This window comes from Phyllobacterium endophyticum, assembly GCF_003010935.1.
GTDB lineage: Bacteria > Pseudomonadota > Alphaproteobacteria > Rhizobiales > Rhizobiaceae > Phyllobacterium > Phyllobacterium endophyticum.
In genome coordinates this window covers 346028-403698 of sequence record NZ_PGGN01000004.1, presented here as the reverse complement: position 1 = coordinate 403698, position 57671 = coordinate 346028, and the positions used below count along the sequence as shown (strand labels likewise).

The 57671-nt window shown below is 55.3% G+C and carries 56 protein-coding genes (1 of these 56 cut by a window edge); 22 read left to right on the top strand and 34 right to left on the bottom strand.

The genetic code is table 11. The features are described 5' to 3' along the window. From flgK to CU100_RS19980, 25 genes are all read right to left on the bottom strand, one after another. Window positions 1–143 carry the 5' portion of a flagellar hook-associated protein FlgK gene (flgK, locus tag CU100_RS20100; protein WP_106718366.1) on the bottom strand. It extends 1324 nt beyond the left edge of the window, so only the first 143 of its 1467 coding nucleotides appear in the window; it begins with the start codon at window positions 141–143; its stop codon lies beyond the left edge, outside the window. 31 nt (window positions 144–174) lie between these two features. After that, a complete protein-coding gene (locus CU100_RS20095) occupies window positions 175–1458 on the bottom strand; it encodes a flagellar hook protein FlgE (RefSeq protein WP_106718666.1) in 1284 nt (427 codons plus the stop codon). A gap of 142 nt (window positions 1459–1600) precedes the next feature. Then, window positions 1601–2272, bottom strand: a complete 672-nt coding sequence (ftcR, locus tag CU100_RS20090) for a flagellar transcriptional regulator FtcR (RefSeq protein ID WP_106718365.1) — start codon at window positions 2270–2272, stop codon at window positions 1601–1603. 240 nt (window positions 2273–2512) lie between these two features. Beyond that, window positions 2513–3103 (bottom strand): transglycosylase SLT domain-containing protein, encoded by a 591-nt coding sequence (locus tag CU100_RS20085; RefSeq protein WP_106718364.1) that lies wholly within the window; start codon window positions 3101–3103, stop codon window positions 2513–2515. After that, window positions 3036–4223, bottom strand: coding sequence for a flagellar hook-length control protein FliK (locus CU100_RS20080; RefSeq protein ID WP_170113908.1), 1188 nt, complete (start codon window positions 4221–4223; stop codon window positions 3036–3038). The genes CU100_RS20085 and CU100_RS20080 overlap by 68 nt, the downstream gene beginning before the upstream one ends. 14 nt (window positions 4224–4237) lie before the next feature. Further along, window positions 4238–5428: a chemotaxis protein MotC gene (locus CU100_RS20075; protein ID WP_106718362.1), complete on the bottom strand. Its 1191-nt coding sequence runs from the start codon at window positions 5426–5428 to the stop codon at window positions 4238–4240. After that, window positions 5425–6669 carry a MotB family protein gene (locus tag CU100_RS20070; protein WP_106718361.1) on the bottom strand — a complete coding sequence of 415 codons (1245 nt, stop codon included), beginning with the start codon at window positions 6667–6669 and terminating at the stop codon, window positions 5425–5427. The genes CU100_RS20075 and CU100_RS20070 overlap by 4 nt, the downstream gene beginning before the upstream one ends. Beyond that, window positions 6659–7324: a hypothetical protein gene (locus CU100_RS20065; protein ID WP_106718360.1), complete on the bottom strand. Its 666-nt coding sequence runs from the start codon at window positions 7322–7324 to the stop codon at window positions 6659–6661. The genes CU100_RS20070 and CU100_RS20065 overlap by 11 nt, the downstream gene beginning before the upstream one ends. After that, window positions 7324–8970, bottom strand: coding sequence for a flagellar basal-body MS-ring/collar protein FliF (gene fliF, locus CU100_RS20060; protein ID WP_106718359.1), 1647 nt, complete (start codon window positions 8968–8970; stop codon window positions 7324–7326). Before fliF ends, CU100_RS20065 begins: the two co-directional genes overlap by 1 nt. A gap of 138 nt (window positions 8971–9108) precedes the next feature. Continuing rightward, window positions 9109–9891 (bottom strand): flagellin N-terminal helical domain-containing protein, encoded by a 783-nt coding sequence (locus CU100_RS20055; RefSeq protein WP_106718358.1) that lies wholly within the window; start codon window positions 9889–9891, stop codon window positions 9109–9111. A 247-nt stretch (window positions 9892–10138) separates the two neighbouring features. After that, window positions 10139–10930 (bottom strand): flagellin N-terminal helical domain-containing protein, encoded by a 792-nt coding sequence (locus CU100_RS20050; RefSeq protein ID WP_106718357.1) that lies wholly within the window; start codon window positions 10928–10930, stop codon window positions 10139–10141. A 156-nt stretch (window positions 10931–11086) separates the two neighbouring features. Next, on the bottom strand, window positions 11087–11821 hold the full coding sequence (fliP, locus tag CU100_RS20045) for a flagellar type III secretion system pore protein FliP (RefSeq protein WP_106718356.1): 735 nt from the start codon (window positions 11819–11821) through the stop codon (window positions 11087–11089). Continuing rightward, window positions 11818–12297, bottom strand: a complete 480-nt coding sequence (locus CU100_RS20040; protein ID WP_106718355.1) for a flagellar basal body-associated FliL family protein — start codon at window positions 12295–12297, stop codon at window positions 11818–11820. Before CU100_RS20040 ends, fliP begins: the two co-directional genes overlap by 4 nt. Before the next feature lie 8 nt (window positions 12298–12305). Beyond that, window positions 12306–13016: a flagellar basal body L-ring protein FlgH gene (gene flgH / locus CU100_RS20035; protein WP_106718354.1), complete on the bottom strand. Its 711-nt coding sequence runs from the start codon at window positions 13014–13016 to the stop codon at window positions 12306–12308. Further along, window positions 13013–13543, bottom strand: coding sequence for a MotE family protein (locus CU100_RS20030; protein WP_106718353.1), 531 nt, complete (start codon window positions 13541–13543; stop codon window positions 13013–13015). Before CU100_RS20030 ends, flgH begins: the two co-directional genes overlap by 4 nt. Then, window positions 13540–14748, bottom strand: coding sequence for a flagellar basal body P-ring protein FlgI (locus CU100_RS20025; protein WP_407070364.1), 1209 nt, complete (start codon window positions 14746–14748; stop codon window positions 13540–13542). The genes CU100_RS20030 and CU100_RS20025 overlap by 4 nt, the downstream gene beginning before the upstream one ends. 23 nt (window positions 14749–14771) lie before the next feature. Further along, window positions 14772–15215 (bottom strand): flagellar basal body P-ring formation chaperone FlgA, encoded by a 444-nt coding sequence (flgA, locus tag CU100_RS20020; RefSeq protein WP_245419176.1) that lies wholly within the window; start codon window positions 15213–15215, stop codon window positions 14772–14774. A gap of 47 nt (window positions 15216–15262) precedes the next feature. Continuing rightward, window positions 15263–16051, bottom strand: a complete 789-nt coding sequence (gene flgG, locus CU100_RS20015; protein ID WP_106718665.1) for a flagellar basal-body rod protein FlgG — start codon at window positions 16049–16051, stop codon at window positions 15263–15265. A gap of 9 nt (window positions 16052–16060) precedes the next feature. Continuing rightward, complete coding sequence (locus CU100_RS20010) at window positions 16061–16375, bottom strand: flagellar hook-basal body complex protein FliE (protein WP_106718350.1); 315 nt, start codon at window positions 16373–16375, stop codon at window positions 16061–16063. Beyond that, on the bottom strand, window positions 16375–16794 hold the full coding sequence (flgC, locus tag CU100_RS20005) for a flagellar basal body rod protein FlgC (protein WP_106718349.1): 420 nt from the start codon (window positions 16792–16794) through the stop codon (window positions 16375–16377). The genes CU100_RS20010 and flgC overlap by 1 nt, the downstream gene beginning before the upstream one ends. A 5-nt stretch (window positions 16795–16799) precedes the next feature. Beyond that, window positions 16800–17180 carry a flagellar basal body rod protein FlgB gene (gene flgB / locus CU100_RS20000; RefSeq protein ID WP_106718348.1) on the bottom strand — a complete coding sequence of 127 codons (381 nt, stop codon included), beginning with the start codon at window positions 17178–17180 and terminating at the stop codon, window positions 16800–16802. A gap of 81 nt (window positions 17181–17261) precedes the next feature. Beyond that, window positions 17262–17831: a hypothetical protein gene (locus tag CU100_RS19995; protein ID WP_245419140.1), complete on the bottom strand. Its 570-nt coding sequence runs from the start codon at window positions 17829–17831 to the stop codon at window positions 17262–17264. Next, on the bottom strand, window positions 17828–19204 hold the full coding sequence (fliI, locus tag CU100_RS19990) for a flagellar protein export ATPase FliI (protein WP_106718347.1): 1377 nt from the start codon (window positions 19202–19204) through the stop codon (window positions 17828–17830). Before fliI ends, CU100_RS19995 begins: the two co-directional genes overlap by 4 nt. Before the next feature lie 7 nt (window positions 19205–19211). Then, complete coding sequence (flgF, locus tag CU100_RS19985; protein WP_106718346.1) at window positions 19212–19937, bottom strand: flagellar basal-body rod protein FlgF; 726 nt, start codon at window positions 19935–19937, stop codon at window positions 19212–19214. Further along, window positions 19934–20716: a DUF1217 domain-containing protein gene (locus tag CU100_RS19980; RefSeq protein WP_106718345.1), complete on the bottom strand. Its 783-nt coding sequence runs from the start codon at window positions 20714–20716 to the stop codon at window positions 19934–19936. Before CU100_RS19980 ends, flgF begins: the two co-directional genes overlap by 4 nt. 159 nt (window positions 20717–20875) lie before the next feature. On the opposite strand from CU100_RS19980, the gene motA reads away from it, so the two are divergent. The 7 genes from motA to CU100_RS19945 are packed head-to-tail and all read left to right on the top strand — an operon-like array spanning window position 20876 to window position 26109. After that, window positions 20876–21757 (top strand): flagellar motor stator protein MotA, encoded by an 882-nt coding sequence (gene motA, locus CU100_RS19975; RefSeq protein WP_106718344.1) that lies wholly within the window; start codon window positions 20876–20878, stop codon window positions 21755–21757. 7 nt (window positions 21758–21764) lie between these two features. Further along, window positions 21765–22703 (top strand): FliM/FliN family flagellar motor switch protein, encoded by a 939-nt coding sequence (locus CU100_RS19970; protein WP_106718343.1) that lies wholly within the window; start codon window positions 21765–21767, stop codon window positions 22701–22703. Next, a complete protein-coding gene (locus CU100_RS19965; protein WP_146141882.1) occupies window positions 22684–23136 on the top strand; it encodes a BAB2_0123 family type IV secretion system effector in 453 nt (150 codons plus the stop codon). Before CU100_RS19970 ends, CU100_RS19965 begins: the two co-directional genes overlap by 20 nt. Window positions 23137–23154: 18 nt before the next feature. After that, a complete protein-coding gene (gene fliN, locus CU100_RS19960; protein WP_106718341.1) occupies window positions 23155–23505 on the top strand; it encodes a flagellar motor switch protein FliN in 351 nt (116 codons plus the stop codon). A 37-nt stretch (window positions 23506–23542) separates the two neighbouring features. Next, the gene (locus tag CU100_RS19955; RefSeq protein ID WP_106718340.1) at window positions 23543–24571 is read left to right on the top strand and encodes a flagellar motor switch protein FliG; all 1029 of its coding nucleotides are present in this window, start codon (window positions 23543–23545) and stop codon (window positions 24569–24571) included. A 17-nt stretch (window positions 24572–24588) separates the two neighbouring features. Continuing rightward, entirely contained in the window at window positions 24589–25653 is a 1065-nt protein-coding gene (locus tag CU100_RS19950) for an EscU/YscU/HrcU family type III secretion system export apparatus switch protein (protein ID WP_106718339.1), read from the top strand. A 24-nt stretch (window positions 25654–25677) separates the two neighbouring features. Then, a complete protein-coding gene (locus CU100_RS19945) occupies window positions 25678–26109 on the top strand; it encodes a hypothetical protein (RefSeq protein ID WP_106718338.1) in 432 nt (143 codons plus the stop codon). A gap of 3 nt (window positions 26110–26112) precedes the next feature. Here CU100_RS19945 and CU100_RS19940 read toward each other — a convergent pair whose 3' ends face one another. After that, window positions 26113–26898 (bottom strand): LuxR C-terminal-related transcriptional regulator, encoded by a 786-nt coding sequence (locus CU100_RS19940; protein ID WP_106718663.1) that lies wholly within the window; start codon window positions 26896–26898, stop codon window positions 26113–26115. 312 nt (window positions 26899–27210) lie between these two features. On the opposite strand from CU100_RS19940, the gene CU100_RS19935 reads away from it, so the two are divergent. Next, window positions 27211–28365 carry a DUF3095 domain-containing protein gene (locus CU100_RS19935; RefSeq protein ID WP_106718337.1) on the top strand — a complete coding sequence of 385 codons (1155 nt, stop codon included), beginning with the start codon at window positions 27211–27213 and terminating at the stop codon, window positions 28363–28365. A 15-nt stretch (window positions 28366–28380) separates the two neighbouring features. Here the strand turns inward: CU100_RS19935 and CU100_RS19930 are convergent, their stop codons facing one another. Continuing rightward, window positions 28381–29718, bottom strand: coding sequence for a nucleotide sugar dehydrogenase (locus tag CU100_RS19930; protein WP_106718336.1), 1338 nt, complete (start codon window positions 29716–29718; stop codon window positions 28381–28383). A gap of 382 nt (window positions 29719–30100) precedes the next feature. Here CU100_RS19930 and CU100_RS19925 point away from each other — a divergent pair, with 382 nt between their 5' ends. The 11 genes from CU100_RS19925 to CU100_RS19875 all read left to right on the top strand — a co-directional run bounded on the left by CU100_RS19925 (window position 30101) and on the right by CU100_RS19875 (window position 45806). Beyond that, the gene (locus tag CU100_RS19925; RefSeq protein WP_106718335.1) at window positions 30101–31444 is read left to right on the top strand and encodes an adenylate/guanylate cyclase domain-containing protein; all 1344 of its coding nucleotides are present in this window, start codon (window positions 30101–30103) and stop codon (window positions 31442–31444) included. Then, on the top strand, window positions 31441–32400 hold the full coding sequence (locus tag CU100_RS19920; protein WP_106718334.1) for a polysaccharide lyase: 960 nt from the start codon (window positions 31441–31443) through the stop codon (window positions 32398–32400). The genes CU100_RS19925 and CU100_RS19920 overlap by 4 nt, the downstream gene beginning before the upstream one ends. A 325-nt stretch (window positions 32401–32725) precedes the next feature. Beyond that, window positions 32726–34609, top strand: a complete 1884-nt coding sequence (locus CU100_RS19915) for an ABC transporter ATP-binding protein (RefSeq protein ID WP_106718333.1) — start codon at window positions 32726–32728, stop codon at window positions 34607–34609. After that, window positions 34603–36525 (top strand): ABC transporter substrate-binding protein, encoded by a 1923-nt coding sequence (locus tag CU100_RS19910; RefSeq protein WP_106718332.1) that lies wholly within the window; start codon window positions 34603–34605, stop codon window positions 36523–36525. Before CU100_RS19915 ends, CU100_RS19910 begins: the two co-directional genes overlap by 7 nt. Before the next feature lie 3 nt (window positions 36526–36528). Continuing rightward, the gene (locus tag CU100_RS19905; RefSeq protein WP_106718331.1) at window positions 36529–37527 is read left to right on the top strand and encodes an ABC transporter permease; all 999 of its coding nucleotides are present in this window, start codon (window positions 36529–36531) and stop codon (window positions 37525–37527) included. After that, window positions 37524–38699 (top strand): ABC transporter permease, encoded by a 1176-nt coding sequence (locus CU100_RS19900; RefSeq protein ID WP_106718330.1) that lies wholly within the window; start codon window positions 37524–37526, stop codon window positions 38697–38699. The genes CU100_RS19905 and CU100_RS19900 overlap by 4 nt, the downstream gene beginning before the upstream one ends. Before the next feature lie 85 nt (window positions 38700–38784). Then, window positions 38785–39996, top strand: coding sequence for a glycosyltransferase family protein (locus tag CU100_RS19895; RefSeq protein WP_106718329.1), 1212 nt, complete (start codon window positions 38785–38787; stop codon window positions 39994–39996). Between the two features lie 10 nt (window positions 39997–40006). Next, window positions 40007–41251, top strand: a complete 1245-nt coding sequence (locus CU100_RS19890; protein WP_106718328.1) for a glycosyltransferase family 4 protein — start codon at window positions 40007–40009, stop codon at window positions 41249–41251. Then, complete coding sequence (locus CU100_RS19885; protein WP_106718327.1) at window positions 41248–42384, top strand: glycosyltransferase family protein; 1137 nt, start codon at window positions 41248–41250, stop codon at window positions 42382–42384. The genes CU100_RS19890 and CU100_RS19885 overlap by 4 nt, the downstream gene beginning before the upstream one ends. Before the next feature lie 168 nt (window positions 42385–42552). Beyond that, complete coding sequence (locus tag CU100_RS19880; RefSeq protein WP_106718326.1) at window positions 42553–45267, top strand: ABC transporter ATP-binding protein; 2715 nt, start codon at window positions 42553–42555, stop codon at window positions 45265–45267. A gap of 74 nt (window positions 45268–45341) precedes the next feature. Next, entirely contained in the window at window positions 45342–45806 is a 465-nt protein-coding gene (locus tag CU100_RS19875) for a cyclic nucleotide-binding domain-containing protein (protein ID WP_106718325.1), read from the top strand. A 58-nt stretch (window positions 45807–45864) separates the two neighbouring features. Here the strand turns inward: CU100_RS19875 and CU100_RS19870 are convergent, their stop codons facing one another. Further along, window positions 45865–47616, bottom strand: a complete 1752-nt coding sequence (locus CU100_RS19870) for a metallophosphoesterase family protein (protein ID WP_106718324.1) — start codon at window positions 47614–47616, stop codon at window positions 45865–45867. A 212-nt stretch (window positions 47617–47828) separates the two neighbouring features. On the opposite strand from CU100_RS19870, the gene CU100_RS19865 reads away from it, so the two are divergent. Continuing rightward, window positions 47829–48659 (top strand): MBL fold metallo-hydrolase, encoded by an 831-nt coding sequence (locus CU100_RS19865; protein WP_106718323.1) that lies wholly within the window; start codon window positions 47829–47831, stop codon window positions 48657–48659. Here CU100_RS19865 and CU100_RS19860 read toward each other — a convergent pair. Both CU100_RS19860 and CU100_RS19855 read right to left on the bottom strand, forming a co-directional pair. Beyond that, window positions 48656–49408, bottom strand: a complete 753-nt coding sequence (locus CU100_RS19860; protein ID WP_106718322.1) for a polysaccharide deacetylase family protein — start codon at window positions 49406–49408, stop codon at window positions 48656–48658. The two genes, CU100_RS19865 and CU100_RS19860, sit on opposite strands and share 4 nt — an antisense overlap. Next, the gene (locus tag CU100_RS19855) at window positions 49398–50489 is read right to left on the bottom strand and encodes a glycosyltransferase family 4 protein (RefSeq protein ID WP_106718321.1); all 1092 of its coding nucleotides are present in this window, start codon (window positions 50487–50489) and stop codon (window positions 49398–49400) included. Before CU100_RS19855 ends, CU100_RS19860 begins: the two co-directional genes overlap by 11 nt. A gap of 166 nt (window positions 50490–50655) precedes the next feature. Here CU100_RS19855 and CU100_RS19850 point away from each other — a divergent pair, with 166 nt between their 5' ends. Together CU100_RS19850 and CU100_RS19845 are read left to right on the top strand one after the other, a co-directional pair. After that, the gene (locus CU100_RS19850) at window positions 50656–52380 is read left to right on the top strand and encodes an adenylate/guanylate cyclase domain-containing protein (RefSeq protein WP_106718320.1); all 1725 of its coding nucleotides are present in this window, start codon (window positions 50656–50658) and stop codon (window positions 52378–52380) included. A gap of 72 nt (window positions 52381–52452) precedes the next feature. Continuing rightward, a complete protein-coding gene (locus CU100_RS19845) occupies window positions 52453–53325 on the top strand; it encodes an FkbM family methyltransferase (RefSeq protein ID WP_106718319.1) in 873 nt (290 codons plus the stop codon). Here the strand turns inward: CU100_RS19845 and CU100_RS19840 are convergent. The 4 genes from CU100_RS19840 to repA form a co-directional block, all read right to left on the bottom strand. Next, on the bottom strand, window positions 53305–53787 hold the full coding sequence (locus CU100_RS19840) for a class I SAM-dependent methyltransferase (protein WP_106718662.1): 483 nt from the start codon (window positions 53785–53787) through the stop codon (window positions 53305–53307). The two genes, CU100_RS19845 and CU100_RS19840, sit on opposite strands and share 21 nt — an antisense overlap. 117 nt (window positions 53788–53904) lie before the next feature. Further along, window positions 53905–55173, bottom strand: coding sequence for a plasmid replication protein RepC (repC, locus tag CU100_RS19835; RefSeq protein WP_245419139.1), 1269 nt, complete (start codon window positions 55171–55173; stop codon window positions 53905–53907). A 166-nt stretch (window positions 55174–55339) separates the two neighbouring features. Continuing rightward, window positions 55340–56347 carry a plasmid partitioning protein RepB gene (gene repB, locus CU100_RS19830; RefSeq protein ID WP_106718317.1) on the bottom strand — a complete coding sequence of 336 codons (1008 nt, stop codon included), beginning with the start codon at window positions 56345–56347 and terminating at the stop codon, window positions 55340–55342. Beyond that, complete coding sequence (repA, locus tag CU100_RS19825) at window positions 56344–57567, bottom strand: plasmid partitioning protein RepA (protein ID WP_106718316.1); 1224 nt, start codon at window positions 57565–57567, stop codon at window positions 56344–56346. The genes repB and repA overlap by 4 nt, the downstream gene beginning before the upstream one ends. Window positions 57568–57671 lie beyond the last annotated feature (104 nt).

The following is a 57671-nucleotide window of genomic DNA, read 5'->3' as shown; positions in this document are numbered from 1 at the left end:
TTGGACCCACTCACGACGGAACCAATACGCCTCGTGAAATCAGGATCGTTGGCGCCCGCGATGTTGCGCGTGACCAGCGCTGTCTGTTTCGCTGTGGTATTGAGAGCACTCTGAGCAGTAAGGAGCGCCGAAGTTAATGACATGCCCTGTGTCCATTCACGGTTCGAAGTTCAGCTATCTCTTGAGATTCACCAGCACGTCCATCAAATCCGCGCCGGTCTGAAAGACCTTCGAATTTGCCGTGTAGCTTCTCTGGGATTCAATCATTTCCGTCAGTTCCTGCGCGATGTCGGCATTCGATTCCTCGAGCGCACTGGAGGTCAACGCGCCAAAGCTGCCAGTGCCGGCAAAGCCGAGCTGGACGTCACCTGAGTCTGCGCTTGGAGAGAACACGTTGCCGGTCATGACGAGCAGGTTGTCAGGACTGGGAACATCGGCCAGCGCAATCTTGTAAATGTCGCGCTTGGCGCCATTCTTGTAGATGGCCGTGACAGTGCCGTCTTTGCCGATGCTGACATTGTCGATCGGACTTGGCGTGTTGCCGTCGATCTTTACCTCGATAGGCGTGTAGTCACCTGCCAGCTGTTTGGTGGCGGAAAAATCAAGAATGAGATCTGGGCTGTTGGGCCGCCCAGACAGTGCACCAGGCATACCTGGAACCGTAAACGACGTTGCACCAGTGAGCTTGCCGGTAACGCCATCGAACGTATAATTTTGCTCGGCCAACGGCGTGGTAGGAATATAGGGAAACCCACCCGCCGCTGACGCATTGGCGTGATTATAGGCAGCAACTTGCCAAGTATTGTCTGCAGTTTTGGTGAAATAAAGGTCAACGACGACGACGTTACCGAGATTGTCGAATGTCTGCACGGATGTCTTGGCCGAATATTGCGCGGACGCATCGGTCTTTGTCGGAGGGCGATCAGCCGCGGCAATGATCGAAGCGCCCGCCGGGAGATTGGCGGTGAAAATACCGGTCCTGCTCGGATCTGCAATAAGATCATTTTGAGCAATACTGACCTTTTCGAGCCCCTGAAAGCCATTGGCAACCGGATTGACGTTGCCATTGACCACCGGATAACCCATCAGGAAGTAGCCGGCCGAGTTGACAAGATTACCTTGCGCATCAGGCACGAATGAACCGGCGCGGGTCAGATAGGGCGTATCATCGGCATTGCCGACGATGAAGAAACCGTTGCCTTTCAGCGCAAGGTCCGTGGAAGAGTCCGTGAATCGCTGGGCGCCATCTTGGGAAATGTGGTGTCGAATAACCGTTTCGACACCACCGGAATTATAAGCCCCGCCTGAACTCGGGAGCACCAGTGATGCGAACTGCGTGCTGGCACGCTTGTAACCCGTTGTGCTGGAGTTGGCTATATTATCGGCTACGGTCGACAACCTGTTGGCCTGGGCGTTCATGCCAGACACACCGGTTCGCATCATTCCATAGAGGCTCATTTCCGTCTCCTTGCACGTGATTCCGTCCAGAATCGTTAGCGCGCATGACTTGCGCGAAGCTGACGTTTCGGATGGAATTAGTGGAGTGATAAGTTGGACTTCGACTTGATCGCCGACGGCCATAACCTGGTGTGGCAGTCCGTCAGTTCAAATCGATGCAATAGCCGAGGAAGCGCTTGGAATCGATGGGATCGTAACCAAGTTGCTCACGCAGTTTCTTGCGAAGCTTGCTGATGTGACTTTCGACGACGCTTTCTTCTACATCACTGTCGAAGATGCCGTAGATGGCACTGAATATCTGTGCCTTGTTAAGACGCCGCCCGCGATTTGCGATCAGGTACTCAAGAATTCGGCGCTCGCGCCGCGGCAGCGAGAAATCGATACCGTTAATTTGCGGATCGCGACCATCCGAGAAAACCCGGATTGGGCCAACCTGCGTACCAGGCTCGCCGGTACCGTATCGGCGCCGAATGGCATTGATCCGCGCAAGAATTTCTCTTACGTGCATCGGTTTGCGCACGACATCATCAACGCCCGCCTGGAAAAGCTCAAGCGTATGTTCCAATGACTGCGACTCGTTGACTGCAATGACCGGCGCCGAACAGCGTTCGCGTATCTTTTGTGGAAACTGGCTGCGATTCACACATTCTCCTATGAGAAATGCCTCCACCGCCATAATATCGTTCTTCTGAACGCTGGCGACCCAATCGCCAAAATCGTCCGGAGTAAAACCTGTTGTCGTTATGCCCTCGCGGGCGAACCACGCCGAATACCCACTCGTCACCAGACTTCGTTCGTCGACGACTACAATCACTGCCCCACCTTCCGAATCATTTATTTTGCCCCAAGCAACACACAACTAGCGGGGCCGACGACTCGGCGACAATTCCCAAGATATTGCACCTAATTTATTGGGAGTCATAAATACTTCGATGTAGGTGGAAGTTTGGGGAGGAATGGCAGGTTTTTATACCAGAGAAATAATACTGTCTGTCACTTTACAAAATATAGCTGCGACTACAAATTCACGTTTTATTACCAAGTATTACCACGATCACTTGTCGCAAAACATTCGCGCCTTCGTCGTCCAATTTCCGAAACCGGCAACCACCATATTTTCAATTACGCGGCAAACATACTGCTTTTGAGCAGGGTTGTTGTTGGGGCCCGCGTGGTAGCGAGCAACAGCCATTGTCCAGCTACCCTCGCGCGCTTTTAACTCTTTCAGAAAGCGCGCGGCATAGTCGACATTGGTAGCAGGGTCTAGCATCGCACCTAAAGATGAAAACTTGTTTGCATGAAAATGGTGATTGATCTGCATACAGCCAAGATCGATCAGCTTCGCACCCTGTGACTGGGCGTCCCCGAAACGTGCTACAGCGGCTGCCACCGAAGGCATGAAGAACGTCTTGCCCTCGACGTTCATTGCATATGGCTGCAGAGAGTCCTTATGTCCGGTCTCTGTGAGACCAACGGCATAGAGAATGCCGATTGGGATATCATATTTCGAAGATGCCCGATGCAATTGCTGTTCGCAAAGGTTCTTCGCTGAAGCCCCTTGCAATGTCAGGCATAGGTTAAACAACCAAACCGCGAAGAGGATTACGCTCGACCTCCAGCCTAACCGTCCTTTCCCCACGCTCATCCGCCTCCACCTTCCCCATTGCATGTTGATCGTCAGAACGTCCGCCGGATGGGCCATGCGACGCGCCCTGGCCACCGGCACGCGGCTCAGGCTGTTGATCTTGGCCCGAAAGGTGCTGCTGACCGGTTTGCGTGCTTGAAGAGGCGCTGGAGCGGTCGATTACCGAAATGATCACGGATGACGCATCGTCGGTGACCCCTGCCCGCTGCAACGCTCTACCGAGCGCGTCGTGATCTTTCGCAAGATGTTCGGCGGCAGCGGTGTTCTCCGCTATGAGTTGGACATGCAAACCTTCGGGTATGAGGCGCATGCGCGCAGTTACGGTTCCAAGTTCAATGGGCTGCAACTGAATAACCAGCGTTTTGATACTTCCGGCAGCGCTTCGCTCCGAAACCACCTGGAGGTCAATCACCCCGGGACCGATGTTGCGGGGCGCGGCCGTTTCGCCGACTGTAGTAACTAGCCTGGCTTCTGCTTGAACCGGCGGTGATGATGCGAGCGGCGCCGGCGTATCAGGAGAAGGCGCTGACGCCGGTTCCGGGGCAGCCTTGACACTCACTCTGGGCTTCGGAGCCTCGGAGGATTGAACAACTGGCATTCCCAACTGCCCACCAGGCTCAGGCTTCGTCTGGTCGTCTTTCTTAGTGGGAGCTGTCGGGGCTTCCGAATGGCCTGCGGGCGACACAGTCCCCTTCTGTCCCGGCTCTTCCTCGCGGAAGGCCACTGCCTTTTTACTCACATGAACAGGTTCGGCAATCTGTGTCGGCGCGGCGGCCTTCTCATTCTTGGACAAAGTAGTATGTTCATCAGCTGGTCGGGGCCGGCTGCCCCCCTCCCGCTTTTGATGATCAAGCAATTGCTCAAATGCTAGGATGGCCTGACCGAACACACCTTGCCCGAGAATAGCACCCTTATCGCTGTCAGGTTCCGCAGCATCAGGAGTTTGAACGATGTCCTTGTCCGCTGTTGCATCTGAACTTTCGAACTTGGGCTTTGAGCTGACCTTGATCATGGAGCTGAAATCCGGAAGAGAGTCCTCCCCTTTCGCCGGCTTGTGATTAGCCACATCGTCCTTGCCTTTGCCGCGTACAATGGCGTCGATCATCGATCTGAATGGCATCTGAACTCCAATGGTCATTTGCTAGCCTTCCCGAGAAGGGCGTCAATGGCGTCAAGTTTCTTGCGAGTCCCGTCGACAATCGGATCAACGAATTCCGATGGGGCTGATGCAGCCTTGAGGGATGTGGCACTGTCCGCAACTTCCATTTTGCGGGGGTCGTCAGTCTGCGGGATCGGTTGTGCAAGGATTCTGTTTGCCATCGCAGCTGCGGCCTCGAGCAACTTGACATCCCGACCATGCAGACGATCTTTGGGCAACTTGGATAGGATCACATGGGCCTCTCGGGTCTTGTCCGAGCCGACGCTGCTTACCGCCATATAGAGCTTGGCCTGGGTATCGTCTGCGTTGAGGGCGGTTGCGAGAGCATCAGCCTGCTGCGATGCGAACCGCGCCCGCTGCATATCGCCGTCGACTATCGCACCTCTGGCAATGCGCAGGAAGAAGGGCAAACGGGCGCCAGGCCATGCCAGCGAGGCGATTTCTGCGATTTCCTCATTGCTTATCTTGCCCTTGATGATCATCAAGGCATCGACAAGCTGACGAAAAAAATCTTCAGAATAAGGGGAAAGCGCAAAGCGTTGCAGATAATTGCGGGCAAGCAGCCTGACTTTGTCCTTGTCACCAAGACGCGCCGCGATCATCAAGCCCCGCCGAAGGGCGGCCTCTTCCAGCAGAGTTCCAGGGACATTGAGGCGTATATAATCGAGGCGCTTCAGTGCGGTTCCTGCATCGTTCGAGGCGAGCTGGGTTGCCGTAACCAGATAGACCGAAGCGACTAGTTCGATGGGGACGTTGGATGGCAGTTCCTGGAAATTCTCTATGATTCGCATCATGTCGCCATCGGCATAGGCCAAGGACCCTGCCACGAGTTTCGGATCGACCAGATCGAGCTTCGCGGATGTCAATATGGAACGAACGACGGCCGGATTGCCGCCATTAAGGAGGTAAATAACAATCGCGTAAACGTTCGCGGGATTCGTCCAGACTTTCGGTTCAGCCGCTTGAAGTTGACCGGCAATATGGCCAAGTACGCGGTTTAGCATGGGCAACGCCTCCGCCTTTCCCGAGGCGACCTGGTCTTGCAACATGCGCATGGAGCGTACGAGCAGATAAGGCTCCGGCGACGGTATTTCCGCCTGCGCCGATCTCAGCGGGAGGCTGAATATCCCAAACAGCAACCAACCTATGGTTTGTCTCGCTATCATCTTTCGTCCGTCTTGAGAAAGATGTCGATACGCCGGTTCTGAGCGGCATAGGGATCAGCTGAAATCTTCGGTTCACGATCGGCATAGCCTTCTACGCGCAAGACGCGCCGACCGTCGAGGCCGCCTCGCGTCAACATGTAATAGGCCATATGCGCCCGTGCAGACGACAGCCGCCAATTGTCATAGGTCTCACTTTTGAATGGCCGGGCGTCCGTGTGCCCGCTGATGATGACCTTGCCCTGGCGCGCGGTAATAATTTTGGCAATTTCATCAAGCACCTGCACGACGCGCCTGTCCGGTTTCGCCGATCCAATTGCAAACATGCCATAGTCAACTTTGTCGGTAAGCTGGATCAACACACCATCGTCCATAGGCACGACCGAAATATCAGGTGCGCGTTCGTCCGAAGTTGCGCCGGTTTTCCTGATAATCTCGGCAGCCATCTCTCTGGCAGAGTTGATCTCCACTGCTCCTGGTTGCTTATCCTTAGCCGGTGTGCTTTTTTCGGGATCAACCGATTTCGCACTATCGAGAACAGGATCTTTGTCTCCGATCGGTTCGCCGGCCGCCATCCGTTGATCGAACTCTGCCTGCTTGGCTAACTTATCGGTACCAACTGCTTTTTCCGGCTGGGGCTTCAACTCGCTGTCCCGCGAAGGAGGTGGGGTAACCGGACTGTCCGTTAGCGGGAATATCTCGTCTTTGACGTGCGTCGACCAGTAATTCGGATTGAAGGGATCACGGTAGGCGTCCCCACCCTCTGCGCCAGTAGACGGCCCAGCCCGATTTGAACCTCCCGCTCCTTCCGCTGATCGGTTTTGAAGAACTCCTGTCTCTGTCGCTATCTCGGCGAGCACGGCGTAAGGATCCTTGAAAATTTGCCGTTCCTCGGTGGCCGGAGGCAATTGCATCTGTTTTTCGTTGCGGGCACTCTTGGTTTCCGCCTCAGTAGAATCTGGGCTTTCGAAGCGGACCTTGCCTTCCTGATTATCAGTCTCTTCGATGCCTTTGGGTCTCGTTTGCCGGTCCATGAGCTTGACGGGGTTGAAGTAGGCGGCGACCGCGGCTTTTGTCTCCTCGTTGGCAGCATTGATCAGCCACATGACCAGAAAAAATGCCATCATCGCGGTCATGAAGTCCGCATAGGCGATTTTCCAGACTCCGCCGTGGTGACCCTCTTCGTGTTCCCGGCCGCGCCTGACAATGATGATTTCGCGGTGAGTCTCTGGATCAATGTTCATTGGCGGTATCTCTCAACGCATCGATCAGGCGCCCGAGCCGGGTTTCAACCACGGCTTCGTCCAGTCTCAAGCACAGTTCCGATTGAATGGCTTCGGTCAGTGTGAAACGTGACTGATCGATCTCCGAACGCATGCGAAGCACGTCGAGAAGATGGGGTGGCCCAGAGATTTCAAGATTAATTGCGGCTAACCCTTTCGTCATCCGCTCGACCTCCTCGACGAAAGCGTTCACCGATCTTTCGCGCAGTTTCTCTTCTATGAAAGGGCTGAGGACTGCGGCAAGGGATGCAGAGATATCTGCAGAGATCGACGCTAGTCCGTCGACCATTTCTCGTGTCAGCCGCGCCCCCGTCTGCTGCATGAAAAGAGCTTCCGCGGCCGCGAGCTGATCCTCGAATTCCCGTTCAAGCCGGACCTTCTCCGCTTCGAACAGAACGGCTGCCTCGGCTTGTCCAGCTTCGCGGCCCGCGACAAAGGCCTCCTTGATCTTCAATTCATAATCGATCAGATCGACGGCATCCTCGGATCCCTCTTTTATCTCTGCTGCCAAGACCTCCGATCGATCGATGACGGTCGTAAATAAGGTGACTCGATCAGCGGGTACTTGCCTCGGCGTGAAATCGGTCAAGACACTGGCAACGGTTCGTGAGACCATCAGGCTGCCTCGTGAACCCACTGTTTCAGGATAGCGGCCACACGCTCTTCATCCATGTCGATCATCTGCTCGAGTCGGTTTTGTGCAGGCACGCGCATGCGCTTCCTGAGGTCGCTTAGATCGTCATAGGGGAGGCTCTGCTCCGTCGTAACCTTGGCGACTATTGGTAGATTGGTCGTCGGTGCCAGACCGGGTACGGATAGATCAGAGCCACCGGCGAGTTGTAGAGCATCCTGCGGCGCGTTCATTTCGCGCATCAACGGTCGCACGCCGAACCATAGAACAAGCCCAACTGCTGCAACAAGCGCGGCAGCATTGATGATGCTTCCCGACTGACGGAAGATCATCTCAGATATAGGCGTTGAGGCTGGCGCCAGTTGTTCATCCGCCGCCTCCATGAAATTGACCGCAGTCACATTGATGATATCACCGCGCTTCTGATCGAGACCGGCCGCCGTCGCTACGAGTTCCGTTATTTTTGCAATCTGCTGATCGACGAAGTTCTCCGGAACCGGCGCGGCGCCGGCGGTTGCCAGCAGGCGTGCTTGATCAATGACGACAGCGATGGACAAGCGTTTGATTTGATAGCTGTCACTCGTCGTCGATACGGTCTTCGAGTTCAGTTCGTAATTGGTAAGTTCCTCACGCTTGTCGGTCTTTTCGGAGGAATTATCGCCATTCTTGCTGGCGATTTCTTCCTGTGGAATATTTTGTTCAACGCCAGTTGCATTGTCACTCGTCGAGTTTTTCGAGTCGCCACTCTCACGAACGACCCTTACCGACCGTTCGACGCGAGATTCCGGATCGAATACCGTCTCGTTCGTCTGGCGGCGATCGGTATCAAGCGCCACCTGCACGCTGGTCTGAAAGTGTCCAACGCCTAGATAGGGTGCGAGCGCCTTGCGAATGTTCTCGTCCACCGATGCAGAAACGTTCTGTTCGAGTGTCGCTGACATGACAGCCCCTGCATTCGTACCATCATCCTTGGACGCAAGGAGACGGCCATTGGTGTCCAGAATGGTGACTTCCGCAGCTGTAAGCTGTGGCACGGCTGCAGCCACGAGCTGGCGTATGGACTGAGCTGATTCGATGGCGAAATCGCCCTCCGTCCGGATTACCACGGAGGCTGATGGCGCTTGGTCGCCACGGCGGAAGCTCCCCTTTTCCGGCAGGACGATGTGGACGCGCGCGGCCTTGATGCCACGGATCGCCTGAATTGTTCGGGAGATTTCGCCTTCAAGCGCCCGAACCCTGGTGATTTCCTGCATGAAAGACGTGAGGCCGAGCGAACCCATATTATCGAAGAGCTCATAGCCCGCATTGTTGCTGGTGGGTAGACCCTTTTCCGCCAGATACATTCGCGCCTGGTCGGCTTTACCAAAGGCCACGAGAATCGAGGTGCCGTCCGATTTCACATCGAATGGAATTCCCGCTTCACCGAGCGCCATGCCCATGCGATTTACGTCGTCGCGGCTTAGACCGACATAGAGTGTCTCGTATTGCGGGCGATTTAGATAGAAGCTCGATACGAGAATAGCACTGAACAGCGTAACACCGATGACGCCAAGAGCAATAAGTCGCCTCGCTCCAAGCTTTTGCATTGCCGTCGCAAGCTGTACGAATGTCTGCCGTATATTCTTTTCCATCAGTCCCCACCCGGTCGCATGATTGAATCATAGAGTGCGAACCTTGCGCGAAGTTAGAGCGACGGATCCGTGGGCGACGCAAAGAAAAAGGCCACGCTCGAGCGTGGCCTGAATTCGCTACTTTTAGTAGTACCTGTTTTAGCCGCGGAAAAGCGACAAGATGCTCTGGTTGCTCGAGTTGGCAATCGAGAGAGCTTGGATACCGAGCTGCTGCTGGACTTGAAGCGCCGACAAGCGTGCCGATTCGGCGTTCATGTCAGCATCCACGAGCTGGCCAACGCCACGATCGATCGCATCCATCAGATTGCCAGTGAACGTCTGCTGTGTATCGATACGAGTCTTGGCAGAACCGAGAGCGGCTGCTGCTGCCTTCATGGCGTTGACGGCTGTTTCAACGGTTGAGGACGACGTTGCTGCGGTCAATGCGGCTTCAAGGTCGTAGGCCGCAACGCTCATTGTCGTTACCCCGGTACCAGACGTGTAGCCGGTCACGATATTCTGTGCCGCACCACCGGTCTCCAACAGGTTCACACCCTGGAATGTTGCACCTTGCGCCATTTCAACGATCTGAGCCTTCATTTCAGCGATGTCAGCGTCAATGATCGTTCCGTCGGTACCGGGCGTTTCCTTGGCAACGTATTTCGCCTGAATCTTGCTGGCGAGGTCGATGGCACTGGTCAATGCGGTATAGGCAGTGTCAACGATCGAAGCCCCGAGACCGAGACCGTCCTTGACTGCCGAGAGAGCCGAATTCTGCGTGCGCATACCGGTCGCGATCGACCAATAAGCGGCATTGTCGGAAGCTGTGGAAACGCGCTGGCCAGTAGCGATGCGATCCTGAGTGGTAGCAAGATTCTTGTTGGTTGTGTTGAGTGTCTGCAGCGCAGTCATTGCTGACGCGTTTGTTAGAATGCTGGTCATAGGATGAAGCCCCTGAAATACTTTAATCGGGACATATCGGATTTACCGATTTGACGGAGCGGCATGATGCCTATTGTCTTCAACGACAACCCGTCATGGTTGCATTGACTACGACTAAAGTATTACCGTTTTAATAACAAGGGGGCTTCGCTGGTATGGTGCTGGTCAAATTTCGATTGTCGACATCGAACAAAAATGGGGGCCGCTCAAGCGCAGCCCCCAAACCAATGTTGAATTCGCTAATCGATTAGTTGCGGAACAGAGACAAGATATTCTGGCTGTTTGTGTTGGCGATCGACAGGCCCTGAATGCCGAGCTGTTGCTGAACTTGAAGGGCCGCCAAACGGGCGGATTCGGCATTCATGTCAGCGTCGACAAGCGTTCCGATGCCCCGGTTAAGGGCATCCACGAGATCCTTCGTATATTCCGTCTGTGTTGTGATGCGTGTCTTGGACGAGCCAAGGGCGGCGGCGGCGGCTTTCATGGCATCAATGGCGCCGCCCACCGTTCCCGAAGTGGTCGCTTGGGTCAGCGCAGCTTCAAGATCATAGACGGCAACCTCCATGGTGGTGATGCCGGGAGTATCACCACCTGCATCAAAGCCAGTGACGACCTTCTGTGCTTCAGCGTTGGCCTTCAGCAAATTGACGCCCTGGAAAGTTGCACTTTGTGCTATTTGGACGATTTGTGCCTTGAGATTGGCTATCTCTGCTTCAATGATATCCTCATCGGTTCCCGACGTCTCCTTGGCAACATACTTGGCCTGAATATCTTGAGCGATCTTGATCGATTTATCCAGTGCGGTGTAGGCGGTGTCGACAATTGCCTTGCCTAAACCAAGCCCGTCCTGAACGGCCGCAAGAACAGAATTCTGGGTGCGCATCCCAGTCGCTATTGACCAATAGGCCACATTATCCGAAGCCTCGGTCACGCGCAAACCCGTCGAGATGCGGTTCTGGGTGGTGGCAAGATTCTTGTTGGTTTGTGCAAGTGTCTGAAGCGCGGTCATTGCCGACGCATTTGTCAAAATACTGGACATTGAAAAATCCCTTGGAGAAAATTTGGTAGGGACATACCGGGGCGGCCGGTATGACGGCGCGGCCTGATGCCTATCGCTTGAAATCGATACGATCCGTCATACCCGATAGTAGCTGAACGCAGATCCAATCTGCAATTCGACTTTAGTTCTACATAGCTACGAAAAGGATCGTATGAGGCTGCCGACGAGGATATTCCAGCCATCGATGAGGACGAAGAACAATATCTTGAAAGGAAGCGACAAAACAGTTGGCGGCAGCATCATCATACCCATCGACATCGTCAGCGTCGCGACGATCAGGTCGATCACCAGGAACGGCAGTACGATGAGAAAGCCGATTTCGAACCCGCGGCGCAATTCAGAAATCATGAAAGCCGGGATGAGTATGCGCATGTCGACGACTTCGTCAGCCTTGGTGCGGAAGGATTCGTCGGCGAGATCCTCGAAAAGCCGAAGGTCCTTGTCACGCACCTGCCGCAGCATGAATTCGCGAAATGGAGTAGCGATTTCATTGATGGCCACGTCCTGTGTGATCTGATTGTTGACAAGCGGCTGAACGCCATTCTGCCAGGCGCGATCAAACACGGGCGCCATGACATAAAATGTCATGAACAAGGCAAGGCTGATCATGACCAGATTAGCCGGTGTTGTCTGCAAGCCAAGACCGGAGCGCAGCATCGAGAATGCAATGGCGAATCGGGTAAAGCTCGTCACCATGATCAGCAGACCGGGCGCAATGGACAGCACTGTCAGCGCCGCCAGCATTTGCATGATTTGCCCACTTGTCGAGGCGCTGCCGGGTGGAAGCAAGCCCTCGAGCAAAGACGTCTGCGCCATCCCGCTTCGGGTCAACATGAGGAGAAACACTGGTGTCAGAAAGTATCTGTTCATTCCATCACCAACGCCCAGATATAGACCTTCTCGATCTTGCCTTCCGAACGCATTGCCGCACGCTCCTGCAGATCCGTTCTCAGATATTCGATACCTGCGGGCCCGCGCAGCTGCATGAGATTAACGGTTCTCATAAAGGCCATGAAATCTCCGGCGATCGTCGCCGCGAGCTCGTCGGAGACTTTCTCGCCGGGCCGTGCGACAATGCCAGTTTCGAGCCTGATCCACACGTCCTGCGGTATCTTGATATTGGTCAGGATAGGCTTAAGCGGAACGACGCTGCCGGTAGGCACCTCCTCGCCGACCACACGTTTCGTATCCTCAACCTTTGTAGCGCCCGGAAGATGCAAACCCAGTTGGCCGCCCAGAAGCCAGCCGCCACCTGCAGCAATCAGAGTCAGCGCCGTAACAACGCACAACAACGCAACGAGCGAGGGGCCCTTTGGTGGCGTGCGGGCATCTTCAGCAATACTCATAATCAGTCCTAGATCGGCGAGACGGTATCAAGGATCTGCTGACCCCAAGGCGGCTGTTGCACCTCGCTCTGGCGCCCGCGGCCGCCATAAAATATCCGGGCTTCGGCGATCTTGTCGTATTCGATTCTGTTCAGGTTGGTAATATCGCGCGGTCGAACGACACCAGCAACATTGAGAATGCGCAATTCATTGTTGACCCCGATTTCCTGGGAGCCTCTTATGACCATGTTGCCGTTCGGCAAAATTTCCGTCACGATCACTGCAACCTGCAGGTTGATCTTCTCCGACCGGTCGATCTTGCCTTCGCCCTTCGAGCGGCTGTCCGAATCCAGGTTGAGATTGCCGCTGATGTCACTGGCCGAGACCCCACTGCCACCAATATCCGCCGACAACCCGTAACCGGATGACGCTACCCGTGACCGGTCAGATTTATTGTCGAGTTTGGCTTCGTCATCGATCGTAATGTCGACGGTCAGCACATCGCCGGGGTTGCTCGCACGCGGATCGCGGAAGAAACTCGCCTGGCCGTCTTGCCACAAGGAGTATTTCTGCGGTCTAGGCTGTCTTGGATAATATGCCGGGTCAGCAACATTGAATGCCTGCCCGACACCAGTGCCGACCGGGGACATCTCGGGAGCGCGGTTGAAGTCTCGGATGTTCGAGCAGCCTGCAAGTGCGAGAATACCTATGATAACGATTGATGGCGCCGCTTTTCTCATTGGGCGGTTCTTTCAGCTGGAACTGTACGCGAGCCGACGATAACCCTCGCGAGCTTTGATGATTTATCCGCAGGCATTTCGTTCAAGATCACACTTGAAACCCGCGGATTGAGCTTGAGCAACAGAGCCGCGGCAGCCTCGTCCCCCATAAGTGCCATCTGCGCGGCCGCAGCATCCGGTCTCATCTTGGAGATGATGCCTACGAGGGAGTCTTCAGCCTTGTCGATGAAATCGTCACGGCGCTTCAGCCAGACCTCGTATTCCTTGCGCTTGGCGTCCAGCTGCTCGATGCGGCTGTCTATATCGGCACGGAGCTGCGTCAGTTCACGTGTCTGCATTGCGTGTCGTTCGTCGGCTGCCTTGTCACTGATGTTTGTGCAGTAGCGGTCGATTTCCTGGCTTCCTTCTTCCCTGGAACCCGTCTCCTGCGAACGACTTGGGGCAACCGGAAGCGTCAGAGCTAAAGCGAGGGCAAGTGCAGTAACAGCGAACCTGGCTGATCCAACCGATGCGAAGATCCTCATCATTGGACCACCAGTTCCGCATGAAGCGCACCGGCAGTCTTGATGCCCTGCAGGATAGCAATGATACCCTGGGGTTTGACGCCGATCTGGTTCAGGCCTTTGACGAGACTCTCAAGATCTGTACCACCGAGAATGCCAAGCTTTGAGGATTGCGTAGCATCGATGCTGGTGTTTGGCTCGACAGCCGTAACGCCGTCGGAAAACGGCTCCGGTTGCACGATAGTAGGTGTTTCAGTCACACGTACGGACAGGCTGCCATGACTGATTGCAACTCGCGATATCCTGACCTTTTCGCCGATCACGACGGTCCCCGTGCGCTCATCGACAACCACGCGCGCAACCTCATCCGTGACGACCGGCAAGCCCTCTATTTCGGCGAGAAAACGCGTGGCGGAAATGTTCTTTGGCTTTCTCAACCGAATGGACTTTGAATCGCGCTCCTTGGCCACAGCCTGATTGTAACGGCGCTTTGCAAAGGCATTGATAGTATCGGTGATCCGGACGGCCGTCGTGAAGTCAGGCTCGCGCAATTCGACTACAAGCTCCTCCTGGCCAAAATTGCCGGTAACTTCTTTTTCAACGAGAGCGCCATTGGGAATGCGGCCACTGGTGGGAACGCCCTGCGTCAAGGTTTCAGCCTGCCCCGAAGCGACGAAACCTGAGACGACCATATTGCCTTGGGCAACGGCGTAGGTCTGGCCATCCGCTGCTGCGAGAGGAGTCATCACCAGCGTTCCGCCGGCTAGCGACGTTGCGTCACCCAGCGAGGACACCGTAATATCGATGCGCGAACCACGTCCTGCGAAAGGCGGCAAATTGGCAGTTACTATGACAGCCGCGACGTTCTTCACGCGCGATGTACCGGCTGGTGGACTGATGCCGAGATTATCCAGCATCGCTCGCAATGACTGTTCGGTGAAGGGCGCGCTGCGCAAACTGTCACCCGTACCGTTCAAACCTATCACCAGGCCATAGCCGACAAGCTGATTATCGCGCACGCCCTGAATATTGGCGATGTCTTTCAGGCGGGCGATAGCACCGCCTTCCCCTAGTGGCGACGCAGCACCTCCCCAACGTCCGTCATCGTTCAAGGCGGCCTGTGCTTCGGCCTTGCGCCAGGCGGCTTTGGCCTCACCGGGCGTTCGATAAAACTTGGCATCTGCCGACGGTTCGGCTGCCTGTGCCGCATATATGCCCGACATCGTCATCAGGAGAGCGGCCACGAGGCGTATCATCGCATACCGACCTGAATGCTGCCATCGGCAAGCACAGTTCCCGATACGATTATACCGCTGTCCATGTTGCGAACCTTGATGAAATCTCCGGCGTGCCCCGCTTCCAGCGGCGTTCCCTTGGCCGTGATGACAAGCGCACCGGTATTATAGACCAGCGCAACCGGTACGCCGCGCTCGACCAAATCGGGTTCATTCAGAGCGCTGACAAGAATGGGTTGACCCGGAAGGAGCGTCCGGCGCGCCACTTTACCGATAAGCTGTTGTGGTGACAGCACGTATTGACCGGCCGCACTTGCCCTGATCGTGAAATGCTTCTCGTGCAGTCCTGAACCGCCGATTATCTCACCAGGATAGATAATCTGGGTGGGTACAAGAAACGCTATGCGATCAGCATACGCCACGACAGGTATCGGCAGAACGCAAAAGGCGTATGCCAGCATGCGTGTAATTTTATCACCCCAATGGATCGCCGTCGTCATGATAGTCCTCAGCGCAGATTCTTGGAAACGACCTGAGCCATTTCGTCCGCAGCCTGGATCACTTTCGAATTCATTTCATAGGCACGCTGGGCTGTGATCAGATCCGTGATTTCCTTGACAGGGTCGACGTTGGAATTTTCGAGATAAGCCTGCTTCAATGTCGCAAATCCGGGATCACCGGGAACACCGACAACCGGATCTCCGGATGCGTCGGTCTGCTTGTACAGATTGTCACCCAGGGGCTCCAGCCCAGCTTCATTGGCAAAATTCGCGATCGTCAGCTGCCCCAGATTTTGTAGTTCAGTTTGATCTGCCATCTTAGCGAACACCTGACCTGTGTCGGAAATCTTGACCTCAACCGCATCGGTGGGGACAATGATGTTCGGCTCAACCAGATTGCCATCTAGCGTCACCAATTGGCCGGTAGCATTCGTGTTGAATGTGCCAGCGCGACTATAGAGTGTCTCGCCGGCCGGGTTTTGGATTTGAAACCAGCCTCGACCCACCAGTGCAACGTCGAACGGGTTGCCAGTCTGGTTCAGACTACCCTGTATGTGAAGATTGCGGACGGCGGAGGTCTGCACACCAAGCCCTACCATAGCGCCTTCTGGGATTATGCTCTGGTTTGCAGCGTTTGGCACGCCTGCGGTGCGTTCCGCCTGATATAATAGATCGGAGAATTCAGCCTTGGCTCGCTTGAACCCTGTCGTGTTTATATTGGCGATATTGTTGGCAATCACTTCCAGATTAAGCTGCTGGGCATTCATGCCGGTTGCTGCGATGGTCAGGGCTTTCATCGACATTCCTTAGATTGGCATACGGCTTATTTCCAGATAGGCCTGGACAATCTTGTCGCGGATGGCGATGGCCGTTTGCAGGGACTGTTCTGCATCCATGACTGCATTCACCACATCGCGGGTCGGTACATCCCCGGTCATACTTTTCATGGAGATTGCCTCCGCACCTTCAAGCTTGTTGCTGACCGATCCGGTGAGCTGTGACAGCACGTTGCCGAAAGAAGGCTGGCTAACGGCAGGGGGTGTTACACCGCCTTGAGACACAGTTTCCGACAAGCTGGAGAGAGCGTTACGCGTGGAAACACTGAGAAGTTGGTCAATCATCAGGAATTCCTCAAAAGATCGACAGTCATTGCAATCAGTTCGCGTGCTTGCTTGACTACCTGGAGATTGGCTTCATAGGAGCGATTTGCTTCGCGCATGTCCGCCATTTCGACAACCATGCTGACATTGGGTAGTTTGACATAGCCATTGGCATCCGCTGCTGGGTGGCTGGGGTCATAGTCTTGAATGAAGGGAGATGTGTCCTTGCCTACTTCGGCAACACGCACGGTCTCGACGCCGTTGGCACGATCGAGCTCGGTTGCAAATGAAACGGTCTTGCGACGATAAGGGTCGCTGCCAGCTGTCTTGCCGGTAGATTGTGCGTTGGCGAGGTTTTCCGACACGATTCGTAGGCGCGTCGACTGTGCGGAAAGGCCAGAGGCCGCGACTTTCAGGGCAGCTTGCAGAGGATCCGACATGAGGCTCAACTCCTCACAGCTGAGAGCATCATGCGGTGAAACGCTTTCACGATGCTTGTGTTGAGTGAAAACTGGCGGTTGATCTCACCGGATTTCACCATTTCCTCTTCAAGACTGACAGTGTTTTTCGAGTGGTTCTGCTCGGTCGTCGCGTCGGTGCGTAGCTGCGTTGCAGCCACACCGGATGCATCTATTTCAAGATGCACAGGGTTAGTCGCTGCCATCGTCAGCTGCGTCTGCTCCAGCACATCCCTGAACGGCTCAACGTCGCGTGCCTTAAAGCCTGGCGTGTTCGCATTGGCGACGTTTCCTGAGACCGCCGCCTGCCTCACGGAAAGCCATTCGGCCTGACGCGATGCCAGCTCGAACAGATGGATGCCCTGCATGTGTTTCCTCGCAAGCCTGACCGGGTTAATCTGTCCTTAACCTAATCTTCCAAACTTGCGTGAGACTTGCGGCACACGGAGCTAGTTGGTTCGGGTTATCACATCGCCGTCCGACGTTTTGATCTGCCAGCTGTCGGCGCCGCTGCCATGTTCGATGGCGATAAGCTTGCTCCCGTCCGGTAGTGTGGAGCCTTTTTCGACGAACCAGTAGCCCGCATCGTCCTCAATCATGACGAGGCCGCCTACGACCTCACGCAGCAGGAATGCGGGCTTGCCGGGAAATGGCTGCTTGATCGCGTCATCTATACGCGCCACCCTGCTTTCCTTCAGCTCTGCAGTGGTGGCCGTAGTCATGGGATCAAGTTCCTCACCAGGTTTATTATCTGGCGCGGTGCCGCCGCTCCTTCCGTTGGTTGCGCGTACGACCTTTTGATTGGACCGATCTAGGGGGTCATTGACCTTTTTGCCTGCGGAAACTGGCTCAGGCCGTGCATCGAGGACATCGTAATACATGATGAAGGGCAAAACGAATGAGCCAACCGCAAGCAGCAATCCGGTGCTTTTCAAATAGCCATCGAAGCCTTTGTCACGCCGACGAGTGATTCCCGTGGCCTCCGCGGCTGTTTGCGCCGCAGCTTCTTGCTTTTTCATGATGGCTCCTTTGGCCGTAGTGATGCTGCAAGATCTTCGTAGGGGTCCTGCGAAAGCGGCGAGGCGGGCGTTTGCTGCATGGCGTCATAGATTAGCGGGACAAGATTTACCGCCTGATCGACAAGAGGGTCGCTGCCGGTCTGATAGGCGCCGATCATGCGCAGATCGCGCGTTTCCTCGTAACGCGCGATCAGGCTCCGTAAACCTGTTACCAACTTCTGTTGGTCTCGGCTCCAGTTATGCTGTGCAAGGCGCGAGATGGAACCGAGGATATCGACTGCGGGAAACCGTCCTTGCGCCGCGATGATTCGGTCTAGAACGATATGGCCGTCGAGCGTGCCTCGGATGGCATCGGAAATTGGATCGTTATGATCGTCGCCATCAACAAGAACCGCGTAAATACCTGTGATCGTGCCGCCACTGGCAAGACCTGGACCGGCCCGCTCAAGCAGCCGCGGCAACTGACTGAATACGGTCGGCGGATACCCGCGCGATACTGGCGGTTCGCCCGATGCAATGGCGATTTCGCGCGCTGCGTGGGCGAAACGCGTAATGGAATCCACAATCAGCAGGACGTTGTCGCCGCGTTCGCTAAAATATTCTGCAATGGCCGTTGCGGTGTTGGGAGCAAGCCGACGCATCATAGGACTTTCATCGCCGGTCGCGACAACCGCGATGGTTTTGTCGAGCTTCCCAGCCATCGTATCTTCAAGTATATCGCGCACTTCGCGCCCGCGCTCGCCCGTCAGCGCCAAGACGACAGTATCGAAGTCCGTAGCTTTGGTCATCATACCAAGCAACGTCGACTTGCCGACACCGGAGCCGGCGAAGACACCTATGCGCTGGCCAAAGCACATCGGCACGAACACGTCGACGACGTTGACGCCCGTTCGCAGTCCCTTTTCAACCCGGCGTCGGTTCATAGCCGAAGGTGCCAGGCCGTCTACAGGTTTCGGGTCAGGTCCTGCAGACAAAGGTCCCTTGTTGTCCAGGGGACAAGCGAGCGCATTGATCACCCTGCCCTTCCAATCGGGTCCGGGCGCAATTTGTAGGGGGCCTCCCGGAAAAACCGACATTCCAAGTCCAGGCATGACGCGGTCATCGAACGGCTTGATCAGGACCTGGTCCTGCTCGAGCCGGATCACTTCCGCCGCCAAAAGTTCATTGTTGGAGCGGATAGCCACCACGTCGCCAAGTTGAACACGATTGGATATTCCACGTACGCCGATACTCGAACGAGACACCTGATTGACATACCCCCCCACGGCAACGGCGGTCCGCTCCTGCTCAATCTGCGAAACCAACCGGGCCAGGGTTTCCAAAGAGCTTGTTTTGTTGTGTATCGCAGGAAGAATCGATTCAAATGAATGCATGGTCAGCTCATGACTTCGAGCCGAGTGTCTTGATCGCTTCCGAGAAGGTGTTCTCGTTGCCGCGAAGCAATGCATCGACCCGCTCAAAGGCGCGTGTCACGCTCATCAGCCTTGTCATTTCACTGATTGCGTCGACATTGGATCCCTCGATGGAGCCCTGAATGACCCCGGCGTTCGGATTGTCTATCGCGGGCTGCGCCGCCACGCTTGGAACGATGGAGGAATTGTCGAAATACGTCAGTTTGGCATTCGGACTGATCGTGAACAATCCGATCGCACCTACCTGCCTGCCATTCTGATAGACCGCGCCGTCCGATGAGATGTCGGGAGGTCCGCCGTTGGGATCGATGGTTAGCGGCTGACCGCCCGCATCCAGCATGGGATAACCCTTGACGGAAAGCAGTTCGCCTGTAATCGACATCTGCATTCGGCCATCGCGGGTATAAACTTGTCCTGCCGGCGATTGGAGCGAAAACCACACATCGCCCTTTGCGGCCACATCTAGTGGATTGCCGGTCTGGGTAATCGGACCTGCGTTCGTTTCGATATAGCTCTCACCGGCTGTCACAAAACTCGAGTTTTCAGCGGCCTTCGAGATCATTGCGTCAAACTTCATGCCCGTTGCTCGAAAGCCAGGCGTCGACATATTCGCTATATTGTGGGCTAGGACGTCAAGGCGACGCTCCAGCGAAATCTGCGCAGACAGACCCACGTATATCGAATTTTCCATCAGCGGCCACCCAGCTTGAACGACTGCAATGTCGCCAGAATGCTTGCCGATATCCCAATGGCAGATGTTCCTCCCAGCAACATGGAGGGCGCGCTTGCCGTAGTCGATGGATTTTTCATTTCATACATGGCGGTAAAACGCGTCAGTAGTTTGTCAAGCTTGGCCGGGTCCTTGAGGTCCTTGAGATTGAGCTTGCTTTCAACGAGCTGTGCCTGCCGATCGATATCGAGATTGGACATTTGCGCGGGCATGTTGAACGTCGCCTGAAATACTTGGAGCAACGCCTTGTCCCCAAGAATCTCGAAGGCGCTTGTAATTGTCGGAGCCTTGCGCGCGAAGTAAAGCGCAAGCCTTACCCCTTCGTTCTGCCGGCCAGTCTCCAGTTCGAGCGTCTGCCGCACATATTTCTCTGTTATTTGCTGTTTCGCTGCCGGCTGCTGCGTTGTCTTGTCACCAAGCTTTACGAAGTTGAATGTCGTGGCGAGTTCCTTGTACCGGCGATCGGTGAGTTTGTTGGCGAAGCTGTTGGGGTCGTCTACGCCTTCCGTCAGGACTTTACGAATGAACGCCTTGGCGTAGGCCATGTCCTGGAGACCGAGGGCCTTCAATGCATAGTTGTAAAGCTTTGTGTCTTTCATGAAATCGTCGATTGATTTCACATTTTCTATGTTCTTCAGGTAATAGTCGCTCTCGCGTTGAACGACCGGTTCCTTCGACACGCGGGTCAGTGAGCGCGGCAAGTCGGCAGCAATCAGCCTGTAGCCGGTCATCGTGTTGATCATGATGCGCCTTTCTGAGAACGTTTGCCCAGATGTGACAAATCAAGCTTGCCTGAAACTGGCGGGGCTGGACCAGCGCCACAGGGCCAAGCCGCATCTTCTGCAAGGTTCACACAAGCCGACGCTGTTAGCCAATATTCATAAACGTGCAGGAGTGGTGGCTTGGGTATTCTTGTTGGACTCATTGTGACGATGGGATGTCTGCTCGGCGGATTTATCGCGATGGGTGGCCATGTCGCCGTGCTCGTACAACCGTGGGAATTCGTCATCATCGGGGGATCGGCGCTTGGCACCTTCCTGGTCGCTAATCCTTTCTCAGCGGTCAAGGATACCGGCCGAGCTTGTATGGAAGCATTCACCAACAAGATCCCCAAACAGCGGGACTATCTCGATGTTCTAGGTGTTCTCTATGCTTTGATGCGCGAGCTACGAGCCAAGTCGCGTAACGAGGTTGAAGTTCATATCGACAACCCTACGGAATCGGCGATTTTCCAAGCCTTCCCGAGCGTTTTGAAAAACCATGACCTGACGCATTTCATCTGTGATTATTGCCGTCTCATCATCATCGGCAACGCGCGTTCACATGAAATCGAAGCGCTCATGGATGAGGAGATCCACACCATCGCGCGTGACAAGCTGAAACCATATAACGCCATGGTAAGCGTGTCGGAAGGTCTTCCCGCGCTTGGCATCGTTGCGGCGGTGCTGGGCGTGATCAAGGCCATGGGCGCGCTCAACGAATCGCCGGAGGTGCTCGGACACCTTATCGGCGCGGCGCTCGTCGGCACCTTTGCCGGCATATTTCTGTCCTACGGTGTGGTTGGTCCCATCGCAACGAAAATAAAGACTACACGCGAAAAGCAGAACCGGCTTTACATGATCGTCAAGCAGACATTGCTGGCCTACATGAATGGTGCATTGCCGCAGATCGCGCTTGAGTATGGCCGCAAAACCATTTCGGCCTATGACCGCCCCTCCATCGATGTAGTAGAGCAGGAAACACTGACACCGTCGGCCCCTGCCGCCCTGCAGCAAGCGGCATAGGACGATCATGGACGGGGAAGCTGAACAGAAACGGCCAGATGCGCTCGCCGACAGTATCCTGCGCGCGGCTGGTCTGTCGCTTGAAGATCTCAAATCGCTGGAAACGGTGTTCCGTGATCTTGCGGCGTCGTTCACCATCAGGATTGCCGCGCGGACGGACGTCGCAATTGGCACGGATTTTTCGGGCATTGAGGCGCTTGAAAGAGAGGCAATTGCCGAGGCAGTTCGCAGTGCCGCACTCGTTGGCATGGTACCGGCCACAAAGTGGGGATCGCAGCTCATGCTCGCCGCTGACCGTGGCTTCGTCGATTGCAGCGTCGAAGCACTCTTCGGTGCAGGTGCGAGTAATGATAGTGCGGCAGAAAAACGGCCACTGACCTCCGTTGATCTTGGCGTGGTCAGGCAGATCTTTGCCGAGGTGACGGCATCGCTCGATCACATGTTTTCAGGGGCCAGCGAACCTCTTTTCCAGATCGGGGAGCTTGTGGAGGCGGCACATCTTGCTCCAGCCACGCTCGGCGAGACACGCATGATCTGCTGCACCCTTGCACTCAGAGTTTCGGGACGATCAGGTTATTTGCGGATCCTCCTCCCACGCTCGAGTTTCAAGCCGATGCAGGAAGCAATCGCTCGCCTGCTGCGTCGGCCTGCACATCATTCTGACCCAACCTGGGCCAAGAAGCTGCGGCTCGAAGTCAGCCGTGCCCGAATCGATGTGGAGGCGTATCTACAGCAGGGTACCATGACGCTGGAGCAGATAAGCCTGCTGCAACCTGGACAAGTGTTGCATCTGCCAAAGGACGCTATCGACCAGGTGCGGTTGCGTAGCGGCAAGCAGGCACTTTATCGCTGCCGCCTTGGCAAGACCGGAAGTGCATTCACCGTCCGGATCACCGATCCTGTCAACGAAGAAGAGGATCTGCTTGATGAACTTGCCGCTGGCTAACATGATTTCGGTCATATTGACCGCATTGTCGCTCGTCATTTTCCTCGCCGCCCTGCGGAAGGCCAATCGCATTTCCGCCATGAGCCACGTCATGGCGCATCAGGTTGCAAGTTCCGCTGCCAATCTCCAGCAGGCACTTGCTATTCTTCAGGCCGAGCGGGAATCCTGCCACGACGAAAGTGTCCGGCTGGAAGCAAGGCTACGTGATTCGGACCGAGTGCGTTCCGAGATTGCGCGGGCAATCGATCTCGTCGAGCAGGCAAAGAGCGATCTGAATGACAGAGTGCGGGCCACACCAGCGCAACAATCACCTCTTGTCGCTGGTGCGCCTGCAGTTTTGGCCGATGCTGCTCCCGTTGCTCCTGCCAGAACCCTGCCCGTTTTCGTCAACCGCATCGTGCGCAGTGCCGATGTTGCAAGCGCCGTCCTCTAACTCCGGATCTCCTGAACCATGGCCACAGACAAGAACTCCATCGAAGACGAGCTGAACGAAGCCATCGAGGATCTCAAGCGTGATGAACCGCAGCGTAGCCACAAGCCTGCAGGTGCAAAGCCGAACATCGATCTCATCATGGGAATTCCTGTCGATGTCCAGGTCGTACTTGGCAGCACATCCATGCCGGTGGCGAATCTTATGAAGCTTGGCCGCGGCGCCGTTGTCACCCTTGACAAGCAGATTGGCGACCCCGTCGATATCGTCGTCAATGGTCGCGTCATTGCACGCGGCGAGGTTATCGTTCTGGAAGATGATTCGTCACGGTTTGGTGTCAGCCTGACAGAAGTCATCGGCAGCGGCGCATGATCAACTCCATTAAATAACTCCTGGAAGCCTATTCCGCATGAGCGATCAAGAAACGACCCAAAGCAGCAGCGCCATCATGGATCTGTCTGGACCGGAGAAGGTAGCAGCCTTGCTCGTTGCGATCGGGCGGCCGTCGGCATCGCGGCTCCTCAAGCACTTCACCGCGGACGATCTGCGTTCGCTTGCAGGCCACGCGCGCAAGCTCGAACCGATTACGCCTGGCGATTTCGAAGAGTTGGTGAAGCAGTTTGAAAATGCGTTCGCCGATGGTGCCCCGGTGTCGGAAGCAGGGATGCGCTTTGAGGGACTGTTGCGCGAAACACTCTCCGCCGATGAGGCCAGCGCTGTCATCGAGAACAGGCGTCCCGAACTGTTGACCCAAGAGTCCGTCTGGGACCAGTTGCCAAGAATACCTCCTGATGTTTTACATGTGTATCTCAACGCACAACACCCCCAGGTAGGCGCCTATGTGATTTCTCGCCTGCCGTCGGATGTAGCGGCAAAGCTCTTGATCCGTTTCGGTCCAGCCGAGCGAACCGCCATTATTCAGCGCACCCTGCATATCCGTAAGGTCGACCCAGCGGTTTCAGCAATGCTCGAGGGCATCTTGCAGCGGGAAGTCACTGGCAGGGACAATTCAAAATCTGAAAAAAGTCATCATGGCACGGTAGCGAACATCATAAACCAGCTTGAGAAGTCAGAAATTGACGAGTTGCTGGCCGGACTCTCGGATCTCGGAGCCGACGACCTTGCGAAGATCAAGGCGAAGCTCTTCACCTTCGAGGATATCGTGAGGATTTCGCAGCGAGCACGGCTCGTTCTGTTCGACGAGATCCAGACCGATGTGGTCACAACGGCTTTGCTCGGCTGCGAGCCGCAACTACAGGAACTCATCCTGCAATCGCTATCGACGCGCGGACGCCGCATGGTAGAGACCGAACTCTCCAACCAGACGAATATCAACGCCAATGCCGTGACCGAAGCACGGCGCGCCATAGCCCGGACCGCCATAATGTTGGCGGACCGCGGCGATCTCAAGCTTGCAGCCGAAGAGCCGAGCGTGTGATGCAGGTTCGCTAGCAGATGTCTGATGCGGCTGACAAGGATAGCAAAACCGAGGAAGCCACTGAGAAGAAAGTCAGTGACGCGATCGAAAAGGGCAACCTGCCCTTCTCGCGGGAAGCGCCAATCCTCGCCTCAATCATTGCCTTTCTCATCATCATGGTATTCGTCGTTGTGCCCAGCGGCGCCAAACTTGCGTCGTTTCTTACCGAGCTGCTCGACAAATCGGACGATTGGCGGCTCAACAATGCCGACGATGCCAGGGAGTTGTTCGCAATCATCGGAGGAGCCGTGGGCTTGGCCTTGCTGCCGGTGCTTGTCCTTGTTCCAGGTGCCGGCATTCTGGCGTCTGTTCTTCAAAATGCCCCGCGTGTCGTGTTGAACCGTATTCAGCCGGAGACATCGCGAATCTCGGTCGCCAAGGGCTGGTCGCGCCTTTTCGGGTCCGCAGGTCGCGTCGAGTTCTTTAAGTCCACGTTCAAGTTTGCCGCCGCGAGCATAATTGTCTTCATGATTTTCTTCGAAGACAGCCATTTTTTTGTCGATGCGATAATCACTGAACCAAGCCAGTTGCCTGAGCTCATCCGCGCCCACATCGTGCGATTGCTCGCGTCCATCGCGATTGCCGTGACCGTTCTTGCAGCATTCGATCTTGCATGGGCGCGTATTCATTGGCGCAGCGAGCTTCGCATGACGCGCCAGGAAATCAAGGACGAACACAAACAGGCGGAAGGCGACCCATTGCTGAAATCCCGCCTTCGTTCATTGGGCCGAAACCGGGCGCGACAGCGCATGATTGCATCGGTGCCGACCGCAACACTGATCGTCGCAAATCCGACACACTTCTCGGTTGCTCTCCGTTACAACCCGGCGCAAGATGGGGCGCCCGTCGTAGTTGCGAAGGGTCAGGACATCATTGCTCTTAAAATAAGGGAAATCGCCGAAGCAAACAGAATACCCATATTCGAGAATATCCCCCTGGCTCGCGCCTTATACAAGCAGGTCCAGGTCAACAACGTGATTGCTCCAGAATTCTACAAGGCCGTGGCCGAGCTTATCCAATTTGTTAATGCAAGGCGCAAATGAATTGCGTCAATCGAGCGGATCCATATGAAGCGAACACAATACTCCCTTGCACGCGTCGAGATCATATCGTCACATCTTGCCGAGGTGATAAACGATCTTCGCCTTGTGGACGTCGCAGATTATATCGCGTTCATACGTTGCGAGCTTTTTGGCAACATCGCCGATATCGTCAATTCCGCCACGGAACTGACCTTCCATGCGGACACGCTCACCTTTGGCCTCGGCGGCGAATACTCGCTTGACTGGAGTTCAACGCCGAAAGTCATGCTCGATCTTGAATTCAGCAATATGGGCGTAAACGCCTATTTCAGACTGACACTTTCAGGCGAAAAAAGCGAAATCGATCTGCATCATATTCGGTTCGCCGACACCGGCAGAACCCCCGCAGACAACACGGCATTGCTGGCAGCCGCGTTCAATAATGCTCGTCTCCCACAACTGACTGCACCTGAATAGCGCCTAGAACCGGCTTGTAATTGCAGGCATTTCTATGATGCCAAGTGCAAGGGCGGTGGCGACCGTCGATGTTCGGTTCGAGCACCCGAGTTTGTTCTTGGCGTTCTGCAGATAAGTAACCACCGTCCAGCGCGCGATGTTCAGTATTTCGCCGATCTCGCCGTCAGTTTTACCGTTTGCGGCCCAATATAGACAATCGATCTCACGCTTCGTAACTAGCTTGGCGACAATGGCGGCGAGACCTGGGTTGCGATTCCCATGAAGTACATTGTGCAGGCGCGCAGATACTGCCGCCAGTCTTTTGCGCATCCCCTCGACAAATATATTCGCATCCTCCGGACCAACGTCGAAGGTGAACAGCGTCACACCTCGAAAACCATGCGCGTTGGAGGTATCGACCGTCAGATACAGATTGCCCAGTCCCCGCAACTCGCAGTCGCGCAGAAAGTGTTTAGACTTTGCAGGCAATTCTGTATCGGCCGAAAGATTGCGAATGGTTCCGGGCGTAGTTCGGGCATGTGCGGATAAATGCATAACCTGCATGACGGGGTCGACCATGAAGTAATTCTTGGCCGCGTAACGCAACATCCAGTTCATTGGGACTGTAGTCAGCACAGATACATCAGGAGCGGGACGGTGATAGGGGCCCGAATGGTCGCTGTGGCCTACATGAGTAATATGGCGACAACCGATTTGCTGCCTGATTTCCATAAGCAATTCAAGGGTGGCGTGCTTGGCGGTGCCACGTAGATCATCGAAGTCCGGGAAATGGGCCAGATCAAAATGCATCGGGACTTGAATCATTCCTCTTGGCGGGCATAATGTGCCGCATCTTCATCGGTACTTAAAAGTTTCGCTCTTAAGGGTCAAAGAATCAGTAACGTGTATATGGTTGCACGACCTTTACCCACCGCACAAGGCGATGAACAAATGCATCGTTGATAAACCACAATTTACAATCCCAATGCTATTTATCGTTGTATTTGTGCTGACTGAAGAGCCGACGCGATTGTATAGGGTGTGTGCCTTGATTTTTTGTGAGCCAGCGTGATTATTGCACTAGTTGTCGCCCGCGTCAGAGGATTGTGCTAGTGCCAAGACATGGCGACAGAACCTGACAACGATTTCTACGATACGCTTCCGGTCTTCACCCAATTTTCGGGAGTCACCGAGACTAGCAACTACAAGTCTCTTCCAGATGATTGGGCGTTGGCGATTGCGGATATCGTGGATTCCACCAAAGCAATTGAGGCCGGACGCTACAAAGCGGTAAACATGGCCGGTGCTAGCGTGATTTCTGCTTTGATGAACGCGCTTGGAAAAAAGAACTATCCTTTCGTGTTCGGTGGCGACGGGGCATTGGTAGCACTTCCCTCATCCGCCACCTCCCTCGCTCGGGAAACCTTGGCGGCGGTGCAATCTTGGGTTTCAGATGATATCGATCTGGTCCTGCGCGCCGCGATCGTTCCGATGTCTGATATTCGTGCTGAAGGTCTTGATGTGCGCGTCGCGCGTTTCGAGGTCAGTTCTGACGTTTCTTACGCCATGTTTTCAGGAGGCGGATCAAGTTGGGCTGAGGCCCAGATGAAGGCTGGCAGGTATGCCATCACACCTGCTCCCCCCGGGACCAGGCCCGATCTCAGCGGTCTTTCCTGCCGATGGAGACCTATCCAGGCGCGCAATGGCGAGATCGTCTCGATCATTGCCATACCGGGGAATTCAGGCGCGACCAACGAATTTCAGATGTTGGTGAATGATATCATCGCCGTTGCAGCAGAGCAGGGCCGCGGCGCTCACCCGCTCCCTCGGGACGGACCTCCGATCACTATGACTGTCAAGGGTGTCGATGCTGAAGCTCGGGCGACGGCGCCCCCAGCGAAACGTCTTTCGCGGAAAATTGCCATCTTAGGACAAATTGGATTGACATTCGCACTGGACAGGCTTGGACTCACCGCAGGAGGTTTCGATCCAAGGCGCTATAAAATCGAGCTTTCACAGAACTCGGATTTCCGCAAGTTTGACGATGGTCTAAAGATGACCATCGATATTGATGGAGAGCGTTTGCGGCGTATAGAAACGCTACTCGAGAAGGCATCGGAGTCTGGCATAGTGCGGTATGGTCTGCACCGGCAGGATTCGGCGCTGATAACCTGTTTCGTGCCTACGCCACGCGAGCGCGACCATATTCATTTTATCGACGGAGCAACGGGCGGTTATGCGATGGCCGCCAGCAATTTGAAGGCAAAACTTTCTTGACGTTCGAACTGGCGGTTAGGCTTTCACTACGCGGCCTGAATTCAGACCCAATCTTGCGAAGACGTTCCGCGTGTCGACGATAAGCGGCGCCCATTGTGCCAGATCTGCATAGTTGATGTTATCATGGTCAGTGGAGATCAAAACGGCATCGTAAGATTTGATAGAAGACTCATTCAATTCCACCGACTTTCGGCCCTTTAGTGCCATATGTTCGCGTGTTGCCGGTATCTCGACTACGAAGGGGTCGTGATAATCAGCTCTTCCGCCGCGCTCCTCAATGATTTCGATTAGACGAAGCGATGGGCTCTCACGAATATCCGGAACGTTTTTCTTGTAGGCCAGCCCTATGACAAGAATTCGAGAGCGGCTGAGCGCCTTGCCTGAAAACCTGTCGAGCGCCTCGGCGAGTTTGCCCACGACAAGGCGAGGCATTGCAGAATTGATCTCGCCTGCAAGCTCGATGAAGCGTGTTGGCAGCTCGAACTCTCGTGACTTCCAGGTAAGATAAAACGGATCGATGGGTATGCAATGGCCACCGAGACCTGGCCCGGGATAAAAGGGCATATAGCCGAAAGGCTTTGTCTTGGCTGCCTCGATGACTTCCCATATATCGATGCCCATCGCAGCGTAGACAGTCTTGAGTTCATTAACGAGCGCAATATTGACGGATCTGAAGATGTTCTCGGTAAGTTTCACTGCTTCCGCAGTCGCGTTCGACGAAACGGGAACAATTGTTTTTACCGCCGCGCCGTAAAAACTTACCATCAACTCGCGTGCCTCATCGCCATCGCCGGCGACGATTTTGGGAATCGTTGCGGTTTGAAAATCGCGATTTCCCGGGTCTTCACGCTCCGGCGAGAAACCGAGAAAGAAGTCGACGCCTGATTTGAGTCCGGTCTTTTCCAGGATCACCTTGACCACGTCATCCGTTGTACCTGGATAGGTTGTGGACTCAAGCACGACGAGTTGGCCCCGCCGCAGCGAGGCGGCAATCGAGCGGCACGTCTGCTCAACGAAAGAGAGATCGGGGTCGCGGTGTTTTGACAATGGCGTCGGCACGCAGATGATGATCACGTCGCACTTTGACAGCGTTGAAAAGTCGGCGGTCGAAACAAACCGCTTGGTGGCCATTGCCTCTGCAAGAGCCGCATTCGTAACCGCTTCGATATATGAGTTCGCGGCGTCGAGTGCGATGATTTTGCCTGGGTCGATATCGAAACCAGTTACAGAAAAGCCGCTGCGCGCAAGCGTGATGGCCAACGGTAGCCCGACATAACCAAGTCCAATGACACCGGCGTGGGCACGCCGTGTCTCGATTTTACCAGAGAGTTCTAGAAAAGCAGAAGTGGCCAAGACATTCTCTTCAAGTCAAACACCGTTGCGGGTTGGCGTTTAGATGACCGCTCTGAAGTTGGGTGTCAAGCGAGTACGACGGTGGGTTCTGTCGTGCTGTGCTCGCAATCAGTGACAATCGCCTATTGTTTCTGATCGGTGAAATGCCCATTTGAAAATTTCAACAGTGACCGCTAGAGGACCGCCCACCAACTGCCCGCCTGAGCAACTCGGACCGGTAAGAGCATGACTACTGGCGCATTTGCTGCCAGCGTTGACACAATTGCCCGATTCGCTCATCTTTTCCCTGTTTTCTGCCAATTGTGTGCGATTCTTAGCACTCTTGTCAGGAGAAAGACCGTGCGTGCAAAGTGGACGTGGCTCGCATTTGCAAGGACGACGGATGAGCACGACCCAATTTGACGTATCGACGATACTTCTCGACAAGGTTGCTGACTGGCTCACGCAAACTTCGCTTGCTGGTGAAAACCTGGAAACGATCGTGCGCGGGTTCTGTGAGCGCATCGCCGCCGCAGGGCTGCCAATAGCTCGTGTCAACCTGTCATTCTCTATGCTGCACCCCCTTTATGACGCGTTGGGATTCACTTGGAAACGTTCAAGTGGCATGAGCGTCGAAGGTTACCGGCATGACCCTGCCGGAAAACCGGAGAGATTCCTGCTGAGCCCCTATTTTTACCTTCTCAGCAACAATCTGGAGCATCTGCGCCGGCGAATCGATGTCGACGGCCCCCATGAGTTTCCCGTCCTCGATGAACTCAAGGCCGAGGGGGTCACCGACTATTTGGCTTTCCTGCAGCCTTTCGGTGGTCAGTCGACGCAGGGAATGATGGGCTCATGGTCAACAGACGGCAAGGAAGGATTCAGCGATGCCATGATCGCCGCGCTCTTGCGGTTGCAGAATCATCTCGCCGTTGCCGCCAAAATGGCCGTCCTGGGCAAACTTGCCGATAACATGCTGACAACATATCTCGGTGGCAATGCGGGCAAGCGCGTCCTGAACGGTCAGATTCGGCGCGGCGATGGTGACACTATTCGCGCAGCTCTCGTCATGGGAGACATGCGCGAGTCGACCGTGCTGGCGGAAAAAGAAGGCAGGCAGGCGTATATCGATACGCTCAACCATTTTTTCGATGCAATCGCAGCGCCATTCAATCGCGGTGGCGGAGAAATTCTAAGCTTCATGGGCGATGGCTTTCTCGCGGTTTATCCCTGCGGTCGTCACAAGGATCCATCGAAGATCGCCTGCCAGACAGCTCTGAACGCGGTCTTCAAGGCGCAGGCACGTGTCGCTGAACTCAACAAGGAACGGCGTAGCGATGGCCTTGGCGACATTCGCTACGGTATCGGTCTGCATGTCGGCAACGTCATGTTTGGCAATGTCGGCCTCAAAGACCGGCTGACCTTCTCGGCTTTTGGGTCTGCAGTTAACGAGGTTCAGCGGCTGCAGGGTCTAACCAAGAAATATTCGCGTGAGGTCATCGCCAGCCAAGCATTTGCAACCTATTGTGGCGGCGATTGGGTCACATTGGGTGAGGAAAAATTGCGCGGGGTTGGGCAGAAAGTTACGGTTCTATTGCCGAAATCCTCCGAACAGACGGGACAGTTGGATGACGCCTATGATCAGGTTACCTACGACGGCCTGTCGGATGCGGAGCAGGTGATGCTGTTGCACCGCGACGGCAAAACTCAGGACCGGCGTCCCATGATCGACAAATTCATGCAATGACCGGAAAGATCCTCACCATGGCTTTTCTCGCCACCAGCCTCAATCTAGCCGGTGCGGCCGCAGAGCCAAATGCCGATATGCTCTTCGACGGGTTTGACGGCACGGATTTTGCTGCAAGCGGCGGGCTTTATTATCGCAAGAATTTCGAGCAGCGGGCGGGAACCTTCGAGTTTCAGTCGGAAGTCAAACAGACGGGTACGGGCGCACTGAAGCTAAGCGTAAAGCCATTTTGCCCGGATGTGAAAAAGAATTGCAGCGAGCGGGCCGAGATATGGGAGAAAACCGATCGGCGCGTACCCTATACGCAGGGTGTCTGGTACGGTTTCGCGGTCAAGTTTGGCGACCCGATCCCGGAAGGCGACCATCGCTATCTCATCGCACAGTGGAAGCGTGAGATTGGACCCGATGCCGTCGGTGATTTCAGCCCTTTCCTGGCGCTGCGTCTCAATAACGGTAAGCTATTCGCCACCGTCGAGACCAATTATGTGCCACCGGCAAAAGCGGAGGGCGCGACCACGGTTCAGGCCTGTGGCGACGCCCAGACACCGGTGTGGTATCGACCGGACACGAACCAGATGCGGGCGCTTGTCGCAACGGACGGGAACTGGACGCCTCAAGACGGAAGCCAGTTCAACAGTTGCACGAACGCGATTACAGTGATCGACCGTGGCAATAAGATACCGTCACCGGACAGCGGCTGGATTGATTTCGCTATCTATACGAAGCCGGGTCCCGACGGGTCGGGTCATGTCGAAATTTACGCCAACAGCAAGTGGGTCGTAACGGTCAAGGGCCACATTGGCCACGGCGACAAGGGTCTCGGTGCAAACCAGTATTTTAAGTTTGGCCCCTATAGAGCCGCCGACACAACCGAGTGGACGCTTTACTACGATAATTTTCGCCGCTCGCCGCGCTGCGAGGATGTGATGGGCACTGGTGTGTGCCCCGCTTTCTGATCATCGACTTTCCGATCGTTTCGACTGTTCTTCCGTTTGACCGCTCGCCGTGACAGCGAGGCCGTGGTGATTGGCCCAAATTGGCGACGCAAGGCGTGCGTGTAGGAACTCTCTCCAAGTTTCTTCTTGAACCCATCCCATGCGGTGGGGACCATACGTTGGCGGGATGCGCCCTTGTCCCAACGGGTGCACTCAGACGCCCTTTAGCTTCAACAGACACAGCGGCATCGCCATATAGAGCCAACTAGACTCGCCTGAAGCCGTACGATAGGTTCAAATTCAAGTGAGCAGCTGACAAAAGGCTCCGAGGGAACGATTGACTGGCATGAAGTCCGAAACTGATCTGCTGCGTATTGAAAATCTGGGCATTTCCTTTTCGATGCTTGGTGGGCGGTTAGAGGTCGTTAGGGGCGTGAACCTCCGCGTCCTGCCCGGAAAAGTGACAGCCCTTGTGGGTGAGTCCGGTTCCGGCAAGTCTGTGATCAGCCAGTCGGTCATGGGAATCCTGCCAAATACCGCCAAGGTGACTGGCAAAATTCTCTTCACGGATCCAGTCGACGGCAGGAGTACCGACATCCTGAGGTTATCGCGCGACGGACCTGAAATTCGCGCGTTGCGCGGTAGTCGCATGGCGAAAATCTTCCAGGAGCCAATGACTTCGCTTTCGCCGTTGCACACTGTGGGCAATCAGATCAGCGAGGTCCTGGCGATCCATACTGAATCGACAAAGGACGAGCGCCGCTTCAAAACCGAGGAGATGCTCGGGCTCGTTGGCTTCGCCAAGCCAAGCCGGACCTATGATATGTATCCCTTCGAATTATCCGGAGGAATGCGACAGCGCGCCATGATCGCTATGGCGCTAATCTGCCGCCCTGCCCTGCTTATCGCCGACGAGCCGACGACGGCGCTCGACGTAACGATTCAAGCGCAGATTCTGGAGTTGCTACGTGATCTTCAGCACAAGCTGAACATGGCAATGCTTCTCATCACGCATGATCTTGGCGTCGTCGCAAATATGGCAGACGAGGTGGTGGTCATTTATCACGGCGAAATAATGGAAGCAGGTACCGTCGGAGCCATCTACCGAAAACCGCAACATGCCTATCTGAAAGGTCTGATGGCTGCCGTTCCGCATTTCGACATGAAACCCGGCGAGCGCCTGAAGGCTCTTCGCGAAGTTCCGGTCAATTCGGAGACACTTTGGGCTAAGAAGAAACCGGTTGAAAACGCTCCGGAGATTCTCCTGTCTGTCCGGGATCTGGTAAAAACCTATGGTATTCGCAAGTCTGGCCTTTTCGGCAAGCAGGACAAGACCCTGGTTAAGGCTGTGGACGGCATCAGCTTCGACATCAAGCGCGGTGAATGTCTCGGCCTCGTCGGCGAGAGCGGTAGCGGCAAGACGACCGTGAGCAAGATCCTGATGCGCGCTGTCACGCCTGACGGTGGCTCCGTCATTTTCGACGACGGCAGGGGCAAGATCGATGTCCTCAAAGCAGAGGGTGCCGAACTCATGCAGTTGCGCACCCGCATGCAGATGGTTTTTCAGGATCCGGTTTCATCGCTCTCGCCGCGCATGACCGTGCAGAACATCCTCAGCGAGCCGTTGGAGATACACGGGCTTGGCGATAGTGCCTATCGTCTGAAGAAGGTACGCGCGCTCATGCAGGCGATAGGCCTCGATCAGCGATTTCTCAATCGCTATCCCCACAGCTTTTCCGGCGGCCAGCGACAACGGATCGGCATCGCAAGGGCCCTGGCACTTGGCCCCCAACTCCTAATCTGCGACGAACCTGTATCGGCCCTTGATGTTTCGGTGCAGGCGCAAATTCTCAATCTCCTCAAGGACCTCCAAAAAGAACTAGGCCTGACCTACCTCTTCATCTCGCACAATCTCGCTGTTGTCGATTACATGGCTGACCGCATTGCCGTCATGTACGCGGGGCGCATTGTGGAGATTGCTCCCCGTGAGATAATTCTGCGCGATCCTGTCCACCCATATACGCGCTCGCTTCTTGCGGCCATTCCTTTCCCCGATCTCGACAGACCGCTCGACTTTGATACTTTGAAGGCTAACGATACATCGAACAAGCAGGCCTGGGGCTCACAATTCACAGGCGGCACCGAAACGCTTGCACCTGCGGATCTTGGCGGTGGCCATCTTGTCCTGGCTCGGCGCAACGCCGACGCAAGGGAGCTACGGTCGTGGTAAGCCGCCGCTCCGTACTTGGCACCAGCCTGGCTGCGATGGGTTGGGCGCTGATGCCGAGCATGGGTAAAGCAGCCGATCGGGAGCTTGAACCTGAGTATCTGGCTGATCAACTTCGGGCCCGCAGCTTGCCACCTCTTGTTGAGCGACTACCAAAAAGGCCGCGCATTGTCGGCCTCAAGGAAATGGGCCGCACGCCCGGCCGCTATGGTGGAACGGTTCGCACGATCATTGGCAGCGCAAAAGATATTCGGTTCATGACGATCTATGGCTACGCGCGGCTGATCGGATATGACGAACACCTCGTTTTCCAGCCTGACATTCTCGAGGCGTTCCATTCCGACAACGACACGGTGTTCACGTTTACGATTCGTGAGGGGCACAGATGGTCCGACGGTTCGGCTTTTACCACCGACGATTTCCGCTACTGGTGGGACGACGTGCTCCTTAACAAGGATCTGACACCCGGCGGTGGCTCCATGGTGTTGCGTGTCGACGGTAACCTTCCACGCTTCGAAATCCTCGACGAATGGACCATCCGCTATTCCTGGGATAAGCCCAATCCGGACTTTCTACCAAGTCTTGCTGGGCCGCAGCCTCTGGTTCTTGTCGGACCGTCAGCCTATCTCAAACGATTTCACAAGAAATATCAGGATCAATTCAGGCTCTCCGCCTTGATGCAGGAACAGCGGGTGAAGAAATGGGCCGACCTGCATATCAAGATGTCGCGGACATACCGTCCAGAAAACCCCGAGCTGCCAACGCTCGATCCTTGGCGAAACACCACAGCAGCGCCGGCTGAGCAGTTTGTCTTCGAGCGCAACCCGTTCTTCCACCGCGTGGATGAAAACGGCAGGCAACTGCCCTACGTCGATCGCTTTATCCTCAACGTAAGTTCATCCTCCATCATTGCGGCCAAGACAGGTGCTGGAGAAACGGACCTGCAAGCTACGGGCATCGATTTTGCCGACTACACATTCTTGAAGGATGCCGAAGATCGCTATCCGATAAAGGTTGATCTATGGAAGGCAACGCGCGGTTCGCGTGTCGCTATCTTGCCCAATTTGAACTGCGGCGACGACGTCTGGCGCGCATTGTTCCACGACGTCAGGGTAAGAAGAGCCTTGTCTCTTGCGATTGACCGGCATGAGATCAACATGGCGGTATTCTACGGCCTCGGTGTCCCCAGCGCGGATACGCTCCTGCCTGAGAGCCCACTGTTCAAACCTGAATATGCGAGTGCCTGGATCGATCACGATCCCGATAAAGCCAATGCGCTGCTGGATGAGGCCGGCCTACAGGACCGCGGAGAGGACGGCATCCGCCTTTTACCTGATGGCAGGCCTGCCGAAATCACGATCGAGACACCGGGCGAAAGTTCTGTCGACACGGATGTTCTCGAACTTGTCACCGATCATTGGCGCAAGATCGGCATTGCGCTTTTTATACGGACCTCGCAGCGGGACATATTCCGCAGCCGTGCAATGGGCGGTCGGATCATGATGTCCATATGGTACGGAATGGACAATGGTGTGGCGACGGCCGACATGAATCCGGGACAGTTGGCTCCAACGATGGACGACCAATTGCAATGGCCTCTTTGGGGCATGTACTACCTGTCACATGGCAGCCAGGGCAAGGCACCGGATCTTCCTGAAGCCATGGAACTCACCGATTTGCTGGGACGATGGCAGAGATCTGGCCATTTGGCGGAGCGGACAGAAATTTGGCAGAAAATGCTCAGCATTTACAGCCAGCAGGTGTTTTCCATCGGACTTGTCAATGGCACGCTACAACCAATCGTACGTTCGTCGCGATTGCAGAATGTACCTGAGAAGGGCCTCTATGGATTTGATCCTACGAGCTACCTCGGCATTTACATGCCGGATACCTTCTGGCTGAGTGAGGAGCAGGTCTAGCGAATGCTGCGTTACATACTTTGGCGTATTGCCGCGATGATCCCCACCCTGCTGGTTATTTCAGCCCTGGTCTTTACCATAATAGAACTGCCGCCCGGCAATTTCTTTGAAAGTCAGATCGCCGAGCTGCGAGCCCAAGGTGAAACGGTCAATCTGCAGGAAATCGAAGAATTGCGCCATCAGTACGGTTTCGACCGGCCTCCGGTGTTGCGATATTTTCATTGGCTCGGCGGCATGTTGCAGGGTGATTTCGGCTATTCCTTCGAATACCAGCTACCGGTAAGCGAGGTGGTCGGTGACCGCCTGTGGCTGACGATCCTCGTCTCCTTTGTCACAATCCTCTTCACTTGGTTGATCGCTTTTCCAATCGGCATGTACTCCGCGACCCACCAGTATAGCTGGAGCGATTACGGCCTCACGTTCCTTGGCTTGATCGGCATCGCTATCCCGAACTTCATGTTGGCGTTGATCCTGATGTACTTTGCCAATATCTGGTTCGGCACGTCGATCGGCCATTTGATGGATCAGCAGTATCTCAACGAACCGATGAGTTGGGAGAAGGCAAGATCGATCCTTTCCCATTTGTGGATTCCGGTGATCATCGTTGGTACAGCCGGTACGGCGGGCATGATCCGGCGCTTGCGCGCCAATCTCCTGGACGAGTTGCAGAAGCAATATGTCATGACGGCTCGCGCCAAGGGACTTCACCCGTTCCGCACGCTCGTCAAGTATCCGCTGCGCATGGCGCTCAATTTCTTCGTCTCCGATATCGGCTCGATCTTGCCTTCCATCATATCCGGGGCCGAAATCACCGCCATTGTACTCTCCTTGGAGACGACGGGGCCAATGCTCATCAAAGCGCTGCAAAGCCAGGATATGTATCTTGCAGGGTCTTTCCTGATGTTTTTGGCATTCCTCACCGTAATCGGCGTGCTCATTTCCGATATTGCCCTTGCTTTTCTCGATCCGCGCATTCGTCTGCAAGGCAGGAGCACCAAGTGACAGCACCGCTTCCCTCGCCCGGCGCGCCCCTCCAGCACTACGTTTCCACTGCTCCTTTTGATCCTATGTCAGTGGAGGTAATGACCGACGAACAGGCCAGGATCCATCTCGCATCGCAGACGCGGCTGATGTGGTGGAAATTCAAACGTCACAAGCTTGCACTCGTGTCCGGGATTTTCCTTCTTCTACTCTACGGCATGATCGTCATTGCCGAATTCCTTGCGCCCTATAATTTGCACACCCGGAATGTCGATTTCATCCATTCGCCGCCACAGCGTGTGCATTTCTTCCATGACGGGAATTTTGTCGGGCCATTCGTGTACGGCCGGGAAATGAAGCTCGACATGGAATCGCTGAAACGTGTCTACACGAACAATGGCGCTGACGTCGAACCGCTTCGCTTCTTTTGTCGCGGTGACAGTTACCGATTCTGGGGTTTGATCGACAGTAATATCCATCTTGTCTGCCCGGCCAAGGACGGGCAGATGTTCCTGCTGGGGACTGATCGGCTTGGTCGTGATGTCCTGTCGCGCATCATTTATGGCGCTCGAATATCGCTGACCATCGGTTTGATTGGAATCACCATCAGTTTCGTTCTGGGAATTGTAATCGGCGGTCTTGCCGGTTACCACGGCGGAGTGTTTGATTTGCTGGTCCAACGTGTCATCGAGGTGTTGCAATCATTGCCTAGTTTACCGCTCTGGATGGCGCTTGCGGCGATTATGCCTGTGACATGGAGCCCAATCCTGATCTATTTTGGCATCACCATCATTCTCGGAATGCTGGACTGGACTGGTCTCGCCCGCTCGGTTCGTTCCAAGCTCCTGGCGCTTCGTGAGGAAGATTACGTATTGGCAGCGCAGCTGATGGGTGCCAAAAGTCCGCGTATCATCGGGCGCCATCTTGTTCCAGGTTTCATGTCGCACCTGATCGCGACGGCCACCATCTCGATTCCCGGAATGATTCTGGGCGAGACAGCGCTGAGCTTCCTCGGTCTTGGCCTAAGGCCGCCGATCACGAGCTGGGGTATTCTGTTGACCGAGGCGCGCAGTGTGAGCGTTATTGCATTTTATCCCTGGCTGCTTTTTCCAATGATTCCTGTCATTCTTGTTATCCTGGCGTTCAATTTCCTTGGAGATGGGTTGCGCGACGCCGCCGATCCCTACAGATAGTGGAGGTTGAGGCCATGAGTTCGCGTTCTCACTTAGCTTTCGAATGCACTGGGCGGGTCAACCCGCGTAATAGAGGGTTTTGACCATGATGCGGCGTTTCGAAGATGCCCGGATCTTGATGTACAGCCACGACACCTTCGGCCTTGGTCATTTGCGGCGGTGCAGGACAATCGCCCATTCGCTCGTCGAGGATTTTCGTGGTCTCAACATACTGATCATTTCAGGCGCGACGATTGCAGGCGCCTTCGACTATCGGGCGCGGGTGGATTTCGTGAAAGTGCCGAGCGTCATCAAGCTGCGCAATGGCGAGTACACGTCACTCGCCAGGCATATCGATCTGCATGAAACGCTGAAGATGCGCCAGTCGATTATCCGTCACACCGCGGAGACGTTTCAGCCGGATATTTTCATCGTCGACAAGGAGCCAATGGGACTCAAGGGTGAGATCGAGGAAACCCTCGCCTATCTGAAATCGCGAGGCACCACACTCGTCCTTGGGCTGCGTGAGGTCATGGATGCACCGCATCTGCTCGAAGCCGAGTGGAAGAACAACAACGTGATGCGTAAGATAGACCAGTTTTACGATACTGTCTGGGTCTATGGTCCGCCTGATTTCTACGACCCCCTGGTGGATCTGGATGTGCCCGCCACGCTCCGTGACAAGATGAAATTCGTGGGTTTTCTGCAGCGCAGTCTGTCGAATGATAACGCGCCCACCCATGTTCCCGAGGGCGATTATATTCTCGTCACCACCGGCGGTGGCGGCGACGGCGCCGATCTCGTCCATAATGTCATCCATGCTTATCAGCAGGATCCCACTCTCCAGCACAAGGCATTCATCGTTCTGGGGCCTTACATGCCGGCCAAGCAGCGAGCGAAGCTTGTCAAGAAGGGCGGCAAGATTCCCTATATCCAGGTTATCGAGTTCGACAATCGGATGGAGGAGCTCATCGCTGGCGCCAAGGCCGTGGTTGCCATGGGCGGCTACAATACCTATTGCGAGATACTCTCTTTCGATAAGCCGGCGCTGATCGTACCGCGCGTGCTGCCGCGCGAGGAACAGTTGATCCGGGCCACACGCGCTACCGAACTCGGTCTCATTGAAATGCTGCGACCCGAGGAAGCCGAAGATCCCTTGCGATTTGCGCAGGTGCTTAAGCGCCTGCCCGACCGGGCACCGCCTTCTCAAACGGGCAAGGGCGATGGTATGCGCCTGGAAGGTCTCGTGCATATCTCCGAAATCGTCGGCGACTGGCTGGACGAACGCGAACGGCCCCTGCCAGCTGTAGCGGAATAAGAGCATCAGTTTGCCTCATCGCCTCAAAACTTTGGTGCTTCTGAAGGGTTATCCGCGGCTGTCGGAAACCTTTATTGCACAGGAACTGCTAGGACTCGAACGAGCCGGGTTCGACCTGACTCTCATTTCCATGCGCCGGCCAACGGACAAGAAACGCCATCCGATCCATGACGAGATTAAAGCTCGTGTGGTTTACTTGCCCGAGTATCTCCATGAAGAGCCATTTAGAGTGTTCCGAGCCTTGGCTGCGACCTGGAGGAAACCGAACTTCAAGCCCCTGCTGCGACGTTTTTGGGACGATCTGAAACGGGATATCTCTCGCAATCGTGTGCGGCGTCTCGGTCAGGCGCTGGTCCTTGCCCATGAATGGCCCGATGCAGGCAGATGGTTGCACGCCCATTTCATACATACCCCGGCTTCTGTTGCGCGATATACGAGCATTTTGACCGGTATCCCCTGGAGCTGCTCCGCGCATGCCAAGGACATTTGGACATCTCCTGACTGGGAGCTGACCGAGAAGCTCGCCGAGGCACGCTGGAGCGTTACTTGCACGCGCTCCGGATTTGAACATATGCGCGCGCTGACACCCCGAAAGGAGCAGGTGCATCTGAGTTATCATGGTCTTGATCTTGGTCGCTTCGGGCGCTTTACCGCGGTTCGGCCTGGCCGGGATGGGTCGGATCGAGCCCAACCGGTCGAGATCTTGAGCGTTGGACGTGCTGTTCCCAAGAAGGGATATGACATTCTGCTGAATGCCTTGGCGATGCTCCCGGCGCGCCTTCAATGGCGCTTTGTTCATATTGGCGGCGGTGACGAACTCCCGCGACTGAGATCGCTGGCAAAAAGGCTTGGCATTGAAAATCGCATCGTCTGGAAAGGGGCACTTGCGCAGGAAGAGGTACTCGCCCACTACCGTCGCGCTGACATTTTTGCGCTTGCCTGCAGGATAGCGCAGGATGGAGATCGAGACGGTCTTCCAAATGTCCTCGTTGAGGCTTGTAGCCAGAACCTTGTTTGCATTTCGACCGCCATTTCCGGTGTCCCGGAACTTCTTACTGGCGGAGAAAACGGCTTTGTCGTGCCGCCAGAAGACCCCCGGTTGTTCGCTATCGCCCTCGAACGCGCCATTCGTGAGCCTGATCTAAGGTACCGCTTGGGCAAAGCTGCGGAGAAAAGGGTGCTCGAACACTTTGACCACGATTCCAGCATTCGCCAGTTGACCGGGCTGTTTGAAACAGAGTGGGCAAAAATATGAGTGAGCCGCGTGTCTTCTTTTATGTCCAGCACCTCCTCGGTATCGGCCACCTGGCTCGCGCCAGCCGCATCGCCTCTGCTCTAGCGGCAAATCGTTTTGATGTCACTGTGGTGACCGGCGGTTCCAGTGTTCCCGGCTTTCCCGGACCCGACGTCAAGTCACTTGCACTACCACCTCTGTTTGCCGACAGCGCCGGATTTTCCGGCTTGGTCGATCATCACGGCGATTCCGCAGATGACGGCTATCTCGCCCGACGTCGTGATCTCCTGCTTGAAGCGTTCAGCACGACACAAGCTGACGTCGTAATCATTGAGGCCTTTCCCTTCGGCCGCAGGCAAATGCGCTTCGAACTGATGCCATTGCTTGAGGCGATCGAACGATCCAGGCCACGCCCGCTTCTGTTGACCTCAGTCCGGGATATTCTGCAGGAGCGGATGAAGCCCGGACGGGATCAGGAGACCGTCAGCCTCATCAACAAGCATTTCGGCCATGTGCTCGTACATGGCGATCCTTCGTTTGTGGCCCTGCAGGATACGTTTCCACTTTCAGGGGAAATCTCGAAGAAGATCATCTATACCGGGCTCGTAGCAGGACCTTCTCCGGACAACCCGTCCGATGTTTTCGACATAGTTGTGTCGGCTGGAGGTGGGGCAGTGGGAACTGAACTCATTCGTTCGGCCCTCTATGCCGCAAGAAATTCGAACTTTGGTGGAGCATGGTGCCTGATCGCCGGCCCCAACATGCCAAAAACTGATTTCGCCGCTCTGGCAGCTGAAGCGCCTGACAATGTCAGTCTTTTTCGTTTCCGACGGGACTTTCCCTCATTGCTCAAAGGAGCCGAGCTTTCGATATCTCAAGCGGGATATAACACGGTCTGCGACATTCTCCGGGCGCAATGTCGCTCGATACTGGTTCCCTTTACCGCAGGCGGTGAGACGGAGCAGAGTGTCCGGGCAACCCGGCTGGAAGCGCTCGGGCTTGCAATCGCACTGCCCGAGAATGGTTTGAATGGCGATATTCTCTCCGAAGCGATCACGGCAGCTATGGAACAGCCGAAACCGCCATCACATAGGCTCAATCTGGACGGCGCCGAGCGTACGGCGGAGATCCTGCGGAACTTGTTGGAACGCTAACAACCTGCTTCCTTGAATTGACAATACAATGTCCCACACCCATGTCATATAGCCTTCACGAACCTGATGCTGTAGGCTAAGCCAATACAATCCATGGAGTTCGTCCATGTGCACTTCAAACGTTTCAGTACTTGCGATTCTTGCTGAATTCACAGCCCCCGGTTTTCAATGGAAACAAGTCTAACACGTTACATCTGGTCGAACACACGGCTACAGCAGATATGGATTCTGTTTGTCGTGGCAGTCTCCATGATTCCCTATTTCATGTCATTCGATCTGCCGAAGCAGATCGTCAATGGGCCGATACAAGGGAACGGCTTTGAGACGCCGGGCGCCACCCGCACGTTCATGCATCTGGAATACGATGTCCCGCTTCTGGGCAAGATAGAGTTGTTTCAAGGGCTCGAGCTCACGCGCTTCCAGACGTTGATGGCACTCAGTCTCGTTTTCTTGTTGCTGGTCATCATCAACGGCCTATTCAAGCTCTACATCAATACCTACAAGGGCCGCCTCGGTGAGCGTATGTTGCGACGCATACGCTTCGAATTGATCGATCGTGTGTTGCGCTTTCCGCCTGCGCAATTCAAACGCATTAAATCAGCCGAAATAGCAACCATGATCAAGGACGAAGTGGAGCCTATGGGCGGCTTCACCGGGGACGCTTTCGTCCAGCCCGCTCTCTTGGGTGGACAGGCGATTACCGCCCTTGTATTCATCATCATGCAGAATTTCTGGCTCGGCATGATCGCAGCCGGTATCGTCGCGATCCAGGGCGTCGTCATTCCGCGCATGCGCAAGCGGCTGCTTGAACTCGGACGCCAGCGTCAATTGACGGCGCGCGAACTTTCGGGTCGCGTCGGCGAAATCGTCGAGGGCATCGGCACCATCCACGGCAACGACACGTCGAACTTCGAACGGGCCGATATCGCAGCGCGCCTCGGTCTCATCTTTTCGATTCGCTATGATCTCTATCAGTGGAAATTTCTGGTCAAGTTCATCAATAATTTTCTGGCGCAGGTTACTCCCTTCCTGTTCTATTCGATCGGCGGGTTTCTCGCCCTGCAGGGACGACTCGATATCGGCCAACTTGTCGCTGTCATCAATGCATATAAGGACCTTCCTGGACCGTTGAAGGAGCTGATCGACTGGGATCAGGCTCGTCAGGACGTTCAGGTCAAATACAATCAGGTGGTGGAACAGTTTAATGTCGACAGGCTCGTCGACCCCAAGATTCAGGCTCTGGTACCCCAGCCGGTAAACCGTCTCGAACATTCACTGAATGCGGTAAACCTGACGGTCTCCGATGACAGTGGCGCACCACTACTCAGGCATGTCACTCTCGAGATCAAGCCGGGTGAAACCGTCGCGATCGTGGGAAATAGCGGTAGCGGTGCAGAGGCCCTTGCCGAAGCTTTCGCGCGGCTCGTCTGGCCCGAACAGGGACGCATAACCATCGATGGAACCGACATCCTGGAGCTGCCGGAATCCGTTACAGGCCGCCGCATAGCCTACGCTGCATCGGATACCTATTTCTTCCACGGAACACTGAGAGACAATTTGCTCTACGGCCTCAAGCACGCCCCGCTTACAAAGGTCGAGTATGAAGGTAAGAGCGCCACGAGGTATAGATGGGAAATCAACGAAGCGCGCCGCGCCGGCAATCCCGAACTCGACCTCAATAGCGATTGGGTCGACTATGCCTCTGCGGGTGTGACGGGCCCGGAGGACTTGTTCAAGGTGGTGCGCCCGGTGCTTGATGCAGTGCTGATCTCCCAGGATATTCTGGATATGGCTCTGCGCTCCTTGGTAAATACGGCTACGCATACCGATCTTACCGACCGCATCGTAGAGTTGCGCCAGGCACTGCGAAAACGCCTGAAAAAAGAACAACTCGACGATCTCGTCGTGCCGTTCAGGCTGGACGAATATAATCCGCAGGCGACCATAGGCGAAAACCTTCTGTTCGGTAGCATGAAGCGTCCGATGATGACCAACAGGAAACTGGCGGCGCATCCATATTTCCGGTCGATCCTGCGCGAGAACGACCTTTATATCGATCTCTATACAATGGGGCTCGAGATCGCCGCCAATGCCGTCGAATTATTCCAGGATCTGCCTCCAGATCATCCCTTCTTCCAGCAACTTACGTTCATGACCGCCGATGATATACCAACCTATCAGGCTCTCCTGCAGAAACTGCAAGGTCGCGGCATTGAAGCTGCATCGGCGGACGAGCGGACAAGTATCATCCGCCTCAGCTTCTCCTATATCGAACCCAGGCATCGCTTCGGCCTCTTGAACGCTCAACTCATGGCCAAGATTGTCGATGCCCGTGCCCGATTCCATCAGAACATGCCCGACGATCTCAAAGCGGTGATCGAGCGTTACGACCCCGAGCGGTTTGCAGCTTCGGCAACCCTGTTGGACAATGTACTGTTTGGCCGCATCGGCTTCACCCAAGCCGACGGCTCGGACCGTATTCGCACCATTCTGCGCGATCTGTTTGATCGGCTTGGGCTATTCGAAAGCGTGCTTTCGATAGGCATGGATTTCGATGTAGGTTCTGGGGGCAAGCGACTGACAAATGTACAGAGGCAAAAGCTCAATGTTGCCAGAGCCCTGCTCAAACGGGCCGATTACGTCATCCTGAATCGCCCGCTTCCTGCCCTCGACCAACGTGTTCAGGACCAAATCACCCGCAACATAATGAAGGACCTGCATGAGGAGGGTCACGCGCCGGCGATCATCTGGGTCCTATCCAATACTGCGCTTGCAAACCTGTTCGACCGCGTGATTGTATTCGACAAGGGAACACTGGTCGAAGATGGAACTCACGCGACTCTTTTGGAGAAAGACGGTATATTCAGAGAGCTGGTATCGTAATGGCGGGGACTTTGAGAATTCGCTTGGCGCGTTTGAAATCGTAGAAGGGTCTTAGCAGGGGGTATTGGACGTTCATGCTGCTGAAAGATGAAGTTGAAATGTTGCGGCGAATACCGCTGTTTTCGGGAGTTGCGCCGGCAAAGCTCAAGCTTCTGGCGTTCACATCGGAGCGCGTGAGTTACAAATCGGGCCAGACACTTTTTCGCCAAGGTGACCCGGCCGACGCGGCTTACGTCATCCTGTCGGGTGGTGCCGATATTCTTTCTGACACCCCTAGCGGCGAGATCAAGGTTGCAGAGATCGAACACGATTCGATCGTTGGCGAAATCGCAATTCTCTGCGACGTTTCCCGCACGGCGACTGTCCGGGCAAACTCGGCTCTCGAGGCCCTGCGGATCAGCAAGGACCACTTTCTCAAGCTCTTGAGCGACTACCCGGAAATGACCATTGAGATCATGCGTGTCCTCGCAGACCGTCTAAGCCACACCACTACGGAACTCAGCGAAGCCCGCAGCAAGCAAAGGCAGGCGGCGAAATAGCAGCATTGGCAGCAGCAAGCCCCGGGTCAGATCCGCGTGGTTGGGCAAATTGCCGGCACTACTGCTTTTCTCTAGTGATTGCTCCCGTCGTCAGGTCGACGCAAAAGTCACGCGACGGCACGCCCGTCATGTATTGGCCCATCATCCGCAGCATTCGAGCAAATTTCTCCCTGACGCTTCCTAACTCTATTGCCGAACTATCTGCGTAAGTCGTAATCAGCAAACGGTATATGGCAAGTCGTTCTGAACGGATGTATTCCAATGCCATTTCGCGGGCTGTGCGCAGCCTGTACCAGTCGCCAAGAAGTTCAACCACGGATAACGCATCGAGCCTTTCCAGCAAGGCGTCATCACCTTCGAATCCCTTGCGGGAACGCTCCGAACGGACAAGCGCAAGGACATCATCGGCAGCAACCGATTGCTGGCAACGGCCGAGGACATACAAATCGGCCAAACTGAGCAGCGGAATTATTCGTGCCATGTCTAGTGGCCACTCGCGGCGTAAATAGCGATACACGACGAGTTGCTGAACGTGTTCAGAAATGAACTCTCCATAGTTCGTTGCCTGGAGCATGCGGCCGGCGCTTTTTCCGGTGAGTTCAATCTCGATACGGTACTGCCGACTGATAGAAGGATCAATCGGCAGGTGATCAAGGCTCACGGTTTCGACGTTCAGACTTGTATCGTCGAGTGTGATCACCTTGAAAGCCGCCGGAAATGCAACGAGGGACGGCACGCCAATATTGACGAGGTACTCGGTTCCTCGCTTGAGGAGTGCGGTATCGTTGATATGGAGATGTCCGCTGAAATGAAGGTGCAGGCCGGCGTCCAGCGCTGCATCGGCCACATCTTGGCTGGGGGTTCTCCTTACGGAACTAGTTTCACCCATCAGCGCTCGTTCGTCCTTCTCCGTTGCGTTAAGCATGTCCAGCATCGGATAGTGCGAGAATGTCAGCAGTTGCTTGCCAGAACGCGTGGCTCTTGCCGTTACATCTTTGATCCAGTCGAGGATAAAGCGCTTGTGTCTCAAAACAGCATTCCATCCAGCGTTGGTGCTGTCTATGAATGCTCCGGCGTCACCAGCAAGATAAGCTCCATTGCGCGGCTCAAAAACATTCGCGTCAATCATCATCAGCCAAAGATCTGGAACAGGCTCGACCAGGTAGGAGCCATCCATCAGGCGGTAGTGGTTCTGTCCGTCTTCCGAAAAGACCGAGTATGATCGTGCCGCCGGGTCATCGTCAGTTCCGAAAGGTGTCTCCCAATGCAAGTCCGCCTGGCGCCGGAAAAAGCCGGTACTCGCCAATGCCTGGAGGCCGCCCGGGTACCCGGGGCAATACATCTTTTCGGTGACAACCATACCGGCCGCGTCGTCATCAACGAACTCACTATCGCTCGCCACGATAGTGTAAGATCCATCGGAGTTGAGCAGACGTTTGGCATGGTGCCTGCCGTTCAGTCCGAAAATATCGTGATTTCCCGGCGTTGCCGCAAAGATCAATCCGTGTTCGCGAACATAAGTGTCGAGCAATCGCCGCAGCGCAGCAAGAGTTGCGTTTTGCCCGTCGTCGGAATAGTCACCAAGGAGTACGATGTGCTTTATGCCACGCGTTACCGCGTCGTCGAGAGCGGCCCGCAAGGCCTGATAGCTTTCGTTGAACACGCGAGTAGAACGCATTGTATCGGTAAGACGGCGTGCTGTCATCCTGCGACCGCTTACGTCGATGCCGTCGAAATCATAATCGCCGTAAAGATCGTGGAAATGGGCATCAGCTATGACAGCAATTTGTGGGAACTTCGAAGAAGACATGAAATCCAGGTTCTGAATTGATGAAAACTGCCTTGCGTATACGTTGCTATCAATGATTGTAGTAAAGCTTAAAATCCAGACTGCTATCGCTTATATGTCATTTATCGCAGCTTTTTATTGCGTGGAGCCAAATAAATCGAAAGCGAAGCCTCGCCTAACGATTGGAGTTTGGTTACGATGCCGCGAAAAGGGGATTGGGTGAAAAAAGCATAATGAACGACGAAGTGTTTCGGGTGAAATTCTGGGGAACGCGGGGGAGCGTTTCCGTATCGGGTCCCGACTTCAGGCGGTATGGTGGTAATACCGCATGTATCGAAGTCCAGTGCGGCAAGCGTCGTTTGATCTTCGATTCTGGTACCGGCATACGACAGGCCGGTGACGCCCTGACACTGGAAGGCGTCGATAATCTCGATATCTTCTACACGCATTGCCACTACGACCACATTATTGGTCTTCCTTATTTCATGCCACTTTACAATCCGATGATGAATGTCCGTCTCTGGTCCGGGCACCTGGCCGGGATCATGACGACGCGGGAAATGGTCAAACAATTCATGCGTCCGCCCTGGTTTCCGGTGGAGCCGGACATCTGCAAGGCGAGTCTCGGCTTTCGCGACTTCCGCTCCGGCGACACATTGGAACCGTTCCCCGCGGTCGCGATCCATACCCGCAGCCTTAATCATCCCGGCGGCTGTATCGGCTATCGAATCGAATTTGCCGGCCGCGTACTCGCACTAATCTACGACACGGAGCATGAAGCCGGTAAGCTTGACCCCATCGTGCTCGAGTTGATTCAGAACGCCGATCTTGTCGTATACGACTGCACCTATACCGAAGACGAAATGCCAAGGCGGTTCGGCTACGGCCACTCAACATGGCAACATGGAGTCCTGTTGGCGAAGGCGGCGAAAATCGGCAGACTCGCCTTATTCCATCATGCACCAGACAGGACGGATGACGAACTCGACGCATTCGAGCGCCTTTCCAGAGAGCGGTTCGCTGGCGCATTTGCGGCGCGTGATTTTCAGGTGATCGAGCTCTAGATCAGCTCTCGCAGTGAAACCCAACGAGCTCCTGAACCCGCGGCCATAATGGCGAAAAGCTTTTGCAAGAAAGACCAAGCGGATTCATCATGCACAAGATGATGCGTGAGAATACCGATGGGCTCCTCGTCGCCCCCGAAGCGAAGCCGTAGTTCGTTGACGAGCGCTTCGACCAATTGTCCATGATCCCGGCAACCGCGCGTCCCGTGCCAATCCATCAGGTCAATGTGCGTATTGACCACAGGCAGGTATGCAGCATGATTCATCCTGGTGGGACCGAAAACTGACAGGGCTTTGAACCCGATGCCCTGCAACACGGATACGAGCAGCGGATCGATACGGTTCCAGGGCGGTACCAGCACAGGTACAAAACTTGCGGGAAATAGCTCGTTCAGGCGCCTGTGCCCGCCACGTAGCTCATCAGATACTACCTCCTGCGCCCGGTGAGGCCCCAACTCCTGCTTTTTCTCATCCGGCGGCGCGTAATTACGGTGCGACCATCCATGCACGGCGACAGTGACGTTCTGCTGCTGTGCCAATCGCCTCGCCAGCCGTGCATCCGCTCGCAACGGTATCACTGCGAGCGTCAGGGGTATGCCGTATCCGTCGCTCAAACTGAGTAGCCGCTCCAGCGCATCAGTTGGCTCGACCGCGTCATCGTCACGCAGCCAAAAACGGGCGCATCGATTGGCATCACTCCAGCGTGCAAGTTCTTCCTGCAAGGGCCGCCACACCGCATCAGCCTCCATCGGCCACGTACTCCCTCAATATCGTATCCAGCCGCCTCGCCGCAATTTCCAGTGATCGCTCCTCCACCACGAAACGTCGCGCCGCGCGGCCCATTGCACTACGTTGCTCGTCGAAATCCATCATCGTTGCTATGGCGTCGGCAAACGCTTGCGTATCGCCAGCCTCGGTCAGCGTTCCTGTCACGCCGTCGCTTACGACTTCGGGAACGCCGGCCGTATTCTGCGCCACTACCGGCAAACCGGCCGCTTGCGCCTCCAGATAGGCGAGGCCGTAGGCTTCACCGGTACCTGGCCAGATATAAGTTCCGCCACGGTAAAGGATATCTACGACCTCCCCTGCCCGCTTCTGCCCGAGCCACTCTACCTGTTCGCCGAAATGCGCGAACATCGATTGTACAGCCTCGCGAGCTGGACCATCGCCAATAATGCTTAACTTGAAGGGTCTGTCGCCCAGCAGGGTCAGCGCCTCTGCCAGCATCCGATAGCTCATGAGCTTGTCGCCATGCCGCATCATCGCGACGGTTATCAACCGGTTCCGGTCATTTGCAGCCGGTTCCTTCAGAAAAGCGGAAGCGTCTATGAATGGCTGCATGCGCGCCAGCCTGGCCGTCGCGACTTGACTGGCCAGTCCTATCTCGTCCCTCTTGGTAAAACAGATGTTAACCGAGGCTTGCTGAATTGCATCCACCACCAGCGATTGCATCTCGGCCCAGCCACTGTCGTCCCTTCGCTTTGAATAGGAAGCTTCCGCCGTTACAGATGGTAGACGAAGAGCAGTGGTGATCGGTGTACCGATCAAATCAGGTGCTTTGTAGTAGGGATGATAACAGAACCACAAATCGGGCTTGGCGCCATGCTGCCATTGCCGCAAAAGCCGCTCCACTTCACGTTTGGCCAACGCCACAATTTTCCCACGTTCGGCAGCATCAGGCGTCGGCGTAAAACTACGCAACTCCGACACCACGTCAACCTCATGTCCAGCCAGGCGAAGCGCAGCGACAAGCAGCTTCGCCATCTGACGATCGCCCGAAGGAACCGGATGATTGGGCGATTTCAGCGGAGCATAGAACGCGATATGCATTTGTCTTCGTGCTTTGAGCATTGCATCTCGGCTAGCTTTCGAACGTTCCGGCTGCAATTGCAAGAGCGGTGTCACATCACATTATAGAACGATTCGGGGTAGCTTCATCGTCTCGCCAAATCAGCATTCGTCGCATAGATTGATTCGAGAGAAATCCACGGTATTCATGACAGTAGTCGACACATTTCCCCTCTTGTCCGAGCGATCCCTGCGAAGGGCGCGATTGGTTTCGGGGTTGGTCATGCTTGTCTTCGTGACCCTTCATCTTGCAAATCATGCGCTGAACCTGATCTCTCTCGATGCCGCGGAAAAGGGCAGACTGTGGTTTACCGCCACATGGCGCAATCCGCTTGGCAGCGCTCTGCTTTATGGTTCAGTTCTCGTTCACATCCTGCTCGTCATGCGCTCGCTCTATAAACGCAGAACTCTCGTCATGCCGCTTCGAGAGGCCATGCAGATCATTTTGGGCCTCCTCATCCCCCTTTTGATCATTGAACATGTCATCGCAACACGCATCAGCTCCGAGCTGTTGGGCACGCCTGACGTCTACGCGTCGGTGATCCGCTCGCTATGGATCAACTCGCCAATGAGCGGCCTGCGCCAATCGATCGCACTCGTCGTGGTTTGGATGCACGGCTGTATCGGGGTTCATTTCTGGCTGCGCTACCGCCCTTGGTATCACAGGGCGGCACCACTTCTTCTTACCTTCGCAATTCTCCTACCCGTACTCGCTTTGCTCGGGTTTGCTAGCACGGGGCGGATACTCGCCAGCGAGCCGCTGCAGTCCAGCCTTGGAAGCGGATACCCCGCTTCAGGTAGCGCTCTTAAAAGCGATAACGCCGCCTATTCGTCAGCCACCGTGGTCGGCAAGGAACGGGTTCGATTGGCCAAGTTCACCCTCTATGGCGGTTTTGCCGGCGGTCTGCTGACGGTCTTTGCCATGCGTACGCGCCGCAATTGGCGCGAGCGGTCCGATCAGATCGCAATCCGTTATCCGGAAGGGCAGGTCGTCAACGTTCCGCGGGGCTTCAGTGTGCTTGAAGCGAGCCGGCTGGGCGGAATCCCGCATTATGCGGTCTGCGGCGGCAAGGGCCGCTGCTCGACTTGCCGGGTCCAGGTTTTGCAAGGCGCGGCGTCTCTTCCTCCAGCTGAAACAACAGAACTGGCAACGCTCGACCGCATCAATGCAGATCCCGGCGTGCGTCTCGCCTGTCAATTGCGCCCGACCAACGATATCAGCGTGGTGCCGATGCTTGTACCAACCCTTGAGGCCGCCCTCCCGATCGGCAGCCAGCAAACCAATCCGGGACGCGAGCAGGAGATCGTCATTCTCTTTTGCGACATCCGCAACTTTACCATGCTTACCCAGTCACAGCTCCCCTATGACATCGTTTTCCTGCTCAACCGTTATTTCGCCATCGTGGGACAGGCCGTAGAAGGCTCGGGAGGCCGCCTGGACAAGTTCATAGGCGATGGTGCCATGGCGCTTTTCGGGCTAAGGGGCTCTCCCGAGGAAGCCTGCCGCAATGCTCTGAAAGCGGCCGCGAGGATCGCCAGCGAAATAGACCGGCTAAACGACGAACTGTCTACCGAGCTTTCCATGCCGCTCCGTGTTGCCATTGGGGTCCATAGCGGACCCGCCATAGTCGGCGCAATGGGTTATGGAAACGTGAAAAATCTCACTGCCATTGGTGACACCGTCAATGTTGCCAGCCGACTAGAAACCGTGGCCAAGGAGCTTGATTCGACGCTTGTCGTCTCAGAACCGACTATTCTCCTTGCCGGCTCCGATGTTTCTGAACTGCAAAGTCAAGAGATCACCATCCGCGGCCGAGCCGAGCCGCTGCGTGTTTACATAATTCACGAGGAACTCACCGGGAGGTTTGCCTGATGAGAGTACTATCCGTATCGCGATCATTCGCATCTTGTGGAAGTGAAGAGTGAAGCTGGACAGGGACCAAGAATGCTGAGGCTTAAATCGATCCGCCGCCATCTGCGTGAAACCAGAAATAACTGGAGTCGAATGTTCTTCGACACGCGTTACGGACGAGAGCTGCTGGTAAGCTCGCTTGGCCCCCGCGTTCAGACGATCACACTGGATTGCGGCGATCATTTCCTGACTTTCTCGCCGAACGACTATATCGGCAGAAAAGTGTTCCGGAAGGGCCATTTCGAACGCGAGCACGTCGATCGGTTGATTGGCATTTTAAAGGAGCGGCGTCTTCTGCAGGAAGGTACCACAGTACTGGAACTTGGTGGAAATATCGGTACGCAGACGGTCTACTTCGCCTTAAGTGGCCACTTCGGCCGCATCATCAGTGTCGAACCGGATCCTCGCAACTTCGCGTTACTGCGTGCCAACGTCGCTCAGAACAAGTTGGAACACTGTGTAATTACGATCAATTGTGCTGCTGGCGAGAGGTCAGGCGAGATTGATTTCTTTCAACATCAGAATAACCACGGCAAGAGCAGCGCCAGCCGCAAGAGTGCTAAAGATTGCAAGATCGTAGTGCCGGTCAAGTCTGTTGGTTCGATACTCGACGAATCCGGCACGGATTTCAATGAGGTTGGGCTCGTATGGATGGACATCGAGGGCTATGAGCCTGTCGCCTGCCGCTCGATGCAACCTCTCCTCGCCCGGAGGACTCCGGTCTACATGGAATTCTCGCCGGAATTCTACGGCGCGCGGGAATCCGCAGCCTTCGTGCAATACCTTGCGAAGTTTTACGACGAATGTCTGATCTTCCACGAAGGTGTCGACAGGTCAGCCAAGGTAAAAGACATTCCGGTCAATGAAAAACAATTCGACGTTCTGTTATTCGATTCGACGGTATAGGAAGTACCGGCCCTTCTTGACGTGATGCGGCAAGGGCAAGTTTTCGAGCTGCGAATGGTTTAGCTCGAGCCCACTGGCAACGATACCGCCCGGCGCAAGTAGCGCGGCCGCAAGTTGGGGCAGCCATGTCAACGTCACTGCATCTCTTTCTTCGTACCCGGTGCCGATGTCCACATGCACAAGAGCCGCATTGATACCGGTGAATTGCTGCGCCGTATCCCGGATCTCGCCGATGACAAGATCTTCCTTATCGGGCGTCGAACTCTTGTGGCACGCCAATGCGCGATCAAAAGCAATGATCCTGCGTTCCGGAAAGTGCGTTCGCAAATGGTCGAAGGTCCGCCCGTTGCCCAGGCCCAATTCAAGAACGGGGCCCTCCAACTCTTTCACCATATCACCAATATGGTTAAGAACATCGCGCTGCGCCGTCATGCGGCGGATGAAGCTGTCGAGACGACTCATAAATTGAAAAGGTCCATGGTTGATGTGCAGATCACCTCGCTTAGCACCGGATGTTCGCGGGGTCGATGGCATGCGTTTCGCATGGTTATCAAGCTTTTGTTAACTAACAATTTTCTATCATCCCGTCCTGGCATCCTGCCGTTGCTGGTTGGCCTTCAGAAGCCCCATCAGCAACGGACCCGAGGAAAACGAACCAGTGCGAGCCTTATCAGTAAGGGATCGTAGATAACCGCCTGGGCTGGCGATGGTTTCACCTTTTTGCAGGATTGCCGCCAAAACTATTGCCGCCTCATCGCGTCCAAAAGTTTCGACCGCCTGGTTCCAGGCGTCAGGGCTGACCCCGAGCGTCACACGAACAAGGTTGGCCGTTTGCACGAGGTCGGACCAGCTATCGATGCCCCGTAAGGCGTAGTCCACAATGTCCGGACAAGCTTTCAGGATCAAACCGAGGGGAAAGGCCTTAGGCGGTAACCTGCCGCCGTCATGTAGGGGTTGATCGGACACTTCGTCATAAACAGCGTCTTCGTCCCTCTGTTCGCCAGCATTGTTCCAGCTCGTACCAGCGTTTGCCCCCTGGTCTTTTCTAAAGCCGGGTTCAAGATCAGATTGCAAGTCGGAATTTTGATTCTGTATGTGCCGTTCATTTCGAACGTCATTGCCGTTCGTTTTATCGAAATTAGCATGAATATTCATGAGCTTCTCTACGTCAGCGCGCAGATCATCAAGCGACTCTGCCAATGCTGTGAGGCCCTCCTTGTCATAGCTGCGCAATAATGATCGAGTGAGTGGAGAGAAGCGCTCTCTGATAGCATCCCAGGGGCCGTCCAGTTGCTGCTCGTCGGCAAAAATGATCATCTTCGCGATGTCGCGGCGGTGCAGGCTGATATGTTCCCGAAGAAGTCGCTTTGACAGATCTTCGTCGCGAATAGCGCTCGCAAATTGTTCCAGCTCAACTGCCCGTGCCACCAACGGGGTCAAATCAAAGCCAAAAGCCGTTTTAACATCGCCCTCCTGGTCGCGGCGCACATAACGCTTGCCGTTGGGACTGTCACGCCTGACGATAAGGCCAGCCTCAACCAGCGCAGCCAAATGCCGGCGCAACGTGACCGCCGCCATGCCGTGCGCACGCATCGAGAGTTCGCGATTGGAGGGAAAGACGATAAGGTTGCTCTCACTGTCGAGTTCCACCGGTTTGTGAAAACTCAGCAGCGCATGCAGCACTGCCAAAGCTCTGTCGGAGACGCCAAGAACCGGCCGTGCCTCGGTAATCGTACGGAACAATCGCCACTTGTCGGCGACCTGTGTGGACGGACAATTTCGCACCGAAGCCTGCGTTTCCAGCATGACGTGCGACACCGGCCGCCGCCCAAAGGGCGTCGTTGTCATTTCCCTGTTCATAGCTTTTACCCTCAATCAGGCAAAAGAAATCTGCTCGCCGAAACGACGCTTAATGCTTGACAGTGATTCTCGGAAATGCGATTCTCAAGCTGCTTAGACTTTGAGAGGGCTTCCGGGACTTGTTTCGGGGGCCTTTTCTTTTGCGATCTCTCCGTTAGAGTTTTCTAATACGCGGTTCACTCTCCCCGCCGCGCAAATAGGCAGCGTAGAGATCCGGCAGGTGGGTTATCAAGTAGCTACCGAACTCCGGGGCTATTGCCTCATCAACGGTCACCTTGGTCTTGCTACCGTTCTGCTCGATCTGGGCGAAAGACACCCCATCGCTGGATTTGAGCGGATAGAGATAGGTGCCTGACTTCCTCTTCGGCGTCAGGCTTTTCAGGAGCAGCGCGAAGCGCGCATTGCTATCGAGTCGCATGAACCGTTCCATGTCCACCCGATCCTTCCAATATTCTGACGTTTGCCGCAGCAGTTGCGATAGTTGCTCCCAGCGCGGCCGGCCTACCTTGGGCGCAGCTCCAATCGCCTCGATCAACTCTAATGGCAGCGAATTGGCGACAGCGATCATGGTAGATAAGTTGCCTTTGTGCACCGACAGGGCGGCCATGAGCGCCTGCCGCTCGATCCCGTGCGCCTCAAGTCTTGCGGCAAACAGCGCCCGCTCGATAAATGATAGGTCCTTGCGCTCCAGATTTTCTTTGCCCTGAGCGACGATCAGGTCCTCGTCGGAAAGATCGCGCACGACAGCTTTCACTGGGCGGCCAAGGGCTTGCAGTGCAGCGAGGCGGCGGTGGCCATAGGCGACCTGATAGCGATCTGCACTTTGGGGATGGGGCCGCACCAGGATCGGCACCTGCTGCCCGTGCTCTTCAATACTCGCCTTCAGCTCTTCGAAGTCAGCTGTATCAATATCTTCGAGCCGATCGCGAATGAACGACGCATCGATCAATTTCGGGTCGATGTCGACGACATATTCGCCGGACTGAAGTTGTTCACGTAAAGCCTGTGCATCTTCGGCATCGTCGGAGAGACTTTGCAGTGACAGACCCATGGCTTTCAACGATCCGGACTTCTGCGCCGGCTTCGCCAATCGGTGCTCGTTCTGCGACGCCTCGTTTATAGGCGTCATCATTGCTTTAAGGGCATCTCTCCGCTTGTTCATGGCGCACGGCCCCATGCTTCGCGCACAAGATCTTCAATCTCCAGGTTGACCGCATCGAGTGCCTCGATAGCGCGGTCATAGGTTGCGCGAGTAAAATATTCGCGGCCTACTTCGTACAGCGTCTGCTTGGTCAGGCCCGCATCCGAAATCGCAGTCGACTTGAGCAAAGCGTTGGTCAGCACACGTTCTCCGAACAGGCTCTTCATCAACCCGACAATCTGTCCTTGCGGGCCATCGCTCGGTTCATAGCGTGTGATGACATACCGAAAGAAATCATAGTCAGCGTCTCCGCCCGCCTGCTCGACCACATCGAGCAATCCAGCTGTCATATGCAAAAACTGCGACATGGAGGCAACATCGAGCATTTGCGGATGGATGGTGACGAGAACGCTGCGCGCTGCGCATAATGCCGAGAGTGTCAGGAAGCCCAGCGAGGGTGGACAGTCAAGGACGACCACGTCGTAACGATCGTCAACTGTTGCCAGCGCACCGGCAATACGCGAGAAGAAAAGGCGCTCGGCGCCGCGCCTCTTCTCGGCAAGTATGCGTGGCGTGTCGTGTTCGAATTCCTGCAGTTCCAGATTGCCCGGAATAATATCGAGTCCATGGAAATAGGTTTTGCGAATGATATCTGTCAGCGGGCGCTGCTGATCATCATAGCGGATCGCACCATAAATCGTATCATTGTCCTCAAGGTCAAATTCCGGCTGGATTCCAAACAAAGCAGAGAGCGAAGCCTGCGGATCAAGGTCGATCGCGAGTGTGCGATAGCCACGCATGGCAAAATATTGCGCCACGTGAGCCGCAGTCGTTGTCTTGCCGGAACCGCCCTTGAAGTTGGTGACGGCAATGACCTGCATATGTTCATTGGCCTGGCGGATTGGAAGATAGCTCTTCTTCGATTTCGCAAGGTAACGGCGGATTTCATGAACCTGTTCAAGCGAATAGAGCCTTCGCCCACCAGAGGTCTTTTCCGCTTCCGGGCCCTCGCCTGCCAGCGATAGATGCCGTATATAGGCGTCCGTTATACCGATCAGCTTGGCAGCCTCGCCGGATGTGAACTTTCGAAGTTGCTTTTCTGCCGTAGGCGGGAAAGCCCGTGAGCGCAGCTCCTGCAGCTGCGCGCTCAGGAGATCAGCATCTGCCTCCACCAGACGCGTCAGCGAGCGCACCCTCTTGCCGGTCCGGTGACTCTGGTCTTTTTCAGTTGGAGACAGCATAAACGCTCTAAATCCAATTTCTACGATTAAAGCGTAAATTCAACTGAGTCTGCGTGAGTCGTCAAGCGATTAAAGGTTAACGAGACCGGCTCAAACCCCGCTAT

What these genes read in the sequence shown, in the direction of transcription:
- CU100_RS20095 (WP_106718666.1), bottom strand. Translation starts at nt 1,458, where the DNA reads ATGAGCCTCTATGGAATGATGCGAACCGGTGTGTCTGGCATGAACGCC.
- CU100_RS20085 (WP_106718364.1), bottom strand. Translation starts at nt 3,103, where the DNA reads ATGAGCGTGGGGAAAGGACGGTTAGGCTGGAGGTCGAGCGTAATCCTC.
- CU100_RS20080 (WP_170113908.1), bottom strand. Translation starts at nt 4,223, where the DNA reads ATGCCATTCAGATCGATGATCGACGCCATTGTACGCGGCAAAGGCAAG.
- CU100_RS20075 (WP_106718362.1), bottom strand. Translation starts at nt 5,428, where the DNA reads ATGATAGCGAGACAAACCATAGGTTGGTTGCTGTTTGGGATATTCAGC.
- CU100_RS20070 (WP_106718361.1), bottom strand. Translation starts at nt 6,669, where the DNA reads ATGAACATTGATCCAGAGACTCACCGCGAAATCATCATTGTCAGGCGC.
- CU100_RS20065 (WP_106718360.1), bottom strand. Translation starts at nt 7,324, where the DNA reads ATGGTCTCACGAACCGTTGCCAGTGTCTTGACCGATTTCACGCCGAGG.
- fliF (WP_106718359.1), bottom strand. Translation starts at nt 8,970, where the DNA reads ATGGAAAAGAATATACGGCAGACATTCGTACAGCTTGCGACGGCAATG.
- CU100_RS20055 (WP_106718358.1), bottom strand. Translation starts at nt 9,891, where the DNA reads ATGACCAGCATTCTAACAAACGCGTCAGCAATGACTGCGCTGCAGACA.
- CU100_RS20050 (WP_106718357.1), bottom strand. Translation starts at nt 10,930, where the DNA reads ATGTCCAGTATTTTGACAAATGCGTCGGCAATGACCGCGCTTCAGACA.
- fliP (WP_106718356.1), bottom strand. Translation starts at nt 11,821, where the DNA reads ATGAACAGATACTTTCTGACACCAGTGTTTCTCCTCATGTTGACCCGA.
- CU100_RS20040 (WP_106718355.1), bottom strand. Translation starts at nt 12,297, where the DNA reads ATGAGTATTGCTGAAGATGCCCGCACGCCACCAAAGGGCCCCTCGCTC.
- flgH (WP_106718354.1), bottom strand. Translation starts at nt 13,016, where the DNA reads ATGAGAAAAGCGGCGCCATCAATCGTTATCATAGGTATTCTCGCACTT.
- CU100_RS20030 (WP_106718353.1), bottom strand. Translation starts at nt 13,543, where the DNA reads ATGATGAGGATCTTCGCATCGGTTGGATCAGCCAGGTTCGCTGTTACT.
- CU100_RS20025 (WP_407070364.1), bottom strand. Translation starts at nt 14,748, where the DNA reads ATGACGATGTCGGGCATATATGCGGCACAGGCAGCCGAACCGTCGGCA.
- flgA (WP_245419176.1), bottom strand. Translation starts at nt 15,215, where the DNA reads ATGCTGGCATACGCCTTTTGCGTTCTGCCGATACCTGTCGTGGCGTAT.
- flgG (WP_106718665.1), bottom strand. Translation starts at nt 16,051, where the DNA reads ATGAAAGCCCTGACCATCGCAGCAACCGGCATGAATGCCCAGCAGCTT.
- CU100_RS20010 (WP_106718350.1), bottom strand. Translation starts at nt 16,375, where the DNA reads ATGATTGACCAACTTCTCAGTGTTTCCACGCGTAACGCTCTCTCCAGC.
- flgC (WP_106718349.1), bottom strand. Translation starts at nt 16,794, where the DNA reads ATGTCGGATCCTCTGCAAGCTGCCCTGAAAGTCGCGGCCTCTGGCCTT.
- flgB (WP_106718348.1), bottom strand. Translation starts at nt 17,180, where the DNA reads ATGCAGGGCATCCATCTGTTCGAGCTGGCATCGCGTCAGGCCGAATGG.
- CU100_RS19995 (WP_245419140.1), bottom strand. Translation starts at nt 17,831, where the DNA reads ATGAAAAAGCAAGAAGCTGCGGCGCAAACAGCCGCGGAGGCCACGGGA.
- fliI (WP_106718347.1), bottom strand. Translation starts at nt 19,204, where the DNA reads ATGCATTCATTTGAATCGATTCTTCCTGCGATACACAACAAAACAAGC.
- CU100_RS19980 (WP_106718345.1), bottom strand. Translation starts at nt 20,716, where the DNA reads ATGATCAACACGATGACCGGCTACAGGCTGATTGCTGCCGACTTGCCG.
- CU100_RS19970 (WP_106718343.1), top strand. Translation starts at nt 21,765, where the DNA reads ATGGACGGGGAAGCTGAACAGAAACGGCCAGATGCGCTCGCCGACAGT.
- CU100_RS19965 (WP_146141882.1), top strand. Translation starts at nt 22,684, where the DNA reads ATGAACTTGCCGCTGGCTAACATGATTTCGGTCATATTGACCGCATTG.
- fliN (WP_106718341.1), top strand. Translation starts at nt 23,155, where the DNA reads ATGGCCACAGACAAGAACTCCATCGAAGACGAGCTGAACGAAGCCATC.
- CU100_RS19955 (WP_106718340.1), top strand. Translation starts at nt 23,543, where the DNA reads ATGAGCGATCAAGAAACGACCCAAAGCAGCAGCGCCATCATGGATCTG.
- CU100_RS19950 (WP_106718339.1), top strand. Translation starts at nt 24,589, where the DNA reads ATGTCTGATGCGGCTGACAAGGATAGCAAAACCGAGGAAGCCACTGAG.
- CU100_RS19945 (WP_106718338.1), top strand. Translation starts at nt 25,678, where the DNA reads ATGAAGCGAACACAATACTCCCTTGCACGCGTCGAGATCATATCGTCA.
- CU100_RS19940 (WP_106718663.1), bottom strand. Translation starts at nt 26,898, where the DNA reads ATGCATTTTGATCTGGCCCATTTCCCGGACTTCGATGATCTACGTGGC.
- CU100_RS19935 (WP_106718337.1), top strand. Translation starts at nt 27,211, where the DNA reads ATGGCGACAGAACCTGACAACGATTTCTACGATACGCTTCCGGTCTTC.
- CU100_RS19925 (WP_106718335.1), top strand. Translation starts at nt 30,101, where the DNA reads ATGAGCACGACCCAATTTGACGTATCGACGATACTTCTCGACAAGGTT.
- CU100_RS19920 (WP_106718334.1), top strand. Translation starts at nt 31,441, where the DNA reads ATGACCGGAAAGATCCTCACCATGGCTTTTCTCGCCACCAGCCTCAAT.
- CU100_RS19915 (WP_106718333.1), top strand. Translation starts at nt 32,726, where the DNA reads ATGAAGTCCGAAACTGATCTGCTGCGTATTGAAAATCTGGGCATTTCC.
- CU100_RS19905 (WP_106718331.1), top strand. Translation starts at nt 36,529, where the DNA reads ATGCTGCGTTACATACTTTGGCGTATTGCCGCGATGATCCCCACCCTG.
- CU100_RS19895 (WP_106718329.1), top strand. Translation starts at nt 38,785, where the DNA reads ATGATGCGGCGTTTCGAAGATGCCCGGATCTTGATGTACAGCCACGAC.
- CU100_RS19885 (WP_106718327.1), top strand. Translation starts at nt 41,248, where the DNA reads ATGAGTGAGCCGCGTGTCTTCTTTTATGTCCAGCACCTCCTCGGTATC.
- CU100_RS19880 (WP_106718326.1), top strand. Translation starts at nt 42,553, where the DNA reads ATGGAAACAAGTCTAACACGTTACATCTGGTCGAACACACGGCTACAG.
- CU100_RS19875 (WP_106718325.1), top strand. Translation starts at nt 45,342, where the DNA reads ATGCTGCTGAAAGATGAAGTTGAAATGTTGCGGCGAATACCGCTGTTT.
- CU100_RS19870 (WP_106718324.1), bottom strand. Translation starts at nt 47,616, where the DNA reads ATGTCTTCTTCGAAGTTCCCACAAATTGCTGTCATAGCTGATGCCCAT.
- CU100_RS19865 (WP_106718323.1), top strand. Translation starts at nt 47,829, where the DNA reads ATGAACGACGAAGTGTTTCGGGTGAAATTCTGGGGAACGCGGGGGAGC.
- CU100_RS19860 (WP_106718322.1), bottom strand. Translation starts at nt 49,408, where the DNA reads ATGGAGGCTGATGCGGTGTGGCGGCCCTTGCAGGAAGAACTTGCACGC.
- CU100_RS19855 (WP_106718321.1), bottom strand. Translation starts at nt 50,489, where the DNA reads ATGCATATCGCGTTCTATGCTCCGCTGAAATCGCCCAATCATCCGGTT.
- CU100_RS19850 (WP_106718320.1), top strand. Translation starts at nt 50,656, where the DNA reads ATGACAGTAGTCGACACATTTCCCCTCTTGTCCGAGCGATCCCTGCGA.
- CU100_RS19845 (WP_106718319.1), top strand. Translation starts at nt 52,453, where the DNA reads ATGCTGAGGCTTAAATCGATCCGCCGCCATCTGCGTGAAACCAGAAAT.
- CU100_RS19840 (WP_106718662.1), bottom strand. Translation starts at nt 53,787, where the DNA reads ATGAGTCGTCTCGACAGCTTCATCCGCCGCATGACGGCGCAGCGCGAT.
- repC (WP_245419139.1), bottom strand. Translation starts at nt 55,173, where the DNA reads ATGACAACGACGCCCTTTGGGCGGCGGCCGGTGTCGCACGTCATGCTG.
- repB (WP_106718317.1), bottom strand. Translation starts at nt 56,347, where the DNA reads ATGAACAAGCGGAGAGATGCCCTTAAAGCAATGATGACGCCTATAAAC.
- repA (WP_106718316.1), bottom strand. Translation starts at nt 57,567, where the DNA reads ATGCTGTCTCCAACTGAAAAAGACCAGAGTCACCGGACCGGCAAGAGG.